Origin of the sequence: Colwellia sp. PAMC 21821, from assembly GCF_002077175.1 — a bacterium.
Lineage (GTDB): Bacteria > Pseudomonadota > Gammaproteobacteria > Enterobacterales > Alteromonadaceae > Cognaticolwellia.
In genome coordinates, this window is sequence record NZ_CP014943.1 from 1,557,127 (window position 1) to 1,614,797 (window position 57,671).

Below are 57,671 nucleotides of genomic sequence, written 5' to 3' on the forward strand. Positions count from 1 at the left end.
TGATATCGAGCTTTCTCTCGACGTACGATATTCTTCTACATGCCCTTGTTCTGCAGCATTGGCGCGTCAGTTGATACAAAAAGCCTTTAAAGAAAAGTTTACCGATGACGCAAATGTAGATTTAGCTGATGTGCACGAATGGCTTGGTACAACCGAAGGTATTGTTGCTACTCCACATAGCCAACGTTCGGTCGCCGAAATTAAAGTAAAGCTTAATAGTTCTACAACTGAATTTCCTATTACTGATCTTGTCGATTTAATTGAAAACTCACTTAAAACACCAGTTCAAGCGGCAGTAAAACGTGAAGACGAACAAGAATTTGCACTTTTAAATGGCCAAAACCTAATGTTCTGTGAAGACGCTGCTCGTCGCTTACAGCACACCATGAATATCACTGATCAATTTGATGATTTCTGGCTACGTATTAATCATTTAGAATCGCTACATGCTCATGATGCCGTTAGTGTAACAACTAAAGGTGTTGTTGGTGGTTATCAAGCTTAACGTAATCAACTTACGATTAGCTCACTATTGGTATGAAGCAAAAAATTAACAATCCCTAGTTTTATAAAATGACTAGGGATTTTTTTATCTACTCGAAAAGTTTTAATCGTGCCACTTACCTCTTTGTTTAAGCTTATCTCTAGTCGTATTATTCCCATCATAATAGTTCCCTCAATAAGCACCTCAGTAGTTACTTCAATAGTTACCTCATTAGTACCTCAATAAACACCTCATTCTTCTGCTGTTCAAAACAACCAACGGTTGTAAATAAAGTAGACCTTAAAATTAATAAAATGGGTGTTACATTAATCATCAAATTTATCATTATTTATCATTATTTATCACACTTTTTAGCCCGCCTTAAGCCTATTTTCAATTGCTAATAAATTTACAAAAATAATGAATAAAATATTATAAGCGATTACATTCTCATAACTTAAAAATGTAATAAAGTTACATAAATAACGTTAATAGTTTCTTATGCACAGTAAACATCACCTAAAAAGCGGTTAAATCGACGTTAGCAGTACAAATATCATACGATTTGTTATAATTTGTTAATAAGTACGTAAAATAATTACGAGTATTTACTCTATTCGAATTGACGTATAGCGGTTAAATGTTTAATGTAAGGAGTTCCTCGCTTCGAATTCGGGACTATTTATGCGGTTTAAGTATAATTTCATTCCATTCTAATCAAACCATACTGTCGAGGCGTTTATTTGGAGAAAATAATGCAACTTTACGATCATACTTACCAAAAAGACAATTGTGGCTTTGGTCTTATTGCCCATCAACACGGCGAAACCAGTCATAAGCTCGTAAAGACTGCCATTCAAGCATTAGACCGAATGCAGCATCGCGGTGGTATCGCTGCTGATGGAAAAACCGGTGATGGTTGCGGCTTGTTAATGCAAAAGCCAGACAGTTTTTTTCGTGCTGTTGCTGAAGAAAACAACTGGCAGCTTGGACGAAAGTACGCCGTGGGTATGATTTTTCTCAATCCCGATCCTATCAAAGCAAATGCCAGTAAAAAAATTCTAGAAGAAGAGTTAGCGCGTGAAACACTGACCTTAGTAGGTTGGAGAATAGTGCCTACCGACACCGCTACTTTAGGTGAAATTGCTAAAGGTAATTTACCTGGTATTGAGCAAGTGTTTGTCGATGCGCCGTCAGGCTGGCGTAACCGAGATCTCGAACGTCGACTATATATGGCGAGACGACGTGCAGAAAAACGTATTAGTGATGAGCGGTTTTATGTCGCAAGTTTGTCGTGTTTGGTCACGATTTACAAAGGCTTAATGATGCCGGTAGATTTACCAAACTTTTATTTAGACCTTGCCGATATTCGCATGCAAACTGCGATTTGCCTATTTCATCAGCGTTTTTCAACCAATACCTCTCCCGAGTGGCATTTAGCACAACCTTTTCGTTATTTAGCTCATAATGGTGAAATTAATACCATTAAAGGCAATCGACAATGGAGTCGTGCTCGCACGCACGGTTTTAGATCACCCTTACTCCCTGACTTACAAGACGCTGCTCCTTTTGTTAACGAGAGTGGCTCTGACTCATCGTCATTAGACAACATGCTTGAATTATTCATGGCGGGCGGCATGGATCTTTACCGTGGCATGCGTCTATTAATGCCACCAGCTTGGCAAAGTAATCCTTTAATGGACGATGACTTAAAAGCTTTTTATGAATTTAACTCGATGCACATGGAACCATGGGATGGACCGGCTGGTGTTGTTGTTACCAATGGCCGTCACGTTTCTTGTAACTTAGACCGTAATGGCTTAAGACCAGCGCGTTATGTTATCACTCGAGATGGTTTTATTACCTTAGCCTCTGAAGTCGGTATTTGGGATTACGGCGAAGATGAAGTGGTCGAAAAAGGCCGCGTAGGCCCTGGTGAAATGTTAGCCATTGACACCTATACCGGTAAAATTTTCAACTCAAACGCTATCGACAATGAACTAAAAATTCGCCATCCCTATCGTGAATGGTTAGACAATAATATTCGTCGTTTGGTCCCTTTCGATCAATTAGACGCCAGTTTGATTGGCCAACGGATATTTACCGATCAAGAAATCGCTCAATACCACAAAATGTTTAACTACAGCTATGAAGAAATACACCAAGTAGTAAAAGCATTAGCGGAAAACGGTCAAGAAGCAACAGGCTCGATGGGCGATGACACGCCAATGGCTGTATTATCGAGTCAACCGCGTTCGCTCTATGATTATTTCCGTCAACAGTTTGCGCAAGTAACCAACCCACCTATTGACCCATTGCGTGAGCGTTATGTTATGTCATTAGGTACTTGTATTGGCCGTGAACATAATGTTTTCAATGAAACCACTGGCCATGCCGACCGTATCTTATTTGCTACACCGGTATTAATGTACACCGGGTTAAAGCAGTTACGAGAGCTTGATCCCCAACATTACCGCTCAGATACCTTAACCTTGAACTATGATCAAGAAGAGGGTTTAGAAGCCGCGGTGTTACGTTTATGTGATGAAGCCGAAACATTAGTAAGAGATAAAAACACTGTAATTTTAGTGTTATCTGATCGTCAAATTCATAAAGGCATGTTACCAATTCCTGCGGCAATGGCTGTTGGTGCGGTACAAAAGCGTTTAGTCGATAAGCAATTACGTTGTGACTCTAACATTATTGTAGAAACAGCTTCAGTGCGTGACTCACATCAGTTTGCCGTCCTATTCGGTTTAGGTGCCACCGCGATTTATCCGTTCTTAGCTTACGATACGATTGAACAATTGGTTGAACAGAATCAGATTAACCTTACTGCTCGCGAAGCCGTAGTCAATTACCGGGAAGGCATTAATAAAGGCCTGCTGAAAATATTATCGAAAATGGGTATTTCTACCATCGCCAGCTATCGTTGTGCGGGACTATTTGAAGTTATCGGCTTAAATCGTAACATCATGGACCTTTGTTTCCCTGAATTGCCTAGCCGTATTCAAGGCGCTGACTTTGCTGACATCGAACAAGACAATATTAACCTTGCTCGCAAAGCTTTTATGCCACATCAAAAAATAAGCCATGGTGGGTTACTAAAATACGTGCACGGTGGTGAATATCACGCTTATAACCCTGATGTAGTCAGCACACTGCAAGCCGCTGTACGCAGTGGTGACTATAGTGATTACAGAATATTCGCTGACCACGTTAATAAACGCCCAGCCGCCGCATTACGTGATTTACTTGCACTAAAAGACGACCAAACGGCGATTGATATTTCAGCCGTTGAACCCGAAACCGAACTATTTAAACGCTTTGATAGTGCTGCCATGTCTATCGGTGCGTTAAGCCCTGAAGCACATGAAGCACTCGCAATTGCCATGAACCGCTTAGGTGGTTTCTCAAATTCTGGTGAAGGTGGAGAAGACGAACGACGCTTTGGTACGGTGAAAAATTCACGTATCAAGCAAATTGCCTCAGGACGTTTTGGCGTTACACCTTACTATCTAGTGAATGCAGATGTGTTGCAAATTAAAGTAGCACAGGGCGCAAAACCGGGTGAAGGTGGTCAATTACCGGGTGATAAAGTTACTCCTTTGATTGCAAAACTACGTTTTTCAGTACCTGGTGTTACTTTAATATCACCTCCTCCGCATCACGATATTTATTCTATTGAGGATCTGGCCCAACTGATTTTCGACTTAAAACAAGTCAATCCTAAAGCGGTTATTTCAGTAAAACTTGTTTCAGGTCCAGGTGTTGGCACTATCGCCTCTGGTGTTGCCAAAGCCTATGCTGACTTTATTACTATTTCAGGTTATGACGGCGGCACAGGTGCCAGTCCGCTAACCTCAGTTAAGTATGCGGGTTGCCCTTGGGAGCTTGGTTTAGCTGAAGCACATCAGTCATTGGTAACAAACGGATTACGTCACAAGGTTCGTTTACAGGTTGATGGCGGGCTTAAAACCGGATTAGATATTGTTAAAGCCGCTATTTTAGGTGCTGAAAGCTTCGGTTTTGGTACAGCGCCTATGGTGACACTTGGCTGTAAATTCCTGCGTATTTGTCATTTAAATAACTGTGCTACAGGTGTTGCAACACAAGATGAAGTGCTACGTGAGCAATTTTTTAAAGGCTTGCCTGATCAAGTAATGAATTATTTTAAGTTTATTGCGCAAGATGTTCGCGAAATTTTAGCCAGTTTAGGTGTTGAAAGCTTAACGGCTATTATCGGTCGTACAGACTTATTCGTCCCATTAGCGGGTATTACTGCTAAGCAACAAAAACTAGATTTACGACCAATTATTGCACCGGTAGTAGCAGGTGATGATACTGCGTTGCATCAAACTGATACCAATGAGCCTTTTGATAAAGGTGAGTTAAATCAGCGTTTACTGTCGCTTGCTTCTGATGCTATTGCCCACAGTAAAGGTGGTGAATATCGTTTATCTATTCAAAACACTGATCGCTCAGTTGGTGCTTCATTATCTGGCGAAATTGCCCGTAAACATGGCGATCAAGGCATGGCTGCAAACCCAATTAAAGTATTTTTAAATGGTACGGCAGGACAAAGCTTTGGTGTCTGGAATGCTGGCGGCTTAGAAATGACCCTAACCGGTGACGCTAATGATTATGTTGGTAAAGGAATGGCCGGTGGTAAATTAACCATAAAACCGCCTAAAGGTGTAGAATATTTAAGTCATAAAACCATGATTATGGGTAACACTTGTTTGTACGGAGCAACCGGCGGTAAGCTTTTCGGTTGTGGTCGTGCGGGTGAGCGCTTTGCCGTCAGAAACTCTGGCTGTCATGCTGTTATTGAAGGTACTGGCGATCATGCCTGTGAATATATGACGGGTGGTATAGTGACTATATTGGGCCATGTAGGGGTTAATTTTGGTGCCGGAATGACCGGTGGTTTCGCTTATGTTTTAGATGAGCAAAATGATTTAGATATTCGCCTAAACAATGAATCAATTGAGATGTTAGCCATTGATGAACTCAATATTCATCAAGAACATCTACGTGGCATTATCAACCAGCACTTAGATGAAACGGGCAGCTTAAGAGCAGAAGAAATTTTAAATAATTTTGACACTTATGCACCAATGTTTAAGTTGATTAAGCCAAAGGCCGTTGATGTTAAAACCCTATTAGGGCATCGCAGCCGTTCATCTGCAGAACTTCGTGTTCAAGCGCAATAATAAGAACACGGATTGGAGAAGCTAGCTCATGAGTAAAAATATATACCAATTTATCGACGTAAAACGTATCGACCCGCCTAAAAAAGCGATCGAACAGCGGAAAATTAATTTTGTCGAAATTTATCAACCTTTAAGTGAAGATCAAAGTGCCGGTCAAGCCGACCGCTGTTTAGATTGTGGTAACCCTTATTGTGAATGGAAGTGCCCAGTGCACAACTATATTCCGCAATGGCTAGAGCTGGTTACTGACGGCAAAATAATGGAAGCAGCTGACCTGTGTCACGAAACTAACAGTTTACCTGAAATGTGTGGCCGTGTTTGCCCACAAGATAGACTCTGTGAGTCAGCTTGTACCCTTAATGATGACTTTGGTGCTGTTACTATCGGGAATATTGAAAAATATATTACTGATACTGCTATAGCACAAGGCTGGAAACCTGATCTATCCCAAGTTATTGCCACTGGTAAGCGTGTCGCCATTATTGGCGCTGGCCCAGCGGGTATAGCCTGTGCTGATGTATTAACCAGAAACGGGGTCGAAGCCGTGGTGTTTGATAAGCACGCCCAAATTGGTGGTTTGCTTACTTTTGGCATCCCATCTTTTAAATTAGAAAAGGACGTTATTCAAACGCGTAGGGAAATTCTTGAAGGCATGGGGATTGAGTTTCGCTTAAATATTAATGTCGGTGTTGATATCAGTTTTGCTGACATCAGCAATGAGTTTGACGCGGTATTTTTAGCCCTTGGCACGTATACCGACATGACCGGTGGTTTCGAAAATGAATCAGCACCTGGTGTTTATAACGCACTAGACTTTTTAATTGCCAACACGCAAAAGCTCATGAAACTTTCACAAGAAGATGGCAATGCAAACGCCAAGCCTTATGTTAACTTTTCAGGTAAAAAAGTTGTGGTATTGGGTGGTGGTGATACCGCGATGGATTGTGTCCGTAGCTCTATTCGCCAAGGTGCCACTGAAGTTACTTGTGCTTATCGCCGCGACCAAGCAAATATGCCAGGTTCGCCACGCGAAGTACAAAATGCGAAAGAAGAAGGTGTAGATTTTCAGTTTAATATTCAGCCCATCGATATCGCGACTGACGATAACGGCGATGCTTGCGGGGTTAAATTTATTAAAACACAACTGGGTGCAGCTGATGCGAAAGGTCGACGCAATCCAGAAGCGATTGAAGGCTCCGAGTTCATCATGCCAGCAGATGCCGTGGTTATTGCTTTTGGCTTTATGCCAAGCCCACCACAATGGATGAAAGATGCTGGAGTTGAAGTTGACGCCAGAGGTCGTGTAATTGCTGCCGATAACACCAGTTTTGCTTTACAAACTAGTAAAGAGAACATCTTTGCCGGTGGCGACATGGTGCTAGGTTCAGACTTAGTGGTAACCGCGATTGACCAAGGTCGCAAAGCGGCAATTGGCATACTTGATTTTGTTATGACAGCCCAAGAAAAAGAAGCATAAATAATATCAATTGATATAACTCACTTTACAATGTGGCACTCGCTGCATTGTAAAGTGATATCAATAAGAAAATATCCCTAGCAGTAACATCCATTCTCTAGCTCAAATATTTCAGTGTTTTAAATAATTATATTATTTAATCCAGCGTCAAACCTACTGATCCCCTAACTTCATAAATTATCTCAATTTCTATAACTAGATCTATACAGGACAAAATAATGAATCATCTGGTATTAGCCTATCAGTAGAGCTTGATGCTAACTTAAATTCGTTAAATTATTGCTAGATAATTGATTTCGACCATTGTTTTTAGCCTGATACAGTTTTTCGTCTGCCAGCCTGATCCAATCATCGATATCGGCAGAGAACTTAGCGTCAGCCGTAATAGCACCAATTGAAATGGTAATGCCTACAGTGAACTGACCGTTATTTTCGAAGCTATGCTGTGCTATTTCTTCACGAAACTCTTCGAGTTTTTTTAACACGCCATTTTGATCATCAGATTGTGCAACAATAATAAATTCTTCACCACCAAAGCGAGCAACAATATCGCTACGACGATCAAATTTCCGTTTCATAACATCGCTAATGTAGGCTAAGCAGTTATCACCAATTAAATGACCATATTCATCATTCAATTTTTTAAAATGATCCAGATCTAACATCGCCACCACCATCGAAGCATTATTGCGCGACAGTATCGCTTGTAGTTCACTAAATTTATTTTCCAAATAACGACGATTATATAAGCCTGTTAAACTATCTTTGTTGGCTAACTCTTTCAGCGCGATATTGGCTTTATTAAGCTCTATTGTACGTTTATTTACTTTTTCCTCTAAAATAAACTGTTGTTTTAATAATATTTTTTTCGACTGTTGTAATTCATCATATAAAGTCAAAAATTCAGTGGGTGCATCATAAGGTATTGCTTTATACCCTGCCTTACCATCACCGTGGGCAAGCTCTTGTAAAGCGAATGCTAAAGGTTTATTTAATGTGTTTGCAAATTGATTCGCTAATAAAATAACCAAAGCAAAAATTAAAAATAATGAAATAAAAATGGTTAAGTATTGTTGCTCAATTAGCTTTAAGATTTCTCTATGTTCAAATAGAACAAAAATTTTCCAGTCATTATTCAACGTTACTTGGCGATACAAGTAACGAATATTATTAGAGCTATTACTATTTATCATCAAGAAGTTATGTGTCATATCAGGTTTTTCAACACTGTACTTAAATTTAGAAAATGTCGACAATACTAAGTTGGAGTCAGCATATATTACATTGTCATTAGCATCGGTTAGCACTACGTCAATCTCTCGATCGCTCGCGGCAGAACTATTTATTTGATCGAATAAGTTGAGGTTTAAAGACCCCTCTACAATCCCAGTCGGTTGGGCATTATTTTGGAAATAAATTGGGGCACTAATAGCAATAATAGCATCAGCGCCAAAGCCTCTACCAAGGAAAACCGGCGAGACATAAACCGATTGATTAAAGAATGCCTCAGTAAAATAAGACCGATCAGCAACGCTTGCGCCACTTTTTGGTATACCTTTCATTAATGAAAGAGGTGAAGATGCCACGATATTCGCCTCACCATTGGCAACCAACATAGTGAGAAAACCTGGGTATAGCTGATGAATTTTAACTAAGGCATCATTGTGTCTACTCGGTTTAATTACAGATAATTCATTCGCAATTTGGGCAACGGCCTTTTTGTGGTCATCAACATAATTTTCGACAATGCGTCCTAAATATTGGCTACTAATATCAAGTTTATCTTCAACTTGTTGCTGTTGTATTGCATTTAAATTACGGCTTAAAAACAAACACACACCAATCACAAAAAAAGCCGACATAATCCATAATATATAGTGTAAGTATTGTTTCAGGTTTTTCACTAATTTGGGTTGTTGAGACTTTACCCAGACATTCAATTTATCATTGAATACAAAAATTAAGATAACGCCTAAAGCAGTATAAAATACCGCATTAATACTCTGTTTAAATAAGGAGAACACTAAGTACTCTTGCGACTCCGTAGTATTCAGCCAGATGATCGCCGCGGTCATTGGCATGCCTATAATCAGCCAATATAAAAAATCGGCTGTGGTTAAATACCTGCCTCGACTTCGCATATAGGAGACAAAAAGTGCTTCACAGCCGAAGGTTAAAAAGCCATAAGGATGACCCCAAATAATCAACAGCGGCGCGACACAAATCACAGCACAAAGTAAGGTTAATGTGGGACGGAGATAAGCTGCGGCAATAATAAACGCCAAATTACCAATAACTAATGAAACACTATAAGCAAGCTCTATAGGGTAACTATTAAGTAATGCGCCGAGTAGACCTAAAGCTAACGCTAAGATGACAGAGCGAGTTTGATTAGGTTCGGCCTGAACGATTTCTTCGTCAAGCGTTGGAGCAATCTTAATAGGCACGATAGCCATATATTATATAACACTCCAATCGTTATTAAATTGCTATCAAGTAAACTGAAGAATTAAGGCAGCTTTAACCTTACAGTAAAGTCTAATGGAAGCCACAGTAGAGCTTTGATGACAGCGCGTATATTATTCATATAGTGATTGTTTATAGTGCATTAAATACAAAAGCCCTGTCAATGTTATTGCAGGGCTTTGTAGCGATAGAACTTTATTTTAAAGATTAAACCATATCGGCAAATGGGTTCTTTATCGGTAGCAAAATTTTATTAGTGAAACCAGTAACACTGATATCTTCATCCGTAATGGTAACGTCATCATCCATCAGAGTGCCATCACCGAAACGATAAATTATTTGAAATTCACCGTTATCTGCTTGAGTTTGATATTTGATTCTAGCTTGTTCTACAACCTTAGCTTTCTCATGGTAACTTTCCATGGCATCACTACCGTGACGTTTTTCTATCATCGCCAAAGTTACGGCTGGTGAAAATAAAGTCGCAGTGGCGTTATTACCACCAAAGCCTTTCGAGTTAATAAATGCCACATCCATGTTGTCACAATACCAATGCTCAGTAGCGATATTTAAGCGTTCGTTATAAACGTCATCAGCCACTTTATCAATGGTGGTTATACCGGGCATAATATTGTGAGCAAACACACCTAGCGCCATCGCGACCTGATCGCCACTTGCTGGACCAATAGTGTGGCCAACAAAAGCTTTTGGTGCAGCTACTGGCCAATTATTAATATCAAAACTTTTTGCGACACGGTCATAAATTAATGATTCAGTAACACGGTTTTGTGGCGTACTTGAACCATGAGCCAAAATAAAACTACGTTGTTGTACTGATTCAGCACCGACAATAGATTTAGCCAATGCCACTGACTTCGCCATGGTAATATAATTACCTGGACCAGGCGCAGTAATCGACTTTTTAATACCATCAGCATTGGTAAAAACGTCAGCCACTGAGCCTAAAACATTAGCACCAAGCTCAAGGGTTAACGCATCATCCATTATCACAATAAACTGAGCTGCTTCACCGATAGTAAAGCCACAGTTATTACCGAATGGACGACTGGTTCGGCGATGATCAGCAACACCATTACCATCTATTTTTTTCAACCCTTCTTCATTGGCTAGTGCACTCATATTGCCAAAGCCTTCGACAACTTCCGGCGTAACAGCACAGTCATTACTACCAACAATCGCCAAACGAATGCGACCTGCTTGAATATCTTGTACGGCCGCTTTTAAATTATATAAAAACGTTGCACATGCCCCCGTAGAGGTAAATGTTGTACCGACACTGCCCGTAACATAAGCATTGATAAAATCAGTCGACATGGTATTTAAACCTAGCGCTAAATTTTTTGTTGATACACGCTCGCCTTGTTGACGGCTTTGCATCATGCCACCAAAACCTTCTGCCTGGGTTTGACCAAAAACAGAAGCTGAATAAGTGCCAATTTCATCCGGGCTAATTCTGTCAACAATTTCATTCCAGCTATAACCTGTAGAATGAATAGCATCGGCAGCGCCAAAAATAGTCGCTTGCAAACCACGCGGTTGGTAGCGGCTATTATATAAACTAGCGGGTTTAAAGCCGGTCGGGAATTGTCCTGCGGCTTTTATTGGGTTATCACGAGTTGAGTCATGTTTAACTTCAATTTCACCGGCAATTTCTACACGAACGCGTTTATCTTCTAATTCGGTAATTTTCCATGAACGAGGCAACGGGCTCGGTAAATCACGAGCACGGGTTTCGAAACTAATACCGTTTTCACCAGTATCCATGGTGAGTTTTTGCTGCCATGGCGTGGCGTCAGGGTTAAAGTGTTCATTTTCAATCTTACGGATCAAGGTTCCGGCTAAAATTTCTTCGCCAAAACGTTGTTCAACGTCAGACTTATCGACAACATTGCCTTCAGCGTCAACTAAATGGCCGTCTTGGCTGGTTAATAAATTCATTAACGTGGCTAAGCCGACAAATGTTTCTTGGCGAGCTTCAGTATTTAATTTATCAATAACAATACGGCGAAAGCCCTGATGAAATGATGTTCTACCAGCAGCATTAATGCCACCCATGCCAACTATAATCGGTAACGCAGTCATGAAAAATCTCTTAAAATTAAAGCAAATATATTTATATAGCTCAGTGTAAGAGTTATCTCAAAAAAATAATATGTATAAATAGCCATAAAACATGTCAATATAGCCAAATCATTTAAATAGTATGAGATCAGGTGTGCTAAAAGCGAAACAAAAACGCAATAAAGACCATACAATTAACATAGCCTTGTTGCTCTATGACCATATGTTATCTACCAGTGTTAGCTTACCCGTCGAAATGCTGCGAGCAGGTGAAGCCGTAGCGCTGCAAGAAAATCGTAATGCGCCACGCTTGTCGATTGAAATGGTGGCTGAAACCATAAAACCAATATCTACTCGTGCGTTAATTAAATTACTGCCCGATACTGATATTGACCATGCACAGCGACCCGACTTTGTATTTATTCCAAGTTTATGGCGCAATCCTAGACCTACAATCGCTAAACAACCAAAAATGTTGCGTTGGCTCAGCGATATTTGGTCAAACGGCTCAACGTTAATTGGCAGTGGTACTGGGGTTTGCTTTATGGCTGAAGCAGGGCTTTTAGACCATCACCCTGCCACAACTCATTGGCATTATGTTGAACAATTTAAGCGCGATTATCCAAAAGTAGATTTAAAACCAGATTTTTTTATCACGCAATCTGAACGCACATACTGTGCTGCCAGCTTAAATGCCCTAGCAGACATTGTGGTACATATTATTTTTCAAATTTACGGCCAAAACGCTGCTCAACAGGTAGAGCGCAACTTCTCTCATGAAATCAGAAAACCTTACGAGGAACAACGCTACTTAGAAGGTGGAGTCGATCGACACCCCGATGAATTAATTAGCCAAATTCAATTTTGGTTAAAAACGAACTTGAACTCTGAATTAACGCTGAATGATATTGCCAAGCAATTCGACATTAGTCAGCGCTCATTTACCCGCAGATTCAAGCTTGCTACTGGCATTAACGCTACGCAATATTGGCAAAAATTAAAGATACAAACAGCAAAAGAGTTATTAGCGGCAAGTAATTTATCGATTCAAGAAGTGGCGTTTCAAGTGGGGTATCAAGACCAAGCAAATTTCACTCGGCTCTTTAAACAAACACTAAGCATAACGCCGAAAGCATATCGCGCTATGGTGAGAAAGAAGTTATTTAGTAACGATTAAGCTTTTACTTATAGGGTTTTTTATATGATTTTTGCGCAAAATTCACTGTGTAAAAAGCTGATGAGTTTCACCACCGATGGATTCGCGATACTGTAAAATATAGTCTGTGATTCACGACGTGTTTTCACTAAGTTATCTTGGCGTAATCTCGCTAAATGCTGAGATAAGCTTGATTGACTTAAATCGACAAAATTATTCAGTTCATTAACCGACATTTCTTTTTCACCTAAATGACATAATATTAATAATCGATTTTGATTACTCATCGCCTTCAATAAATCAGCCGCCTGTGCCGCATTATCTCGCATTTCGTTTATATCAATTGCTGCTAACTCGGCCATTAATCACTCACTATTATTTATCATAAAAAGTTACGTTAGGGTGGAAAATCATCTCTGTTTTATTTCTTGTTGGATATTACATTAGATACTGCTAATATAAAAGTATATTACATTTATCTAATATACCTTTGCTGGTATATAATAGACTAGGAAGCATTTTGAATTATCAACGCATATTAAACTTCGCTATTGAAAAACCGAAAGTAATCTACAGTATAGTATTGCTAATAACACTGCTGAGCTTGGCGATGTTACCGAAAATTGTAATCGATACCGATCCAGAAAATATGCTTAGCCAAGAAGCGCCTGCGCGTATTTTTCACAATCAAATAAAAACTGACTTTTTAATGCGCGATATGATCGTCGTTGGCTTAGTCAGCAATAACACAATTTTTAGCCCGAACACCTTAAGTATTGTTGAGCAGTTAACAGACGATATTCTGCAAATAGAGGGCGTTATCAGCCAAGATTTACTGTCGTTAACTGTTGTAGATAATATTCGCCAACTCACAGACGAACAAGGTGCTAGTCAAGGTATTCAATTTGAATACCTGATGAAACAAGCGCCAACTACCGCACAAGCTAGCCAAGAAGTTCAACAAGCAGTAAAACGCTTACCGATGTTAAATAACACCTTAGTTTCAGGTGACGACAAAGCTATCGCTATTTATGTGCCTATTATTGCCAAAGACCAAAGTTATGCTATTGCCGAACAAATAAGAGCCTTAGCCGCTAACATTACAGCCGTTACACACAATGACTTAGCTTTTCACATTACTGGCTTACCTGTTGCTGAGGACCAATTTGGCTACGAAATGTTTGTACAAATGGGCGTTGCCGCGCCACTCGCTGGCTTAGCTATATTCTTTTTACTGTGGTTTTTCTTTCGCAATATTGCGCTGATCATTGCCCCTATGGTGGTTGCCATGGCAACGGTATTGATCATTATGGGGAGCTTAATTGGCTTTGGCTTTACCGTGCATATTATGTCGTCGATGATCGCGATATTTTTAATGCCTATAGCAGTAGTCGATTCCGTGCATATTTTATCGGAATTTGCTGACCGTTTTAAAGCCGGTGACGACGCATCTAAAACCATTAAAAAAGTCATGGGTCATTTATACAAACCTATGCTATTTACCTCAATTACCTCTGCGGTTGGCTTTTACTCTTTAATGTTAACGCCTATTCCGCCAGTAAAAGTGTTTGGCGCCTTTATCGGCACCGGTATTCTATTGGCTTTTGTTTTAACCATTACTTATATCCCAGCCTACATTACACGCATGAAACCTGAAACCTTAGCCAAGTTACAAAAGGCTATTCAGTTAATGGAACAAAAGGGTCGATTAGCGAACAGCTTAGAAAAGTTGGGCGCATTTTCAGTTAAACGTACCAAGCTTATTTTAATTACTTTTATCGCCTTGTTTGTGGTTAGTGTGGTTGGTGTTAACCGTATTATTATTAATGATAACCCGGTCAATTGGTTCAAAGCCGATCATGAAATTCGTATCGCCGATAAAGTGCTTAATGAACATTTTGCCGGTACTTATGACGCATGGTTAGTGTTTAGCAACAACAACAACAACAACCTACAGCAACAAGATGCCTTAGCCAATTTTAATACTATCCTAAATGCGGCAAATAACGGCGCAACGAAAACGGCCATATCTCTAGCCTACAATCAGTGGCTAAATAGCGATGAAAATGAAAAAACTAGCTTCTTCACGCAAGATTTATTGATCCAACTTGATGACTTTAGTTTTAGTGCCAGCGCCCAAGAGCAACCTTGGCTCGAACAGCTTTATAGTGTTAGCGAGCAAGCCAATAATGCCCAAAAAATATTTACTGACCCTGCCATGCTTAATTGGTTGGCTAAATTACAAACTGCCTTAGTTAATAACGGCGATGTCGGTAAAGTAAACAGCTTGACCGATATTATTAGCACCGTGAATCGTGAGCTTAACTCAGGCGATGATAAAGATTTCGCGATTCCAAATAGCAGCAATGGTGTCGCACAAACCTTGTTGCAATTTCAGTCTTCCCATCGTCCACAAGATTTATGGCACTTTGTTAGCCCTAATTACCAACGCACGCTTTTATGGCTGCAAATGACCAGCGGCGACAACCAACACATGGCAAACGTGGTAAGTTGGGTAGACAACTACATCAGTGAAAATCCACCACCTATCAGCGTTCAGCATCAATGGGCCGGTAAATCATACCTCAATGTTGTTTGGCAAGACGCGATGGTTAGCGGCATGATCGACAGCTTACTGTCGTCATTTGTTATCGTTTTTATCATGATGATGCTGTTATTTAGGTCGATTAAATATGGTATTTTGGCCATGCTACCCCTGACCTTTACCATCACTATGATCTATGGCCTGGTGGGTTGGCTAGGAAAAGCGTATGACATGCCTATTGCTGTGTTATCAGCTTTAACCTTAGGTTTATCAATTGACTTTGCCATACATTTTATTCAGCGCGTTCGTGAACTTGAAACTGAAAAACAAAGCCTTAGCGCCGCATTAGCCGCTATGTTTCAAGAGCCAAGTCGCGCTATTACTCGCAATGCAATCGTAATAGCGATTGGCTTTACACCCTTGTTGTTATCGCCACTTATGCCCTATATCACGGTAGGTTTTTTCTTAGCGAGCATCATGATTTTATCGGCATTAGTGACCTTGGTGTTACTGCCAGCACTGTTAACGCTGTTCGCTAAGCGCAGCACACTTAAAGCCGATAAAAAAATACAGCATTCATAAGGACAATATAATGACCATTACCTTTAGCAATCAAATGATGAAAGCCGTAAAACACAGCAGTAAAGTTGTGCTGACGCTGAGTTTATTTTTGGCCAGTCATGTTAATCTACATGCTGAAGTAGCACCTAGGTTATCCAATGAAAACGCTACTCTTAATGCAACTCTGAACGCAACTCTGAATACAACAATAAACACTACAACAAGCAAAGTTAACAACATAATCGACCAAGCGAACCTAGCTGCTTATTACGCCGGCGAAGATGGTAGCGCTGAAGCACGAATGATTATTGTCGATGAAAACGGTAATCGCCAAATGCGACAATTCACTATATTACGTAAAGACGTACACGATCTTGGCGATCAAAATATGCTGGTGTTTTTTTCTCAGCCAAGTAATGTAAAAGACACCGTTTTCCGAGTCGAAAAACAACTTAAAAGCGACGACAACCGTTGGTTATTTTTACCAGCACTCGATCTGGTAAAACGTATTTCAGCGGGTGATAAACGCACTTCTTTTGTCGGTTCGCACTTTTACTATGAAGATGTTTCAGGCCGTAACCCTAACGAAGATAACTTTACCTTAGTCAGTGAAGACAAAACCACATACACCATTTCCGCCATACCAAAAGATCAACAAAGTGTTGAATTTAACAGTTATACCGTCAAAATTGATAAGCAAAATTTTCTCCCAACGGAAACAATTTATTTTGATAGAAATAACCAGGCTATGCGTAAAATGACCGTACTGCTGGTACAAGACATTAATGGTATTCCTACCGTGATGAAATCACGCATTACTAACTTAAGTAATAATAGCTATACCGAAATGCAGTTTCGAAATGTGAAATATAACCTTGGCTTACCCGATAATATTTTCAGTGAGCGCAGTATGCGCACGCCACCGAAAGCTTGGTTAGATTAATCGATAATGCTTTATCTTAAAGGTGAAAATCATTAATAATTTAGCGCTAATTAACGCCCTATTGCTCAATATCTCCTTGTTACTTGTCAGTACAAGCGCGAGTGCAAGCAGCGAGAATAACGATGACTGGACCGACGCTTGGGCTGAACAGGCACCTGCTTCGCCATGGCAAGTCACCGGTTTTGTTGAAGCTGCTCACGGGCAGTTTTTACAAACTAATGTTACTGAAAATAACGCATCGCTGAACGAGCTTAAAGCAAGAGTAAATATTGATTATAGCCACGAACTGTTTGATGTAAGCGGCAAGTTAGACAGTTACTACGATGGCGTATTAGCAAACACTATTTTCCAAACCCGAGAGCTAAGCATTAGTGCAAGTCCCTTTAGTTTTGTCGACATAAAAGCTGGCCGACAAGTATTAACCTGGGGCACGGGGATTATTTATTTCTCAATGATTTATTTGCGAAAGACTGGCAGTCATTTTTCTCTGGTCGCGCTGATGAATACTTAAAAGCTCCCTCAAATAGTATTAGAACTAACTGGTTCTATAACGCGGTAAATTTCACCTTAGTATGGACACCAGAATTCACTCACGATAACTATATCAACGGCGAGCGCTTCTCGTTTTATTCGCCTCAAGCACAGCAAATAGTGGCGCCTGCAAACGGTTTTTCCGTCGACAAAACCAACAAAGCACAGTGGGCTGCTCGCTTAAATACCCGCATTAATGATATCGAAGTTTCACTTTATGGTTATCAAGGCTTTTGGCCTACGCCTGAAGGCACAAAGCAATCTGCAACTAGTGCTATGCAAAGCCAAGCCTACTTTCCAGCACTTAATACTTGGGGTGTCAGTGCAATAACCCCGTTTAAGGGCGGTATTTTACATCTTGAATACGCCAGCTATAACAGTATTGAAGATAGCGAAGGCAGCAATAATATGATCGCCAATGGTCAGCACAAATTCTTAATCGGCTTTGAGCGTGAGTTAGCAAAAAACCTAACCGCTAACATGCAGTATTATCTCGAGCGCACTAAGCACTATCAAGCACTGGTTACAAATAGCCAATCACCAGAGCAAGTGGTTGCTGAAAATCGTCATTTACTCACTTTACGCTTGAGCTACCGCGCACTAAGGCAAACGCTTACTTACTCAATATTTGCCTTTTATTCGCCTAGCGATAAAGACGGTTACCTTAAGCCCTCAGTTAACTATCAATATAATGACCAGTGGTTATTTAGTGCCGGTGCCAACGTATTTTTTGGCGAAGATGAGTTTTCATTTTTCGGACAGCTCGAAAAAAATACCAATGCATGGCTTCGCGCGCGCTATCAATATTAATTTCACGCGCTTCATAATGGCTGAAATTTTATAAAGCTACGCAAGATCAGAAAAATTAAGCCGAGGTCAATAAAATGCTAGTTTCGCTATTAAGCACGCCTTCAATCATCCGCACTTGCGCTAATACATGATCAAACTCAATGAGGTTAATGGTTTGCAGCTCGGCGACTAAATCCCACGAACCATTAGTGGTATGTAACTTAGTTAATTGTGGCAAGCCCTTTAAAGCCTTGATAACTTGTGTGGTTGAACGCCCTACCACTTCTATCAGCATAATGGCTTTTACCGATCCTGCCTCTATCGCCTCATGTGCTCTTACCGTAAAACCTAGAATAGCCCCTGACGATACTAAGCGCTCAATGCGATTTTGTACTGTGCCGCGTGATACTTTTAACAGCTTAGATAAATTAGAAACTGACGCTCTGCCATCTTCACGTAATAAAGAGATTAATTGCTGATCCAATTGATCATGCAGGTAGGGTCTTTTATTTATACTTAGACTTAGACTTGAACTTGAACTTGAACTTGACATAATGACAACGCAGCCTTACAAAATGATAAAAAATAACACATAAACACAGTATAAATGACATGTTAACTAACAAAAATAATAATTACACTATCGGCTTAATTTCGTAGCAATTGAGATAAGTTCGTTGAGCATTATAAACCCACAAGCACCGCATAGTGTCATCATGATCAGGCCACATCATTTTTTGCCCAATCCTCAAACGTTGGCAGATAATAGTTTTCAGGCAACTGAGTTAACTAAATCAGCCAACCAGATCGCCAAAATGGCTTATAAAGAGATCAGTCAAGCTCAAGTTACCCTTGAAAGCCATGGCATTAACGTGCATATGTTTGAAGATGAAAGCACGAAAACGCCTGATTCCGTATTTCCAAACAATTGGTTTTCAACCCATAGCGGTGGCCATATTGCTATTTACCCTATGTATGCTAAAAATCGTCGCTTAGAACGACGCAGCGATATTATTGAAATGCTGAAACAAAGCTATCGTGTGCAAGACATTGTTGATTACTCTGGATTAGAGCAAGACAATATTTATTTAGAAGGCACTGGTGCTATGGTACTTGACCATCTTGATAGAGTCGCTTATGCCGTGCAGTCAAAACGCGCTAACTCGCTAGCGCTTGAACGTTTTTGCACACACTTTAATTACGAGCCCATGCTGTTTGACGCCTGTAACAACGCTGGCGAAAGTGTGTATCACACCAATGTTTTAATGTGTATTGCCACCGAGTTTGTTTTAATGGCACCTGAGATGATCAAAAATAATGCCCGTAGAGAAGAAATAATTCAGCGCTTTCAAGCCTCTGGTCGCGATGTAATCGAACTTGCAGAGTCGCAAATTTCTCACTTTTGCGGTAATGCAATTGAGCTGACAACCCATAACGGTCGCATATTGGCCTTATCAACTACAGCCTTTAACGCTTTAACGGCTGAGCAAACTCAATTAATAGCGCAAAGTGCAAAGCTTGTGCCTATCGACGTTAGCACTATAGAGCTCGCGGGAGGTTCAATTCGCTGCATGATCGCGGGTATTCATTTATCACCGCGCTAAACGATACGCTAAAAGTCATATTTAAAAACCCAGCCAATCGGTTGATGCCTTGAAATTAATAGCTCAAGGTTTTTCTTAAATAAACGACTAGTTTCGCTATTCGTCGCTATTTAGTTAGCGAGCAGAAAATAGCCCCAACTCACCAATAACAGCAACCAGGGTAAAATACCTAATGCGCTAATACTGCTGCTTGAAGCTTGTTTTTGTTGGCTATTTACCAATGATGACTCCGTTGTTTCAGTTTTCACTGCAACAGTCTTTTTACGTTGCTTGTCTCGCTCGCGAGACTTTACCTTTTGTTGCTTCTTATATTCGCTAATACCTTTTTCGATACCTTGAGCAATTAATTTGGTTTGCTCTTTAGTTTGTGCTTTCTTTTGCGTGCCTTTGGCGATGCGTAATGCTTCACTTTGCACTTCAGTTGAAACTTTAGGGGGAATTTGAGCTGTCAAAAATAATATTCCTGCACGGTGATGTTATTGTTATATAATGCCATTAATCGTGGAAAACTTTAACCACAAAGTTTACTCTTGCTCTAGCAAACTATGAGCAAGTACCTTACAAATACCGATAGAATAGAGAAAAGCATGAGCGATTTACTAAACACGGCAAAAAACCAAATTACCCAAATGTTATCAATGCAAGATGCCATGAACTCACGCGTTAGCGAAACTTGGCGAGATAACAATTACGAATGGTATCGTGCCATTTGGGTTGAGTGTGCAGAAATGCTAGATCACCATGGTTGGAAGTGGTGGAAACACCAAGAAATTGACGTTGCTCAAGTACAGTTAGAATTAGTGGATATTTTTCATTTTGGCTTAAGTTTACGTTTAATGTCTGGCGACTCAGTAGAAAACATTACCCAAACTTTAGCCACTGAATTAACTCAGAGTAGCGGTCAACAAGACTTTAAAATCGCCTTAGAAAGCCTTGCCTCTGCAGCCGTAGCTGATAAAGCATTTAATGCGGTTGCACTTGCAGATTGTATGCGTTTAATGGCGATGGACTTAGATGAACTTTTTCGTCAGTATGTTGGAAAAAACACCTTAAACTTTTTCCGTCAAGACCATGGTTATAAAGAAGGCAGCTATATCAAAATATGGCACGGTGAAGAAGACAACGAAGTGCTAGCCAATTTGGTGACTACGCTCGACACCAGCGCTGACGACTTTCAGCAACAGCTTTATAGCGCATTAGCAGCTAAATACCCAGAATAGCCGCCAATAAGTATCATATCTAACCGTTTGAAATCAATGAGTTAATAATATTTATAACGAAAGTTACTATTATTAACTCACTAACGAACTCATAGTTCCATCTCTGGCTCATTTTTTGCTTTATCAAGTTAACTAAGATAAACGTCAAGAAATTGAACTGCCGGAGATGTATATGGAACTTATTCTATTTGCCATGATCAGCCTAATTGTTATTGTTGGTATGCTTGCGAGCCGCTTAAACGATAATAGTTTCCCCTTTCCTTTCGATCGTAAAACTGCCCTGTTCACTCCAGCAGAAAAAAACTTTCAAAACCTTGTTGAGCAAGCAATGGGCTCAAGATATCGTATTATCAATCGGGTTAAGCTTGCTGATATTGTCAGTATTCGAAATGGTGTTTCAAAACGAGCTGGCCAAACCGCATCAAACAATGCCAATAGTAAGTATTTAGATTTTGTGATTTGTGAGCGCGATAGCATGAAGTTACTTGGTGTAATTGATTTAGTCGACACCCAAGGTAAAGGCTACAAAGTTAAAAAAGACTGGTTTGTTAGCGGTGCGCTTGAAGCAGCGGCCATTCCACATATTCGTATTAAAGTTAAGCCAAATTATACTATTGATGAAATTCGTGCTTGTATTAACAGCCGTATATTAGGAAATAATGCCCCTTCACCAAAAGTGAAAGGACGAATTATCCCTGCACCTTTAGTTAAAGCTCGCCCAAGGTCATCGGGAGTATTGTCTCCTTCAGCGGCGCAAGCAATGTTGGCAAAAGATACACCTGCCTTGGCTGGACAGCTTTCATCTGCTCAAGTTGCTGCACTACCGCACTAATAAAAATTATTTCATTTATTGGCATTGGCATAGAAATTGGCATTGTTGACTAGATAAAATGTAAAGCAGACCTATAAGTCTGCTTTTTTGTTGATACGGATAAAAGATTTTACGAGCAAGTCGCGCTATAATCCGCGCATAAACTCTGGCGCAATGTGGTCGTCAAAATATTTACAGGATTAAAGTTAATGAAAGCAGGCATTATTGGCGCTATGGAGCCAGAAGTTGCAATTTTAAAAGCAAAGCTAGAAAATTGCCAAACATCTACCCATGCTGGATACACATTTTATCAAGGGCTATTGAATGGCTCCGACGTGGTTATTGTGCAATCGGGCATTGGTAAAGTAGCCGCCGCACTAGCGACCGCCATACTTATTGATAAATTTCAACCTGACTATGTGGTTAATACTGGCTCTGCAGGTGGTTTTGAACAATCACTTAAAGTAGGCGATATTGTTATCAGCTCAGAAGTTCGTTACCACGATGTTGACGTGACCGCTTTCGGTTATGAAATAGGCCAATTACCAGCTAACCCACCGGCTTATATTCCTCATCCAGAACTTATTGCTGCAGCAAAAGTGGGCATAAGTTCGCTTGAAAATGTACAAACGTTAGTGGGCTTAATTACTACTGGCGATACCTTTATGACCAAAGATGACGATATTGCTAAAGCTAGAGCCAACTTCCCTACTATGGCTGCTGTAGAAATGGAAGGTGCGGCCATAGCCCATACTTGTCATCAGTTCAAAACCCCATTTGTGGTTATTCGCTCAATGTCTGATATTGCCGGCAAAGAGTCACCAACCTCATTTGAAGCATACTTAGAAACTGCCTCAGTTAACTCGTCAAAAGTCGTCACGAGCATGATTGAAGCCCTGAAAGGAAAGTCATTACACTAATGGAGCATCTGAGTAATATTTTAACCAGCCCTTATTTGTATTCTTCTGCCGTCACCTTGTTATTGTTGATCGCATTAAAAGCAGTAATTGCGCGGTTTATTACTCAGCAACCGTTAGCTTTTTTCAATTTTTATTGTCAGCGCTTAGCCGATAAAGTCAATAAACAGACTAACAGTTCACGACAACAAAATATTTCAGGCCTCATTGCCGTACTTGTGACTTTAATCCCCTTACTCGCTATTTTATGGCTATTTGAAGTGTTTATTGAAGTGCAATGGCTTTGGCATGCGCTATTACTTTACTTTGCCCTAGGCAGCTTTGGCTTAACTAAAACCAATAAAAATATTGCGCGTGAATTAGTCGCCAATAACAACTACCAAGCCAAACAAAAAATAGCACCGCTATTGTTGCGCGACACCGATCAACTATCACCGTTAGGTATCAGCAAAGCCTGTATTGAAATGCAAGTGTTACGAAGCTCACAGCTGTTAGTGTGTGTTGGATTTTACTTTCTTTTTTTTGGTCCGTTAGTGGCATTAGCCTTTCGCTTATTGTTAGAAATGCATTACGCATGGAATATCAAAATGTATCGCTTTGTACACTTTGGCGCGGCGGTTAACTATTTTGTTAAATTACTACAATGGTTGCCGTCACGATTATTGGCTTTGCTACTTCTAATCGGCACTGTTGGCCAGAATACGTTATTATATTGGCGCTTAATACGGGGCAAGTTCTTTCAAGCGGACAACGGAATATTGTTGCATGTACTTGCTTTAGGGTTAGAAATAAAACTCAGTGGCGTAGCCATGTATAACGGCAGTAAAGTCCGTAAAACTAGCTATAATGACCACGCTAGACAGCCGCAACCTACTGATATTATTCATGCCAGTAAACGAATCAATTACGCACTATATATCTTAATTTTATTAGTGATGTTACTCGCCGTAACCTCCTATGCTCTTTCTGGTATGGTTAAATAATATGAGTCATAAATTGCGTTCCTATTTACCCGCAATTAAAAGCCTTTGCTAACTTACCGATTCAGGTAAACTATTAGCATTAGCGTAAAAATACGTTAAACCAGATATTAAGGATTTTTCATGAAATTTATCAAGTCAGCATTAGTTATTCTATTAAGCGTTTGTGCATTTTTAACTTTTGCAGAGCAAACCACCACTATTTCACAGCAAGCACTTTTAACCTTAATGGCCACACCCGCTAATAAAACCGTGGTGTTAGATGTGCGTACCGCCGAAGAATTCGCCGAAGGACATATCGCTGGCGCCATTAATATCAGCCACGAGCAAATTAACGCTAACCTTAGTAAAATTATTGGCTTAAAAGATCAAACTGTTGTCGTGCATTGTCGCTCAGGTCGTCGAGCTATAAGCGCAGAAAATGATTTACGCGCAGCAGGCTTTAGCGACCTTCGCCACTTAGAAGGCGATATGAATGGCTGGCAATCAGCTGACTTACCCCTGGTAAAATAAGCAAGTTCACCCATGTTAGAATTACTTTATTGGCTTGATCTCTTCGGCGTTATTGTTTTTGCCTTTTCAGGGGCATTAATGGCCGGTCGTTATCAACTCGACCCTTTTGGTGTTGCCGTACTGTCTGCGGTTACCGCTATTGGCGGCGGCACCATTCGCGATGTAATTTTACAAACGCCAGTATTTTGGGTCAAAAACCCAATATATTTGTATGTTATTCTAGCGACTGCCGCATTAACTATTATCTTTATTCGATGCCCTAAACGCATACCCAAAAGGTTTCTATTAGTTTCTGATGCTTTTGGTTTAGCATTGTTTGCTGTATTAGGCACTGAAAAAGCCTTAACCTTAGGTGCTGCAGTTCCCGTTGCTATTTTATTAGGCATGGTGACAGGCGTTGCAGGTGGCATGATCCGCGATGTACTTTGTAATGTTATTCCAATGATATTACGACAAGAAATTTACGCCACAGCTGCTATTTTAGGTGGTGCATTATTTACTTTACTCACCTATCTAGACCTTCCTGCACATGTTGCCATTATTGGCTCAATATTAGGCGCATTAGCGTTACGCTTAGCCGCTATTTATTGGCGAGTAACCTTGCCGGCCTTCGATATAATTGAAAAAGAACCAAGTAATAAAGATTTATAAGTAAGCGTTAGATAGCAAGTTCATTTGAGGCAAGTACCTTGTCTATCGCTTGCTGAAATTGCTCAACCAACTGCTGTTCGATATCAAGGCTGAGCGCAAAATAATATTTTTTTGGCGGAAAGCGGTAAATAATTTCAAAATTAGCGGGATCAAGATCAGATGATACTAAGGTCTCACGCCAGCCATCTTCGCCAAATATCCATAAATCTATCCGTCCAGAGCTTAACATCATGCTCAAGTTTGTTGAGTGAGAAAGCAAGACGATTCTTTCCAGCGGAACGCCTACTTCTTGTAGTATCTCTTCACCTACATCGCCCCTTACGGCACCGGTGATGTAACGAGTCATATCTTCTGGTTTGCTGATCGTAATTTCACGTGTTTTCAACGCGATCAAAACATCACTTTCAGAGGCAATCGGCCCAACCCATTGAAAGCTTTCCTCTCGTTCAGGCGTTCTAATTGTACTGAACAAAACGGTGTTGGGACCCTTTTGAGTATTTCTAAAGCCTCTGGCCCAAGGTTGAACTAATATATGCTCGCGTTTTACTGGGCTACCCGCATTCGCCGAAGCAGCTAAAAGTAAATCTACCGCAGGCCCTTGCAACTTTCCATCTCGAATATAATTAAATGAAGCACTACTTTCAGTAATATAAGTCAGCTCATTAAGTTCGACCGCGAATACCGAGCAACTATTAGTCCATAAAAAAAGTGCGACTATCGCGCCAATAATCGATAGCTTATCAAAAAATTGCTGCATACAACTCCAAGTCACAAGGAAATTTAAATGTTGATATTTCAACCTAAAATCTATTCAACATTCGAGATAAAAACTGTAAGCCGTGGTTTGAAGAAGTGGACGATAAATTGGCCGAAGAAGTGGACGATGCACACTCATTCTAGCCTGGCAATTTGGTCATCCCATAAGCAACTTTAAACTGCCTCAGCATCTTGTTATAGATGTTGCAATATCGCGGGCTTTGGCGCTAAGTTTAGCCAATATTTATTGACTTGTAACGCTTACATCCTTTGAAATCATTGTGCCAGACGAAAGTAATAAATAATGAGTTTATTGCAGCCAATCTAAAATCCCTTGAGATGCGCAGGGAGAACTTATCAGTTTATGAGCTAATTAAATTTGATCACCTACAAGTCGTTTCGGATCAAGCAGTTTGCTAAGTTCAGCTTCACTTATGTCAGTAAGTTCGATGGCTACATCTAACACGGTTCTTTTTTCTTCATACGCTTTTTTAGCAATTTCTGCACTTTTATCATAACCAATTAAATGATTTAACGCCGTTGCCAAAATAGGATTTTTTGCCAAGTTTTGATTAATCATCGAGTGATTCACTTGCATATTTTTAATCACTTTATCGGCAAGTGCTATGCTGCTTGTGCTTAAAAGCTGAATACTTTGCACTAAAGTATGGCCAATTAAAGGTAGCATAGTGTTGAGTTGAAAATTACCCGATTGCCCTGCTAAGGTAATAGTCGTGTCATTGCCAATCACCTGAGTACAAGCCATTAATACCGCTTCTGGGATCACAGGGTTAACTTTGCCTGGCATAATGCTGCTACCTTTTTGTAGTTCAGGTAACTGTAATTCATTTAGACCATTTAACGGTCCACTGCTAAGCCAACGAATATCATTACTCACTTTACTCAAACTAACAGCGGTAGTTTTGAGTATTCCGCTTACATGCACCGCAGTATCTTGGGCACTTATTGCCCGGAAGTAATTATCCGCAGGTCTAAATTTCAGTGCGGTTTTTTGCGCTAAAATACGCGTTACAATTTCTGAAAATTCTGGATGTGTATTTACGCCGGTACCGATTGCAGTGCCGCCAATAGCCAGTTGCAATAAACTAGATAGGCTATTTTCAAGCTGTTCATGTACATAACGAATTTGGCTGCTCCAGCCGCTTATTTCCTGCGCTAAACTCAATGGCATAGCATCCATTAAATGCGTTCTGCCAGTTTTTATCGTGTTAATATGTTTATCAGCTTTTGCCTCCAACGTAAGACATAAATGTTGTAACGAAGGTAATAATTCTTCAGAAATAAGTATTGCGGCACTCAGGTGAATACATGACGGGATCACGTCATTTGAGCTTTGGCCCATATTCACGTCGTCGTTTGGGTGAAGGCTAACTTTATGCTGACTATCTCGTTCGACTATTGAGACTATCACTTCATTAATATTCATATTGGTGCTGGTGCCAGAGCCGGTTTGAAATACATCAACGGGAAACTGGTCAACGTGAAAGCCGTCAACAACTTCTTTGGCTGCTAATTGAATAGCAGCCGATTTTTCGGCATTAAGTAGTCCTAACTCTTGATTAGCTTGCGCACAGGCACTTTTTATTATCGCTAAGGCCGAAATAAATGCGCGCGGCATTTTAAGCTCGCTAAGGGTAAAGTTACTCAGCGCTTTGGTTGTTTCACTGCCATACAATATATCGGTTACTTCGCTACTCTTTGACTTTTTATGGCCGTATTTTTTTTGCATTTCGTTACCTTTATCTGGGAATATTTTCCTATTAGTTTTCACCTTCTGCTTTTGACACATATATTAATAAAAATCGCTCATAAAATATGGTACTTATAGACTGATAATGAGAATTTAAAATTATTGCATTCTCAATATTACGAAGTACTAATCAGCATCTGTGTGAGACGTTGGTTTATGAGTATGACATTTTTATAAACCAACGTATTTTCGATAATAATAGCAATAAAGTTACAAAAGCATACTTGCACTGTCTATTTATTGAACATCAGAGTGTTTTCCACCTCTGCAAGATACTCCGCATTATTTAATTGTTCTTCATCATATTCAGGGCATGCTTTTATCTGTTCCAAATTCAGATTACAGGTAGCTGTTTTATCTTCCCAATTCAAAGCTTCTAATTGCTTTGGCGTGATCAGTACTTTTTTACCACCAGGTAGCCAATCACGTGTATCCACCACAACGTAGCGCAGAGACCAATTATAAGTGTCACAAATAAAGTCTTTGATATATCCTTTTTTACCATCTAAAGCATTTATACCGTAATGCGTGATCTCATTAGTTGAACGCAGATGGTTAGTAATTTTCGTCTCATCATTTTCTGCGTTATCTGTTTTTAAAGCAGCTTGTTCAACTAAAGCCATAGGATATGCATATTCTCCCCATGCTCCTCCGCCTAACCAATAATAGCCATAAGCATAATAATCAAAATATGTTTTCTCAAATTCGCGAGAAACTGTTTCAAGTTCATCCATTTGAGGACTGTTTTTCACCTTCTCTTTGGTTATAGACACATTAAGCTGCTGTTCTTCAATATTGAATTCAAGCAATGATATTGGGCTTATCAAAGTTTTTTCACTTAATGGTACCCAAGGCTGGATATCAACCACCATAAATCTGATGGTCCAATACCTATCATCAAAATAAATATCATTCACTTGTCCTATCTCACCATCTACTGCATGAATAGTACTTCCGTTTAACTCTTTCAAATTGATTAACATGACTTACTCCATATTAGTTAATTAGATTTATCGGTAAACTTTCACAAGGTAACTGCATTATAATTATCATACATCGATTATAAATCAGACAATCCTACATCATTTTTTCTGTAAAGCTTAACAAAACAGTTCCTTTAATTTAATTTGAGAACAAACTGAAATTGTAGATAAAAACTCATCATACTAACAATAAAGTTAATTAAAAACAGAAAGTAAAGAAACTATTTTAAATATAATATTTTAATTACAGGTTAACCTATAGAAACAAAAGCGGCTTTAAAAATATTATTGACCGCTATATTTTCTTTCATCCCCTACTCCTTGTATTGTGCTAACTTTTAAAGATATTATAATTATCAGCAAGAAAAATTTATCTTTCACATACAATTCAGCAGTTAAAACAACTTAATAACTAAATAGTATTATTTTGGCTACTTAACAGCTTTTTTGACCAAAATCATCATGGTACTAAAAACTTTATATGGTAGAGTCAAAAAGTGAAAATCGACAGCAGATAAGCATGGGAAGTAGAACTAATCTAAGTTCGTTGTGCATTGTGGGCATTTGGACGCTTTTACATTAATAAGGGAATAACAGAACTGGCAACTCTTTGTTGCTTTACCTACTTTCTGTGATTCCGCGTCTTTGATACGATTAATACCTTTAACCAATACAAATGCAAACCAAGAAACGATGGTAAAACTAAAAACACTATTTATAAATAAGCCATAACTGAGCGTTACAGCACCATCTTTATTGGCGACATCTAAGGTAATATAGGGACCGCCTTGTGCGCCACTTTTTAATACAAAAAATAAATCAGCCATATCTACACCGCTGGTGAATAAACCGATAGTAGGCGCAATAATATTAGTGACCAAACTGCTAGCAATCGTAGCAAAAGCACCACCTACTACAATACCAATGGCCATATCTAAAACATTTCCTTTAAGGGCAAATGCCTTATATTCCGCAAATATTTTTTTCATATCCTCTCCAAATAACTTATTTACAGTGACTATATTTTCCTGAAAGCACGACGCTATTTGGGTTTAGGTACAGTAAAATTTGCATAAATGGTGGTGGCAGTACCTGCAACTAGAGACAGCATAGCAATACCAAACATGGCATTGCTTTGGGATTCAAAAGCCATAATATATATGCCTAGCGCGACAAAAAACAAACCAACTGTCATGAAAACTTTTGGGTGTAATGTTATCAAACCAGGCGACTTAGCATTTTTGGCAGTTCGAGGTGTGGCATGCGCAGAAGCTTTTCTTTTATGCTTATTTGTCGGCATAGCCAACTCCTTAAGTTAGCACCCAACAGCTGGGGTGCTTTTTCATACCAATTTGACTAATTAAGTGTTCTACTTTTGTATTTTAACCATTAAAAATGAGCAGATAATTAATCAACTTGGTATCACATATAAATCAACTAAATTCACATGAAATAATCATTATTGTGAATTCATTAAATAACGCTATTTTGGCCCGGCTAAAAACCAAATAATCAAACCAATAACGGGAAATAACAGCACGACTAAAGCCCATACAATTTTCTCTGCGGTCGATGCGCCTGATTTTAAAATACTAAGAATCGCCCAAATCGCGATAATTAAATGAAGAAGACCTAAAATACCTGTAAACATAAGTTATATCCTTAAGGGTTATTAAAAATTTATGACGATTTAATACTTATCTTAGAGCATAGTTAATAATCTTACTTTAAACTTAATAAAAGTAGCTACTAAAATACAGATTTATTAACCTTAACTTTTAACATAGCAATATTTATGAATATAATTTAGGGCATAAAAACTCAAAAAGGCTGTGCTAATAAATTCATAAATACAGAGTTAATCTCAGTCTTCTATACATATACATCTTGCTTTACATGCGCTTGAGATGCTAATAATATTAAGTAAGTGTTCTGCACAACAAATATTAAATAAGGGATAATCTTGTCAAAAAGATCGGCTCCTGTCAGCACTAAAGGCCAAACTAGCTTACTATTCGCTGCACGTCCTAGAGCGGTTTGTAAGCATTTATTCGAACTGCTAGGTTTGATGGGCTTACTGGTGCTGGTGCCAATGAGTGTTTCGCTCGCAAGTGGACAATATCCTGTAGCGCTGGCTTATTTGGTTGTCGCGATGATTTGTGCCTTTTGTTACGCGATTAGTCGACGTATTAAGCGGGTGCAGCAACTGCAACGTAACGAAACATTAGCGGTTGCCGCACTCGTATTTATTAGCTCTTCCCTGCTATTTACCCTACCGATGCTGCAATACAACATGTCGTTTATCGACGCCTGGTTTGAAACTGTGTCAGGTGTAACTACCACCGGACTGTCGACTTTAGCGTCAGTGGAAGATAAGCCGGCCGCATTTTTGTTTGCTCGCGGATGGATGCAGTGGGTCGGCGGTCTAGGTGTCATTGTATTAGCGTTAGCAATTCACACCCAACCCGGTATAGAAACCAAAATGTTTGGTGCTGACGCCGCTGACGTAGACTCCCATATAGGCGGTACTCGTGGTCATGCCAAACGTATTTTAGTGGTCTACGCCGTATTAACCATCATAGGTATTGGGGCGCTACTTGGTGCTGGTAGTTCACTTATTGACGCGATAGTACATGCTATGGCAGCCGTTTCTACCGGTGGTTTCGCCAACCGTGATGACAGTTTCGCCTCTTACGGCATGAGTGAGCAATGGATTGTCTCTATTATCTCAGTGCTAGGGGCGATTTCACTACACTTATATTATCGACCAACAATAGCCTCGCTACGCGCCAGTTTTAGAGACCCTCAGTTCAGATGCCTGCTATTGTTTGTCGCGTTTTTACCCTTAGCCGTATTTGCGCTGGTTTGGCTAACGGGCGGTGAGGCAACCATAGGCCAAACCTATTTCAATACAGTATCCGCTATTACGACCGCAGGTTTCGCGTCATCTGATATTTTGCCATTCGGCAGCGCTGCCATGCTGTTAATCTGTGCCTGCATGTTTGTCGGCGGCGGCATCGGCAGTACAGCAGGTGGTATTAAAATTTATCGTTTGCTAGTGTTATTCAAAGCAATGCAAATGTTTTTGCGTCGCGCCAGTAGTGGCGTTCACTCGCAGCTACATCTTCGCCTTGACGGCAAACGAGTAGACTATTTAACCATCGAAAACGTATTAGCGATCATCTGTGGCTATTTAGTATTTCTTATTGGCAGTTGGCTTATCTTTCTTGGCTATGGCATGCCTCCCATAGAGTCTCTTTACGAAGTTACATCAGCATTGGGTACGGCCGGTGTTTCCAGCGGATTAACTTCTGCAGAGTTGCCGACGCCTCTAAAGCTAGTATTGATTTTTAATATGTTATTAGGACGAGTGGAAACTGTTGCCATTATTGTGCTGCTGTTCCCATCAACGTGGTTTGGTAAAAGAAGGAAATAAATAAAATGCGTATGGTAATTATAGGTGGCGGCTCTCTAGCTTCTCACTGCGCTGCAGCCTTAACGGAACGTGATCATGAAGTGGTTATTATAGAGAAAGATCAGGATAAAATTGATCTTTTAAGCCAATATATCGACTGTGGATTTATTCTCGGTGACGGGGCAAAACCTAAATTTTTAGAAGAGGCTAGCCCAAAAAACACCGACGCGCTAATTTGCCTTTCGGATAGCGACACCGACAATTTACTTGCCGCCCAAGTGGCAAAAACCATGGGTTTTAAAAGAGTCATCGTTCGAGTTGAAGATGACGAACTCGAGCCGGTTTGTCACAACCTGGAGATGGAAGGCGTAATTTTCACCAACAAACAGTTGACCAGAGAAATAGTCAACATGAGCGAATTGTGCGATGGCATGCTCAGATCCGCTTATTTAGATGGGGAATTGCAGTTTGTCGAGTTAACATTAGATGACAACTGTCCAAAAGCGCTCGCAGATGTTGATTTACCCAAACGATGCCACTTGGTAACGGTTAATAATGGTGAACGTTGCCGCATACCTGCAGAAGTTGAGTCGCTAAACGCTGGCGACAAAATGCTGTTTGTATCTAGCCACGAAAACTTGGCTGAATTACGAAAGAGCTTAGGCTTAGACGCTTAATGATCAAGCAAGCCAACACTCGCAATAATAAATAAAACCATTACAATGCGATGATTTAACTACAGGCTATTTCATTGAAACTCAGTAAAAGATTACAGCGTATTGAGCAAATGGTTACAGCCAGCTACACCCACATATGGGATTGCTGCTGTGATCATGGATTTTTGGGTGCCAGCTTGTTGTCTCGACAAGCTGCCCAGAACATACATTTTGTAGATATAGTACCGGAGCTGATAACAAGTATAGAAAGCAAGCTCCAAAGGTTTTATCAACATGCCAATGCTAATTGGACAGTACACTGTATTGATGTAGCAAAGTTACCCTTGAAACAACATCAAGGAACACACCTCATCATCATTGCGGGTATTGGTGGTGACTTGATGATCCAGTTCATCAATGACATTCACCAAAAGCATCCCAACGACAATATTGATTTTTTACTCTGCCCCGTTAACCAACAATTTGCACTGCGTCGAAAATTAATATCTCTCAACTTCAGCTTAAAAAATGAGGTTTTAGTAGAAGATAATCGCCGCTATTATGAAGTTATTTTGGTTTCATCAAAAAGCGATAACAATAGGATAATTAGCCCAGTAGGTCATGACATTTGGCAAGCAGGTAACGAAAAACAAGCACGTGTAGTTAAACTTTATTTAGAAAAGACACTTAATCACTATAACCGAATTCAGCAAGGTGGCACTGAGAATGTTGATGAAATTATTAGTGCTTATCGCGGTAAAGTCTAAGTTCTGAGCGAGTATTTAAATTATGCGCTAAATGCGACTTTTTGAAGTAAACGCGGTTAAGTAAAAATACAACCTGCCCCTCCCCCTAACGACAGTAATGAATATAAACGGACCTAAAGAGCCTACTCAACAGAGAATAGCTTGAGTAGCCCTTGTCGAATAGCTAAAGGTCCATATTGATTAACTTCGTTATTTACATGAAATCAGGGTTTGCTGTTTACAAGCTTCTTCAGCTTGCTCAGTTGAATCACCATCAATACAAAAATCTAACCGTAAAGTTCTTTTTTCTGCAGCAGGTTCAGTCAACGTAGACGTTGGGGTCCAATGCCATTTTTGCAGCATTTTTCGAGAGGATTTACCTAGTTTCTTTTTAGGCACAGCGCTAATAATTTCTACACTTTCAGTTTTACCCGATGCTGAAATTTCAAAAGATAAAACAGCGCAGCCTCTGATCCCAGAGCGTGCAAGCTCTATTGGATATTTGGGCGTGTTTAGGTTTTTACGTTTCCACATAACGTTATTTGTCGGTTGAAGCTCGGTAACTTGCACATCCGCATAAATATTCTTAGCTGAACTACTGGCAGATACTGTTATAAAAGCAACAGTCATTAGGGATAAAATTTTCATATACATTCCTTGTTTGAATTTTATAAATAGATATTTTCATCTACCTTGAGAGTCTACGTTTATATTAAATAAACTGATATGTTATTTTCTGGCATTAATCATCAAAAAGCACTTTTACTTTGACCGATTGATAATCCTAGTATAGCGCTTCTCATTTTTCAAATTTACGATAGCTGTCCCAATTAACTCTATTCGTTAACGAGTTAAACTTAAAGCGAATTATTTTACTTAGACTAGATAAGCAGGTAATCTTGCCCCGCTAAAAATCATTGAATCAACACTCAACATTTCCCCTGCCGCAAGGCTAGGCACGATCAACCATATTTATTTGGTTAATTAGTAAGGTTTACATAAAGTGACTCAACAGATACAGAAACAAAAATATAACATTAAAACGATACTGACCTTTATTATTCCGTCGCTGCTCGGTTTATTATTATTCATGACACCCATCAGCTATAACGGCGCTATTACGATTCCTATCGCAATAGCGGCAAAGGTGATACAAAGCCAATTTGCAGAAATACTACCGTTAATTGTTACTTGTATCGTTGTCTTTATGGCTATAATGTCAGTACTCAGTAAAGTCATTAAACCTAAGTTTGTTCAAGAATCCCCCTTTCTGAATAGCTTGCTCAATGTTTCACCTTTTTGGTTAGTGGTGCGTATCCTAGGCGCAGTATTCATTGTACTGACCTATCTAAAAGTGGGCTCAGAAGTCATATACTCTGCTGATGCTGGTGCATTAGTACTTAACGACTTATTACCGGTGCTTTTTTCAGTTTTTATTCTAGCTGGCATGTTACTGCCTTTATTACTCAACTTTGGTTTACTTGAGTTTTTTGGAACCATGCTGACTAAAATAATGAGACCTATCTTTAACCTTCCAGGCAGAAGCGCAATTGATTGTATGGCTTCTTGGTTAGGTGATGGCAGCGTTGGCATATTAATGACAGCCAAACAGTATGAAACACGTTTTTACACAGAACGTGAAGCTGCTGTTATTGGTACAACATTCTCTGCGGTCTCTATCACTTTCAGCTTAGTGGTTATCTCTCAAGTACAACTTGAGCATTTATTTATACCGTTTTACTTAACCGTTTGTCTTGCCGGCTTTGTTGCAGCCATTGTGGTACCAAAACTTCCGCCACTATCAAGAAAGAAAGATTTATACATTGATAACACTCCACGTCATCCAGATGATGAAATGATCCCACAAGGTCATGGCGTAATGTCATGGGGCTTTGAACAAGCACTTAATAAAGCTGCACAAGCAGGAGGCGTTAAACATGTTCTGCAAGAAGGCGTTAAAAATGTAGTCGATATGGTCTTTGGTATTATTCCAGGAGTTATGGCTATAGGTACTATCGCATTAGTACTGGCTGAGAATACACCAATCTTTGATTATTTAGGTATGCCATTTATTCCATTGCTAGAGCTCTTACAGATCCCTGAAGCGGGTGTTGCTTCAACGACTATTGTGGTCGGCTTTGCGGATATGTTCCTACCATCCATCTTAGCAAGCTCGATAGAGTCTGATCTAACACGTTTTGTGATTGCGGCCTTATCCGTCACGCAATTAATCTATATGAGTGAAGTCGGCGCACTACTGATTGGCAGTAAAATCCCAGTAAACTTTTTTGAGTTATTTGTCGTATTTATTCTACGTACTTTGGTGACATTGCCTGTTATTGCACTTTCAGCACATATTTTACTATAGCGCTAACACGCTAAAGAACCTTCAACTTTAAGCGTTGCCATTATTTGGAGCTGACAATTAAAAAGTAACCTACGACTTTAATCCCGATCATTGAAGAAATTTTGAAGAGCACTTGAACGGTTTTAGAGTTGTGTAAAATCCGAATTTTTTTATACAATTCGGATTTACACAACTTTCTAACACTCTCATATTATCGATAACATTAAACCTAAAGAAGAAAGGTAACTAGAGAGTTAATTAGGACACCCATTTTAAATTTAAAAATAAAAATGATGATAAATAAACTAGTCGTGACTAAAAAATACTGCTGGATTGTATTGAAATAAAGCGATTAGCTAAACTAATAAGTTGTTTTCTGGCGGTAGTCATCAAGAAAAATCTTTTTACTTAGACGGGTATTGTAACCCTAGTAGATAGCTTGTTATTTTTCAATTAACTATGCCTGACCCAATAATATTGTGGATGTCCCAGTAATAGTACCAGTAATAGTAGATAGGTTTTAATAATGAATTATAAACCACGGTAAGTCGACACTATGGCAGGAATTTTGCTTTTGAAGTATGGTTACTTAACCTTCGACTGTGAATAAAAAGTTTTACGTACTAATAATCGCGTTTAAAAATATGTTTTCAAAGGAATTAATGATAATGAATAAAGAAAAGAAGCAATGGTTAATTTATGTTGGCCGTGTAGGATATGCAGCTAAAAGCGTAATATATGCAGTGCTTGGATTTCTAATAGTTTATTCTGCATACTATTCTACTGGTGTAGAGCATATTTCTAAAGATGTGGTCTTTAGTAAAATATTAGGAACTCCTTTTGGTTATATTTCCTTAACCGCATTAATCATTGGATTAATCTGCTACGTTGCATGGCGTCTCATCCAAGGAGTTTTAAACCCAAAAAACCTGACCAATAAACCAAAGGATCTTATTCTTAGATTTTTTTACTTTATATCAGCAATGCTTTATTGCTCAGTGGCTTATACTGCATATTCAGCATTAACTTGGACCAGTAAAAGCGGCAAAGGACAATCTTTATCCGCAAAACTCATGGGGCACGAATGGGGAATATGGTTACTAGGCGCTTTAGGACTAATTGTGATCTGTTTTGGTTTTATTCAATTAAAACATGCCATTAAAATAGATTTTATGGATAAATTCGACAGTTCAAAAATGTCAGGTGGCGAAATAAAAGCAACTAAGAAAGCTGGTCGCTATGGCTTTGCGGCTCGAAGCCTTATTTACTGGATAGTGGGGTACTTTATTATCTACGCAGCCTATAGTAAAAATCCTGATGAAGCTGGGGGATTAGGCAAAGCCTTATCAACACTTTTAGAGCAACCTTTCGGTGTATATCTACTAGGTACTATGGGTTTAGGCATGGCTTGCTTTAGCATATTTTGTGCACTTGAAGCACGTTATAGAACTATTTAATGGTTACTTGAATTTTAGTTAGCGATCCTTTTACCTATATTTCAATCAAAAGGTAGTTAGCGTTCTATCAGCGAAATTATAACTCTATGTACATTTAATTCCCTATAACCTAGAGTTTAGTTCTTTCACCTGTGTATGAGCCACGGTATACACCTGATTCGTTAATGAAAAGAATATCGCCTGTTATACCTTTCTTTATACTAGAGTCAATAGCATAAACTTCACCGTTTGTTAATCGCGTTACTTCTTTACCTGACGTATGACCTACAACTATTTTATTAACCTTCAAAAGCGTTAGCACTTCATTTACGTCCTTACTTGAAATTGCATCAAGTAAAAAAGTTTTGAAATATCCTCTGTACCAAATGGGGCTTAATTTACTATGTAATAAAGAATACTCGCGACTGTTTTCAATTTCTTGAGCCGTTAAATCGATACTCTTTCTATACATATCATTGATGGTTTCTAAATCGTAATTATGACTTAAAAATTCTTTTGAAATACCGCCATGAACATAAACAACATCGTTAATCTTAATAATCGTGGACTTTGCTCTTAACCAAGCACCTAATATAGTATGTTCATTAAATAGTGATTGATATTCAACCTCGAGCAATTTAGCCGTATGATGGTATATCCCGTTTAGCCATTTCAAATTCCCATGTAAAACCATATACTCATGATTACCCAGTAAATAATGAACTTTACCACCACTATCTTCTGCTTGTTTTTCTAAATTATAAATAAACCAAAGTACGTCAAGAACTTCGGCGCCTCTATCAAAAATATCTCCTGCGATAACAAAATGTCCATCTCCAAATGACCAATTTAAGTTATCATCAATAATATTATTTTTTTTTAGAATATTGATCAAAATACCATACTGACCATGAATATCACTTATCGCTGCAATTTCAGGTATATTTGTAAAAATATTTTTTTCATCCGCATAGCTTACTGGAAAAGTTCCTTTAGGTAGGCTACGCACAATTACTTTCCCTGCAACAATTGATTTTTCAACCAATTCATTCTGTTCAATAAAAATATAAGGGCCGTCATCAAATGTCTTTGTTAAACCGAAAGATAAATCAAATAATCTAATTTCAGATAAACCATATTTATTATCTCGAAATTCTATTTGCCCCAAAAAGTACAAGCAGGCAATGAGTACCAGAGGTAAAATGATAATGTAGTACTTTATTTTTTTTGGCATTGCCACTCCTCATTAATTTCTTTGTACTACAAAAATTACTGTGTCCTACAAACTCGTGTGTACAGTTTGGATTTTTTGCTTTCTATTTGCAAAATTAAGGCTAATCCTAAAACAGTGTTAGCCTGGGATGTACCCAAATCAATGAACAACATGAAATTTTGATAAGTTTAATATTGCCTATAATCACTGACGCGTTTCTTTGTTAAAAATACAATTACTGGGTAAAAATTAATAATTTTTCCAAATCGACATATTATACGATTGTTAATGGCCACGACCTAGCTTACTAACTTTACGACTTTATTTGACAGTCACCTTTACGAGCATTTTATCAATAAATTTTTCCGATGAACATACATAATTAAATGTAACTGGCTTCAGGATAACCTTTCATCTATCAGAGACATTCAGACTAGCTATCCATTCATTCTCTTTAGCAATAAGCCTGAGCTTTGATAACACAAACAAGCTCTTACATTAAGCACTATTGCACATGTATAGATATTATTTTTGTAAGGGGGGACATCTTAAAAATAACATTAGCAGCTAATTCTTCCACTTCCTACTGAGTCCAATATTTACAATTTATTGTAAATATTTCAGAGAATATCATTTCACAAAAATAAAAAATAAAATAACTGAATTAATTTCAGTGACTTAAGAGTTGGCACACATGTTGAATAACAGTTATCACTGTAATAATTAATTTCGACGTAAATTGAATGACTTATTTTTAAATAACTTATTCAAATATCTCGAAGCAAATGATAACCAATTTGGAGTATTAACATGAATAAACTAATCTTATCTACAGCCATCACGGCAATGTTTTATCTTCCAGCATGCTCAAGTCAAATAGATAAAATTGGCAGTGACTTCGCCAGTTTAGATAACGACAAAGATGGCTACATCTCTAAAGCAGAAGCCGATGATGACGACATTTGGGATCATTTTTCTAAAATAGATACTGACAAAGATGGCAATATTAGCCGTGTTGAATTTGATAACTACGTAAAATTACACACAGGTGAAGTTGCTGATAATGCTGAAATTACAGATTCTGCTTTCGAGTCAAAAATAAAAAAATTCGATCGTATCGAAAATAGCTTTGCTTCACTAGACAATGATAGCAATGGCTACATTTCAGTTGAAGAAGCTGATGACGATGAAATCTCGAAACATTTCGGTTACATCGATACCAACAAGGACAATGTTGTTAGTGAAAAAGAATTTAATTACTATATTAATAAATATGGTAAAAAAGTAGCTGAAGACGATGCACTAGAAGTAATAAAAAAGTAAATAACTTACTGTAAAGATTAGTAATTTATTTATTAATTTGAGTTAAATCTATTGTTTGATATTGAAAACGCCTTTTATTTAAAGGGCGTTTTGTTACAACTAAAACCATTGAATACGAGTTAATACGAGTTAATACGAGTTAATACGAGTTAATACGAGTTAATACGAGTTAATAAATTTATTATAAAATACGCCCTAAGATTCTTACAACTTAAAACCTGATACAAAACTCGACTATAAATAACCTGGAGATACCTTCCAGTGATAAATTTCATTCTTCATTTTTTATCCTGACGTATACTAAAGCCTCCTACCCCTTAAAAAAGACAGCTTGGACATCCCCTATGAATTATAAAATATAATAACACGTGTTACACCAGCCTATAACTAGTACTCCTTGCTTGGTTTATTGATATAAAACGGTTAGGTAAATTGCACTTAAATAGTAGCCACTAGGTATAAATCACGAGGGTATGATAGATGTCATTATTAGGTCAAAAGTGTATTAATCTTGATGATTGGCAGCAATACTTTTTCAACTATCACGAAATTGTCACAGCTCCTTACAACTGCCTGTCTTATGTTACTAATTCCTGTTAAGCAGATGGTTTTAAAAGTAATTGGCTAAGTATGCCTTGGCTAAAATAACGCGACTATAAAGACATCAACAGCTAGCAATACGTTTTGCACTTCTTGTTTTTTAAGTTCATTTAGTAAAGGTTTTGAATCAAATTCTTTATCGCTAACCTCTAAGGTATAACTTGATTTAATAACAGAAATTACTACCGATTATTCAGCTAAAGTAGTCACTGAGAAACCAAATAAAATACTTCAGCATACAAACTGCATTCTTTTAAAACGTATTACAACTTTCTGTATTCTAAATAATAGTAAAAGCTCATCGCTGCTACTACTTGCTTTACTAAGCGACAAAACCAAACATCCCGTTTAAGTCACAAAAGCGGACCTCCCTCTTTTGTGACTTAGGTGGAAATACTCAATCTAGTCATAAGTCCGTTATTCTTCTGATATACACATACTGTTAATTAATTCAATTTGTTGGTGAATTTCGCCGGTATTACTTTCTTGTTCAGCCATCGCTAGGTCTAGTTTGGCAGCATTACACTTATCGTCTAGTTCTTTGTTAATCAGATGTGTTTGGTCTTGTTGTTGCTGCCTTAAACCTTCAGCACCGCTGTATTGGTCTCTATCTTCAGGAGCTCTGTCTTTTTGGTATGGTGGTGGTTGGGTCGCGCCACAAGCGGTTAATAAAACTAGAAGAGAAAGTGACAGGTATTTATTTAACATGATTTAATACTCCTTGTGCCTAAAGCACCATATTATGGATAGGTTTGAGTAAAGCTAGCACCATAAATTTACAAAAATTAATTTAATTGTATGATATTAATATCACACAATCTCAAATAACTATAAATTTTTTTACTTAAGAAAACATAAAGCTATTCAACTCTGATTAAGTTCGAGAAGCAATTAAGCCTCAATCCCCCAACCATCATTAAAGCCTTTAAACTTTGCCGCAAGCAATTCAAACTCAGCTTCTTGCGCCACTATGGCTTCGTAACTTGGTATCATGGTCACCGTACAGTTTAAATCCCAAACATTAGGTAACTCGTCTGGTTCTAGCGTTACGATCATCTCTGGTGCTTTTTCAGCTAAATGCTCGACCATAGCTTTCGCTTGTAGTTCTTGTTCAAATAACTGAAAAAACACTACGTTGTGCATTTCATTTAAATTAATGCCTGCAGCTTGCATTTCAGCTAAAACTTGGCCTGTTTCGTCGTCGGGAAAGGTCATATTACATACAATTTATAAAAAACAATGCCTTATTATATACCCAAAGCCATTCAATATGCTCGTTTGGTCGACAATTATAAAGTCGATTATACTAAGGCTATTATTTTGAGGGTTTGTCATATTCCGCCAGTAATAATTAAGACTACTAAATGGTCTATAAAACAATTGTAGCGCTAGTACTTATAATTAATTGGCAATATTAATTGGCAACATTAACTAAGCTGCAAATATTTTGCTGACAAGCCAGTTCATTTTGCGGTTCTACTCTTGGACAGTTATCCATTTTGATGGTGTGTGTGGCTATTTTTTCAGCTGTGATGCACCAATAATATTACTGGCTAGCTTACAGTCAGTATTTTTGAATTTAACTGTCACTATCTTACATTGTGCTAACGTTACGCAAGTTAAGTTATTAATTAGCGTATTTTCAAACGCTTGCATTATTTCAGCCTCGCTTTGCTTTGGCATTGTTTCAGCCGCGGTTTCTGCCTTAGCATAAGCATTAAGATTATTGCGTTGATCAGTTTTTTTCTGATTTAACTGAGTCTGTTGCGCCAATTGCGCTTTCAGTACGGTGGTGGTTTTTTCATTTTCCGACAGTAAATAGCCTAAGCCAAGTAAAATGACCATAAAACAAATCATCGTAAAAAGTGTAATAGCTAACCATTTTGCCATTATACAAACTCTCCTTTATCGTTAATAACTTGGCTAATATTTTGACCGCGAGGATAATCGCGCAACATACTATCAACCGCGTTGCTAATTTTTTTCTGCATTTCTTGGCTATTATCTTGTGCTTTAAAGCCTAAAGGATAAACACTTCGCCAGACCGAGCGCTGACTTTTCGGGTCTATTATATCTAGGATTAAACTCCCTGGGCGGAGCTTTGTTTCTAACTCTACGCGGGAATTTTTTCCTCCATTTAAGCAATAACCACAGTATTTTACTTGTTGATTATATTTATTAAGTTCGGCAAGGTTCTGATTAAGCAGGTGATAAGCAATCATAACATCGGCATTTTCAGAAATTTTATAGCGAAAGCCATTTTCGTCAAAGCCTTGTTCAATAGCCAGTTCGATAGTGTTACGGATAGTATCATTGAGGTTTTGTAAATCACCAAAAGCGGAATTACGTCCGTAAGTGCTATAGCTTTCAACGGTCGAAAAATCAAAGCCATCTCGAAAAGACGTAGTAGCACTGTTAATAGATGAACAAGCAGCAAGGCAGATTAGTAACGCTAAACAGCTAAGTAATCGACTATTTATCATGGTGACTCAAACAAGAAATAATGACACTAGATTACCTAGCTGTTTTTAAATTACAACTTTTCCAATATCAACGTTACGTTTTATATCGATACCCATGCGGCTATAACGTTTGATGACATAAATATTAGCGCAATGCAGTAGCAATTATCGAAATGGCTAAGGGCGTCTATTCAACCGCTATATATCGTATATTCTGTCAAAAAAAAGCCAGTAACTGGTACTGGCTTTTTGCTCAAAAACGCATTTACGAAGTAAATTTACTTCACTGTTACTTTAGCAAATTTACGTTTACCTACTTGGTAAATGGCTGTTGTGCCGGTATTAATCACTAATTTATTATCAGTAATTTTTTCGCCTTCAATTTTAGCCGCACCTTGTTTGATCATACGCATAGCTTCTGAAGTACTGGCGACTAAACCAGCTTCTTTTAATAGGTTTGCAATGGCTATTTCACCATTTTCAGCAACGATATCCATTTCTGCGATATCGTCAGGCATAGCGCCTTTTTGAAAACGGTTAATAAACTCTTGATGAGCCGCTTCTGCTGCAGCTTCGTCATGAAAACGTTCGATTAACTCTTTAGCTAAATCAATTTTGACATCACGAGGGTTTGAACCTGCCGCAATTTGCTCTTTATAACCATTAATAACATCAATCGGCTTAAAGCTAAGTAGCTCGTAGTAACGCCACATTAAATCGTCAGAAATTGACATTATTTTACCAAACATATCGTTTGGCTCATCGGTAATGCCTATGTAGTTATTTAATGACTTAGACATTTTCTGTACGCCGTCTAAACCTTCTAATAACGGCATCATAAGTACGGTCTGCGGTCGTTGACCTTCAGACTTTTGTAATTCACGACCCATTAATAAATTAAACTTTTGGTCGGTACCGCCTAATTCAACGTCTGCTTCTAATGCAACAGAATCCCAACCTTGCACTAACGGATACATAAATTCATGAATGGCAATAGCTTGGCCGCTGCTATAGCGTTTTTTGAAATCGTCGCGTTCCATCATACGAGCAACAGTTTGGCGAGAAGCAAGTTTTAACATACCTGCAGCACCAAGTTTATCCATCCACGTAGAGTTAAATGCAATGGTAGTTTTCTCGGGGTCTAAAATTTTAAATACTTGTTCTTTATAAGTTTCAGCGTTTGATAAAACATCTTCTTTGGTTAACGGCTTACGCGTAACGTTTTTTCCACTCGGGTCACCAATCATGCCAGTAAAGTCACCAATTAAGAAAATAACTTCATGGCCTTGCTGCTGAAACTGACGCAACTTATTTAGCAATACGGTATGACCAAAATGTAAATCTGGTGCTGTTGGATCAAAACCCGCTTTAATTTTTAGCGGCTTTCCTTTTTTCAATTTTTCCAACAATTCGTCTTCAAGCAGAATTTCTTCTGCACCGCGTTTTATTTCTTCAAACGCTTGGCTTACATCTGACATTTACTTAGGCTCCAACAAGAGTTATAAACCAAACAGATTAATAAACCAGTTTGGTTGATATTTATAATTAATTGTCGAATTCTACTGTACTTTTAACGGTGGTGAAAACCCTATCATTGTTTAGCATGATATTATTTTGTTATAGTAGACGATAGTTTTCGTATTAACATTTCTTTTATAGGTCTTAGCTTTTTGAAAAATATAAAAAATTTATATTTTGCCTTACCAAAACAGCACCAGATAATTATTACTTCATGTGCTGCCGTGGTACTGATTTTATTAATGGTACCGTTAAAAAGTAGTAAGCAAGTAACGTCGAGTACTCATGGCGAATTTATCGTCGGAGAACGCTATCAAGTAGCTATGCCAGAGCAAACAAGTGGCATTGTTACGCCCGATAATATTCAATTACCTATTCAGCCCATCGAGCCAGTAAATATTATCCAAGAGCCAACTAGGGTTCTGCCCAGTAATATTGAAGAAGACGCGGCTCAATTAGACTGGCATTCAGTCAAGGTAAAAAGTGGTGACTCGCTGGCAAAAATATTTAAACGCAATGGCTTAAACGCCACCACAACCCATAATGTGATCACCGCTAAAGGTGATGACAGTGAGCTACTGAAAAAGCTCCGTGTTGACGACATTATGCGCATAGGTAAAGACAGTGAGGGTAACTTAGTCTCACTTGAATATCCGCTATCAAAATACGAGACGTTATTCGTCAATTTACAAAATCAGCAATACCATGCTTACAAAGAAAGTAAAACGGTAGAAGTTCGAGAAGCTATTGCACACGGCACAATTAAATCTAATTTTTGGAATGCTGCATCTTCGGCCGGTTTAAATGATGGACAAATTATTAGCCTAGCTAATGTATTCGGCTGGGACATCGATTTTGCCATGGATATTCGTGAAGGTGACAGTTTTAATGTTATCTATGAAAACCAATATGTTGAAGGTGATTTTATTGGCACTGGCAACATAGTTGCGGCAGAGTTTATTAATCAAGGTGAATCTTTTCAAGCTATACGCTTTACTGACGGTGAGTATTATTCTCCTGATGGCAGAAGCATGCGTAAAGCATTTTTACGGGCGCCGGTCAGCTTTCGATATATTAGTTCGAACTTTAAACGTAAGCGTTTTCATCCAATACAAAAACGCTGGAAATCACATAACGGTACTGATTACAGCGCTAAGCAAGGTACGCCTGTTGTAGCCGCTGGTAATGGCAGAGTTACCCATTCAACTTACAATAAATACAATGGTAATTATGTTTTTATTCAACACGGTAATGGTATTGTGACTAAGTACTTACATTTTTCTAAACGCGCCGTTAAACAAGGTGAACGTGTTAAACAAGGTCAAGTTATCGGTTATGTTGGTTCAACGGGCATGTCAGAAGCGCCGCATTTACATTATGAGTTTTTACTTAACGGTGTACATCGCAACCCTAGAACGGTGAAACTGCCAGATGCAAAACCTATTAGCAGCAAATTTAAACAAAAATTTGATGCGATAGCAGCTCAACGCATTGCAGAATTATCAAGTTCACGTCACATGATGCTTAGCATGCAACCAAGCAATAGTAGCGCACAATAATATGAATAATAAATTACGCTATATTGGCCTAATGTCCGGCACTAGCGCTGACGGCATTGATCTGGCTTTGGTTGAATTTGACGGTGAACAACAGCAACAAGCTAACGGGGCGAATTTACTCGCCAGTTATTATCAAGCTTACGATAACAACACTCAGCAGAAAATAATGACTTTGTATAACGCAAGTGCCAATGAAATTGACCGTGCTGGTAGTCTCGATATGGAATTAGCACAACAATTTGCTCAAGCGGTTACAAAATTTTTACAGCAAGAAAATTTAGCTGCAGCGGATATCACCGCCATTGGATGTCATGGTCAAACTATTCGGCATCGCCCGGTTAAAAATCAACAAATAACAACGCCTTTTACCTTACAAATAGGCTGTTTACAAACCTTAGCATTACTAACTGGTATTCGCGTGGTAGGTGACTTTAGAACGAAAGATATTGCCTTAGGCGGCCAAGGGGCGCCACTGGTGCCTGCTTTTCATCAAGCCATTTTTGGCTCAACTGAAAAAGATGTTTTTGTGGTCAATATCGGCGGCATTGCAAACATCACCTTTCTTCCCTCAAATGCGCCACATAAAACCATCGGTTTTGACACTGGTCCCGGCAATGCGTTGATGGACTATTGGTTTGCACAGCATCAATCAGGCCGATATGACGCTAATGGCCAGTGGGCTAATTCAGGTAACATTTGCCATAATCTACTACAGGCAATGTTAAGCGACCCTTACTTCGCTCAACCCGCGCCTAAAAGCACCGGGCGAGAGTATTTTAACACGCAATGGTTGGCACAATTCACGGATAAAAGCACATTACCTCCTGCGGATATTCAAGCAACATTAACCGCATTAACCGCAGAAAGTATCACACAAGAAATAGAGCAATTAAGTACGAAGTCTGACGTATACCTTTGTGGTGGTGGTATCGAAAATGACTACTTGGTTTCACTATTAAATCAAAAACTTACCAAGCATTCAATAGTGAATACTCATACAAAAAACATAAATAGTGATTCATTAGAAGCCATGGCATTCGCTTGGTTAGCCTTAGCATTTGATAAAAAAATTTATGGCAACATCCCAGCTGTAACAGGGGCTAGCAAGCCGGCTGTTTTAGGTATTAGCGCCCAACCTTAAAAATAACTAGATATGAATATTTTTCTCTCTATAATAAAGCGCTCACGTTGAAAAAAAGCACGTTATCTGCAGAATATTTGAACTATTTCAAGAATAGATATTCTAAGTAAATAACATAGTTTGCTTAATCGAAAGCACAGTTCGATGTTCGACAACAAACGAGGAGGAAACGATGGAATTTAACGACATACATATCGGTATGAAATGCGGTAGTAAAAAAGGTAGCGGTACAGTTACTTGGATCGATGGTTCAACCCGCACTATTTATATGGCAAATACTGATAGTAATAACAGTTTTGAAGTCGGCTTTGAAGAGATTATTGAAGATCCTCAAGCGCACAACAAAGAAGATACCTACTACTAAGTTTTCTATTCGGCTTACCTAGTAATGAAAGCTCCCTCGGGAGCTTTTTTATTGCCCACGTTTTATTTACGATACCAGTCGCTATAATTCTCCTTTACATGTTTTAGCAATTTCATTAATTAAGTGATCTACTTTTTCATGAGGAAAAATGGATAACTACAAGGCATAAAATGTAGTCAGTAGTTATGCTACTTATAAATTTTATAACGCCGTAATTATTTATTTTAACCTTTAAAAATGAGCAGTTAATTAATCAACTGGTTGTAATACCAAATGTAATAAGTTATTGACCAATTTTAAGCGAGGATAAATTGTTCAAGAATAAGGCGTTTGATTGAGTAATAGCTGGCTATTGGGATTGAAAACAACGCAGTTATTGACGATTTAAACCGCCTTAAAATGATCGATTATTTATTTCAATTGGTATAACTAGCGTTTATAAGTATTAAATAAATAACGCAGTAGTTGGCTATTTAAACCCGTATAAGTGTTCAGATAATAAGTCAGGCTGGGATTAAATGTGATCCATAAATTGAATCTGTCGGTATCTATAAGCAGTAACTAGCTTAATAGTAATTACAATTTTATACATAAGGTGGCCTATTGTAGGCTTAGAAAATAGCCCAACATGCATTAGGTATCAATATTAGGCATATACATTAGATGTCTATGATATTAGCGCGTTATTCATGACCGAATTATCCGGCATTACTAATAAGCTTATCTATGCAGCTATAATGATTAAATGAGTAACGCAGTAGTTGACTATTTTAACCCGCATAAATAATTAGATAATTAGTGACAATGGTATGGGTTGCAATTTAAATCCAAGGAGCAATGATGAATATTTTGATCACAGGCGGTAGCGGACTGATTGGACAAGCACTGATCCAACATTTGAATGCCGAACGCATTATTGTGTTAACGCGTAGTCCAGAAAAAATAACAAAGTTACTCCCTGACAATATTGAATTAATCACAACCATTGACGATGTAGACTTTAATGAACTTGATGTTGTAGTCAATTTAGCCGGTGAAGCCATTGTTGATAAAAGGTGGTCAAGTGCGCAAAAAGCTATTATTTGCCAAAGTCGCTGGCAAATAACCCAAGACTTAGTAGAAAAAATACAAGCCGCGACCAAACCGCCTCATAGTTTTATATCTGGAAGTGCTATCGGCTTTTATGGTCGTCAAGGCGCTGTAGCAATCGATGAGAGCTATCAAGATATACATGACGAATTTAGTCATCATATTTGTCATAAGTGGGAGAAAATAGCGCTACAAGCTGAATCTGAACAAACCCGCGTTTGCCTGATAAGAACGGGCATTGTTTTAGCCAATAACGGCGGTGCTTTAGAAAAAATGTTACTGCCATTCAAACTTGGCCTTGGCGGTCCCATCGCCAGTGGTGAGCAATTTATGTCGTGGATACATATTGATGACATGGTTGCGGTTTTATTAGCGGCCATTTACCAACCTTCATTGTCTGGAGCTATTAATGCCACTGCCCCTATGCCAGTGTGCAATCAGGAGTTTTCAGAAACCTTAAGTGCCGTACTTGGACGACCTTGTATATTTAGGGTTCCTGGTTTTGTATTAAGAATATTAATGGGAGAATCAGCAGATTTAATTTTGTATGGACAGAATGTTATACCAAAAAAACTGCTTAGCAATAACTTTAAGTTTCAGTATCCCACTTTAGAAATAGCCTTAAAACAACTATTGATCCCAATGTGAATTACTTATTAAACAAATCTTTGCTACAAAAATCATACTGGTTAAATTAAGAATAAATATTCAAAAGCACATTTTTATTGTTCTAGACTAATATAATACCAAATGTAATAAGTTATTGACCAATTTTAAGCGAGGATAAATTGTTCAAGAATACATGTTTATTGTTCCAGACTAAACATAAGTACCTGCATATATGGACCCACTCCGTTTGCAAGACATTTAATCGTTATGTAAGAGAAAATCATTGCTCTCATATATCCGGCCTGTTTATGAAGGATTTTTACCTTCTGGCCCGATGGTTGTTTGCGCTCACACTCCTCATCATCCCTCCGGCTTTTTTATTAGCCAATGCAGGTACCAGGTTTTGTGCAAGCCAGTCTGACTATCTTACCATCCGATTAATTTATCTTTTGCAACTGAAGTAAAAGGGTTTTACTGTTATCTCATCACTGAAACCAATCTAACTTGCTTCAGTTTTGAGCTTTATTTATATAGCCGGGCGATAACTTTCCCCCTTAGCCATTATTACCCAAGCCATTCTTGCTATTTTATTCGCCACAGCAACGCATGCTTTGTTGTGTCCTCGTCGGGATTTTAACGCTTGTGCCCACAAACTAAATCGGTCAGTTTTGTTTTCACTGTGCCTTAATACTGCCCGGGCCCCGTGGATGTATAGTGTTCTTAAATAACTATTACCGCGTTTACTTATACCGAGTAAGGTGGCCTTTCCACCCGTTGAATGCTGCCCAGGAACAAGCCCAAGCCATGCCGAAAAATGTCGACCATTTACAAAGTCTTTTCCATCTCCTGCAGCTGCATAAGTAGCGCTAGCTGTGATTGCTCCAATACCTAATATTTCATCTAAGCGAACACATATTTCATTTTCTTTATTCATCGTGTTTAAGCGAACTTCACACGCTTTAAACTTCACTTCTGTGACTTGAAATTCAAGCCATAACTCATTAAATATCTCCCGACTTAAATACGTTAACTCATTTGTCGCATCCTCTAAAATATCCGGCAGTTCATTGCGAATTGCAGAAATACCTTTATTGATGACAATGCCATATTCTCCTAACAAGCCTCGTATCTGACTTGCTAATGCTTTACGTTCTTTCTTTATGCGTTCACGTTGTCGATGGAAGTTTTGAATATCTTGTTGTTCTATCGATTTAATTGGCACAAACCTCATGGTCGGGCGTTGCGCTGCCTCTGCAATACCTTCGGCATCGTTATAATCATTTTTATTGCCTTTAACGAAGGGTTTTACATATTGAGGCGCAATAAGTTTTACTTGGTGCCCCAATTCAATAAATTTTCTAGCCCAGTAGTTCGCACTGCCACAAGCTTCCATTACAATTAGGCAAGGCTCTAATGTTGCCATGAAACTCAACACTTGTTTTCTTCTTAATTGTTTCTTTTTTACAAATCGCCCATTTTTATTCACAGCGAACATGTGAAAAATTGATTTTGCAATGTCTAAACCGATTGTAGTAATCTTCATGTTGATCCACTCCGCTTTTATAAATGATTGTTATCACTTTCATTTTGGCCCTAAAGAGGCCGGAAATAAAGTTGGAGTGGGTCCATACCATTATCCCTGCAGGCAAGGCGTTTTATTGATTAGGGCATGGATGCCGGTAAGTAGAACAATGCAGGAGCAATTGTCGAGTAATAGCGGGCTATTGCGATTGAAAACAACGCAGTTATTGACGATTTAAACTGCCTTAAAATGATCGATTATTTATTTCAATTGGTATAAGTTCTTGTATCAACATAAAAGTTTACTTAAGCATTTGTACATGTGCTTATATGGATGTAAGTTATTAATGTAATGCAGAACCACTTACGAGATAGCTAGGAACGGCGATGTGAATAAAGCAGATATAAGCGTTTTAGACTACTCTAAGATGATGGGTTATTTATTTCAATTACTATTATATTTTCTCACTGAATATGCGCCTTAAAAAATAGGGAAATTTGACTAGTCTACAAAAATTTTCCTATATCGAGAACTTTTCTACAAAATGTTTTTGCCTTCCTCTGGATCCCTTGATTCATTAGCTTGCTTGCGTAAATCATCATTATCGCTGCTAGTATCATCACTAACTTCGGTAATCGTCACCTGCGTAACACTTGGATTTACAGATTGATTTTTTTGATTTTGAGTGTGAGCTTCAGCATTAACAATCACCCGTTCTCTCGCATCATCAGGCATTGAAATGCCATTTTCTGTATACGCCAATACCACTCTTTTCATTAAAACCGATGCTACTTTCGCCTGGCTATTCTGCTCATTATTAACCCAGAAGTATAAACGTAAATTACAGGTTGATGAACCAAGTGAGTCGACAAGAACTTGTGGCTCAGGTTCTTGTAGAACTACATCAAGCGTACTCATAATCTCAAGAGCGATTGCTTGTGCTTGGTTTACGTCCGCATCATAACCAATACCAATTACAAAGGTTCCGCGCATGTTAGGGTTAGCGGTCAGGTTTCGAATCGCATTTTTATAAATAGTAGCATTAGGCACTTGAATGTGATCACCGTTAAAATCAACTAAGGTAGTAGCTCGTGAAGTCATTTTTTTTACCACACCTAAATAGCCCTCAACTTCAACAATATCGCCTAGCTTAAATGGTCGCTGAACACTCAAAAGTAAACTGGAGAGAAAGTTTTCTGCGATATCTTTAAATGCAAAGCCGACAATAAGACCAAGCACACCTGTACCACTTAATAGTGCTACGGCAAATTGTGTTAGCCCAGCTAACCTCATTAAAATGTATAAACCGACCAAGATCACAGCAAGACTTATTATTCGACGTACCACCACTAAAATAAGACGGCTGCCATTACGCTTTTGTAATGGACGTGTAAGCATGGTTGATAAGGGTCTTGCGATAATAAAAAAGACCGAGAATATAACTAATCCCAATATAATTGTTGGAAGTTTTTCAAGCGTATGCTGAAACATTATCGATAATTCATTAGATAATTGGGTAAATTCCATCTTGTGCACTCTCAATAACTATTAGGTTTTAATTTGACTATAAGCAGAAAAGATCACTACCTAAATACAAAGCGATTAATATTATTAGTATAAGCAAATTTAATGCCTACTATTTGTAACCATTATTCATGATAAATACATCGAGTTACTCGCATATAGCAGCGATGGAAATACTTAGATTTTAAAAATAATAATAGCGGGTCATTACATACATAAATTATAAGCTAATTGACGTGAATTTATGCTACTTGGCAATAATCGCAGTTGCTCTACTTAATACAGTAATAAGCATGCCTAAACTTCCGGTGTTGATCCCACTAAAAAATTAAATAAAATCGCCCTTGAGCAGATTGCGGATTTCATTTCTTACCAATGTAATATTTACACCTTTAAAGTAATTTTTACGCCCATTATGCCAACAATATGATCACATTATACTTCTCTTCCACTGTCACGAGTTGCCATCAAGTGAAACTATTCATTAGTTTAATTAGCGAGCATAAAATGAGAAAAAGGTGTTACAAAAGTACTAGCTTCTTATCGTAAATTTAATACTTTACTCATGTAGCTTTACTGACGTATATTTAATTTATATATTGATTTTTGTCTTTACGTTACTAAGCGACTATAAAAGGCTCATATGTATCATCATTGATTTAAGAACGATAACTACTGATGATTATAGCCAAGAAAAAAGTATACCTCTACTTGCTTAAATAAGTGTTTCAACTAAACCATAATAGATGTGAGCCCCAGTAAAACAAAGGTACTTTTTTCTCAATCTAATAATGCGCGCCAAGTATTCAACAAATCAGCCCGATTAATATTATACTAAATAAGTGTAACCGATAGTTTTGGAACGAATATTGTAATACTCATGAAATAACCAAAACGCCATAAAATAAGCGATCTAAAATGAACGAAATAAATGACGATGAAGTGCCTAAAATTGTCTCAGCTGATGGCGAGCCACTTTTCGAAGAACATACTGCAGAGCGAAGTAAAGAACGTGTAAAAGAGAGCGGCGAATATGTGCCCGTTATAATTAAACGCACGGACGAAACCCTACGCCATCCTGATGATATTTTGGAGAAAGCAATAGAAGAAGGTCTTGAACAGTTAGTTCGACCAGGTTTATCACTATTTCTCTCCGCTATTGCTGCAGGTATGATCATTTGCTTTACCGTCATGGCAGTGGGTGTTATGACGACGATTGTTGGAGACCTAGATTCTGGCTTTAATCGTATTTTGGTAGCACTTGTTTATCCATTAGGCTTTATTTTATGCATACTCAGCGGTACTCAGCTATTTACCGAGCACACCGCTACCGCTTTTTATCCAATACTAGACAAACGCGCTAACTTAACCGTTATGCTTAAATTATGGGCGATTGTAATTTCAGGCAACTTATTCGGTGGATTAATAAGTGCTGGATTACTTAGCGCTGCAGACGATGTAATTCATGCAGCAGATGGCTACCTTGTTATCGCACAACACATGTTAGCTTACGAATATAGTACTTTGCTTGTCAGTGCAATTCTCGCTGGTTGGCTTATGGCGCTTGGTGCTTGGACCATTTTATCTACTTCTTCAACAGCCAGCCAAATTCTGTGTATTTACATTGTTACCTTTGTCATTGGTGTCGGTGGTTTGCATCACTCTATTGCTGGATCAGTTGAATTATTCGTTGCTCTTTTTACATCAAACGCCATTGCTGTAAGTGATATAGCTGTTACAATTGTAGTGATATTATTAGGTAATGCTTTTGGCGGAAGTGTATTTGTTGCATTGCTCAATCATGGGCACATACGCGCACTCAACAAATGATCTATGCCAATGATAAGTTAACAATAACGAGCATAGTGAACATATCAGTAAGTGAGCATAAACTCGCGAAAAACCTTTAAAGATCAATGTCGATTAAATCGTAGTTAAAGATTATTTAACTGTATTTTCAGCGTCTATTGTTTAAGAGAAAAAGCCTTCAATGCATAATGAAAAAAATTGTATTAACGAAGTATTATTTTGATCATTTGAAACAAAAAAGCCCTGTAAAACAGGGCTTTATTTATTTATTTTTAAACATTTATCATTTTGTCTTTGATCAGAACGGGATGTCGTCATCAAAATCAATGGTTGGTTCTTGAGGGTTTACTTTCGGTGCATTCTGTTGAAAGCCACCTTGTTGCTGTTGAAAACCACCAGACTGTTGTTGAGGTGCAGACTGTTGTTGGAAACCACCCGATTGTTGTGGAGCTGACTGCTGTTGTGCTGGTTGTTGAAATCCACCACTTTGTTGAGCAGGTTTATTATAAGCTTGTTGTGGCGCTGCTTGCTGATTGTATCCGCCACTTTGTTGTGGTGCAGCAGCTTGCTGTTGGAAACCACCTGATTGTTGAGGCGCTTGTTGATTAAAACCACCTGCACCAGCACCGCTGCCACCACGTGAATCTAACATCTGCATAGTGCCGTTAAAACCTTGAACTACAATTTCAGTGGTATATTGGTCTTGGCCTTGCTGGTTTTGCCACTTACGTGTTTGCAAAGCACCTTCAATATAAACTTTAGAGCCTTTCTTTAAATATTCACCGGCGATTTCAGCAAGTTTTCCGAACATGACTACACGGTGCCATTCAGTTTTTTCTTTTTGTTCACCCGTTTGCTTGTCTTTCCAACTTTCAGAAGTTGCAATAGTAAGGTTAGCTACCCCACCACCGTTAGGCATAAAACGTACTTCAGGGTCTTTCCCTAAGTTACCTAAAATTATTACTTTATTGACACCAGCCATGAACAAAATCCTATATTTGCAGTAAAGTATTACTTTACCAATTTAACACTTTCTGAGCGTCAGCTCGCTCAGAATATTTATTTTTAATAACGATAAACAGATTCTATCATTAGATGTAAAAAATTACGCTAGATTTACGTTTTTTTTATTAAATATTTTATCCAACTTAAGCAAATTACGATGCACATGATTAGCGTTATTTTAAGAGCACTCGCTGGCTTTTAGTGCGCTCAACCATTCATCTTAATGATGTTCAGTCTGACAATACATTCCTAGTATTTATAATACTGTTTAGGCAAAAAAGTGCTCTTTCATAAGACTAATAGTCTCATCTGAAATTTTTTGCGACTTTTTAGTTTGATGGTCAAAGTGCACCATAACAGCGGTACCCGACGCACATTTTTTATCTTCCTGCCATGCTTCTTGATACACATCAAAAGAGCTATTGCCAATGCGGCTAATAAATGTTTTTAATTCTACATCAGCGCCATATTGTAATTCAGCATGAAATTCAACGGTGGTTTTAGCTAAAATTAACTTCCAATTTTTTAAACTTAAATCAGGGGTAAACCATTTAAAAACAGGATCTCTAGCGCCTTCAAACCATTGTGCAACTACGGTATTGTTGATATGACCTAAACCATCAGTTTCACAAAATCTTGGCTTTATATTTTCTTTAATCATTATGATTCTCTACTTTTTTTTTCGAAATATTTGTATTTAAATCACAAAGTGTATACTTTTAATAGGTTGATTTATCGTGACTAAAACAACCGTGGTAAATACTTTGTAAATAAAATTTATGACAACATTCTACAGAGATTTATCGACAAGGTAATTAAATTAGTGGCAGTTTATTGTATGCTGAGCTCGGATTAATAATAAGAATATAACCATGACAGATTTTATTGAAGTATACCCTAATGCACTTAGCCGAGAGTTTTGTGAAAAATTTATTCAAGATTTTGATAACAGCAAACATAAAGTACCTGGAAGAACGGGTAACGGCGTTGATACCACAAAAAAACTCAGTCAAGATATTTACCTCAACCAACATGCTGAATTTCAGCCGGCATTGCAAACCATTTTACAAGCCTGCGGCGAGCATATTACCGATTATATTGGCAAATATTTCTTTAGCTTAATTGGCGGCATTTCATTAACCGTTCAACACCCTAAAACTAAACAGCCAGTCGTATTAACAGTCGATAACTTTGAAGAAGTTGGCAAACCAAATTTATTTAATTTGATAAAGTATTTGTTCAATTTGGCGCCTGTAAATGGCCAGCGGTATGAGCAAGGCAAAGGGAACTATGGCTATTGGCACTCGGAAATATTTCCACAACTGGGTGAGAATAAAGCGCTGCATAGAGTGCTACTGTTTATAATTTATTTAAATGACGTTGAAGAAGGTGGCGAAACAGACTTTTATTATCAACATAAAAGTATTAAGCCTAAGGCCGGCAGCATGATTATTGCTCCGTGCGGCTTTACTCATACACACCGAGGTAATATACCAATTTCATCGAATAAGTATGTGCTAACGTCTTGGATGAGCTTTAATCCGGCCCAGCAAATATATACCTCAAGTTAGCAAATGATTTTTCACGTGCTCAGCCATTGGTTATTAACACTTTTTGAAAAATAAAGTTATACCAATTTCATTAACTAAGTGTTCTACTTTTTAATGAGGAAAAATGGCTAATGACAAGGCATAAAATTTAGTCAGTAGTCATGCTACTTATAAATGCTATAACGTTGGCGGAAGTATTGAGCTGTCAAACTCATTTTAACGGAACTAATTAATATTTTATGGATAAAATAATTATATGTATTGCGGCTCTTTTCATGGGTCATAGCTTTGCAGCACAACCGTTACCGGTATTAACCGTTGCAAGTGAAGAATGGCAGGAATATACCAACGCTGATGGTACAGGTACATACTGGGATATCGTAAGAGCGGTGTATGGAAAGCACTATCAATTGGAATTTATATCAACTAGCTGGAGTCGTGCGCTAAATTTAGTAGAAACGAGACGTGCAGATATACTTGTTGGCAGCTATAAAGACAAAAATCGAAAGCTGCTTTTTCCACAGCATCATCTAGATATTGAATATCCGCTGTATGCTATTTTTGATAAAAACGTTCATAACATTAAAGGTATTGATGACTTAGCTGGCCTAACTGTAGCGGGTAAAAAAGATTATGGTCTACAAAAATTTTTACCCAGCAGTAGTCATTTTTATGGCGTAGGCTACATTGATAATGTGGCTAAGCTGATTGAAAAAAAACGCGTAGATATTGCCGTTGCCTATCAAATCAATTTATATTTAGCAGACCCCGACAACCGTTATAGTCACCAGGTCATAGGGACTGAAGAGCCTTTATATCTAGCTTTTAGCCATTCAGCTAAAGGTGAAAAACTTAAAAAACTTTATGACCAGCAAATTATCAAGTTAGTTGCTGATGGCACATTAAAGCAGTATTTTCTTAATATTGACGAATACCAACATGCCCAACTCGACACGATATTACCACCAAAGCCTTTCTTACCTGTGCAAAAATAAAAAAAGCATAATGAAACATTATGCTTTTTAGCCGCTAAGCTTGTAAAACTTTGTATTAGAACTTTTTATTGAAACTAAATGCTAAAGAAAACGTTTTAGCAATCTATCTACTTGCGTCATACGTAGTCTTTTCAGAAGTTTACGAGGCTTTTCAGGGTAGTTTTGCACACTTTCAATCTCAGACGCTTGACGTATGACTTTTGTATTTTGGGTAATACGCTTAAACTCCTCAGCAAATTTATTCGCTATCTCACCATTTTCGTCATCAAGTAAGATACCATTTTCCAAATCTAACGCCCAAGCTCTTGGATTAAGGTTACTGCCCGTCAACA

General features: G+C 38.4%; 51 protein-coding genes (2 of these 51 only partly in view). 28 read left to right on the forward strand and 23 right to left on the reverse strand.

What is annotated here, in order from left to right; genetic code table 11:
* The 3 genes from folE2 to A3Q33_RS06595 all read left to right on the forward strand — a co-directional run.
* Window positions 1-505 carry the 3' portion of a GTP cyclohydrolase FolE2 gene (folE2, locus tag A3Q33_RS06585; RefSeq protein WP_081179260.1) on the forward strand. 422 nt of this gene lie to the left of the window's left edge, so the window shows 505 of its 927 coding nt (coding positions 423-927); its start codon lies off the left edge, out of view; the stop codon is at window positions 503-505.
* Between the two features lie 734 nt (window positions 506-1,239).
* Window positions 1,240-5,700 carry a glutamate synthase large subunit gene (gene gltB / locus A3Q33_RS06590; protein WP_081179261.1) on the forward strand — a complete coding sequence of 1,487 codons (4,461 nt, stop codon included), beginning with the start codon at window positions 1,240-1,242 and terminating at the stop codon, window positions 5,698-5,700.
* A gap of 28 nt (window positions 5,701-5,728) precedes the next feature.
* Entirely contained in the window at window positions 5,729-7,177 is a 1,449-nt protein-coding gene (locus tag A3Q33_RS06595) for a glutamate synthase small subunit GltD family protein (protein WP_081179262.1), read from the forward strand.
* 257 nt (window positions 7,178-7,434) lie between these two features.
* Here A3Q33_RS06595 and A3Q33_RS06600 read toward each other — a convergent pair whose 3' ends face one another.
* Complete coding sequence (locus A3Q33_RS06600; protein ID WP_081179263.1) at window positions 7,435-9,633, reverse strand: sensor domain-containing diguanylate cyclase; 2,199 nt, start codon at window positions 9,631-9,633, stop codon at window positions 7,435-7,437.
* Window positions 9,634-9,850: 217 nt separating this feature from the next.
* Entirely contained in the window at window positions 9,851-11,746 is a 1,896-nt protein-coding gene (locus tag A3Q33_RS06605; RefSeq protein ID WP_081179264.1) for a beta-ketoacyl synthase, read from the reverse strand.
* Window positions 11,747-11,867: 121 nt separating this feature from the next.
* Between A3Q33_RS06605 and A3Q33_RS06610 the strand changes: the two genes are divergently transcribed.
* The gene (locus tag A3Q33_RS06610; RefSeq protein WP_081179265.1) at window positions 11,868-12,902 is read left to right on the forward strand and encodes a GlxA family transcriptional regulator; all 1,035 of its coding nucleotides are present in this window, start codon (window positions 11,868-11,870) and stop codon (window positions 12,900-12,902) included.
* Window positions 12,903-12,922: 20 nt separating this feature from the next.
* Here A3Q33_RS06610 and A3Q33_RS06615 read toward each other — a convergent pair whose 3' ends face one another.
* Entirely contained in the window at window positions 12,923-13,243 is a 321-nt protein-coding gene (locus A3Q33_RS06615; protein WP_231295793.1) for an ArsR/SmtB family transcription factor, read from the reverse strand.
* Window positions 13,244-13,401: 158 nt separating this feature from the next.
* Between A3Q33_RS06615 and A3Q33_RS06620 the strand changes: the two genes are divergently transcribed.
* From A3Q33_RS06620 to A3Q33_RS06635, 4 genes are all read left to right on the forward strand, one after another.
* Window positions 13,402-16,008: an efflux RND transporter permease subunit gene (locus A3Q33_RS06620; RefSeq protein ID WP_231295794.1), complete on the forward strand. Its 2,607-nt coding sequence runs from the start codon at window positions 13,402-13,404 to the stop codon at window positions 16,006-16,008.
* A gap of 10 nt (window positions 16,009-16,018) precedes the next feature.
* On the forward strand, window positions 16,019-16,930 hold the full coding sequence (locus tag A3Q33_RS06625) for an outer membrane lipoprotein-sorting protein (protein WP_231295795.1): 912 nt from the start codon (window positions 16,019-16,021) through the stop codon (window positions 16,928-16,930).
* Between the two features lie 22 nt (window positions 16,931-16,952).
* Entirely contained in the window at window positions 16,953-17,441 is a 489-nt protein-coding gene (locus A3Q33_RS06630) for a hypothetical protein (protein WP_081179266.1), read from the forward strand.
* Window positions 17,442-17,581: 140 nt separating this feature from the next.
* Window positions 17,582-18,271 (forward strand): hypothetical protein, encoded by a 690-nt coding sequence (locus A3Q33_RS06635; protein WP_081179267.1) that lies wholly within the window; start codon window positions 17,582-17,584, stop codon window positions 18,269-18,271.
* Window positions 18,272-18,326: 55 nt separating this feature from the next.
* Here the strand turns inward: A3Q33_RS06635 and A3Q33_RS06640 are convergent, their stop codons facing one another.
* Window positions 18,327-18,803: an Lrp/AsnC family transcriptional regulator gene (locus tag A3Q33_RS06640; RefSeq protein ID WP_081179268.1), complete on the reverse strand. Its 477-nt coding sequence runs from the start codon at window positions 18,801-18,803 to the stop codon at window positions 18,327-18,329.
* Window positions 18,804-18,927: 124 nt separating this feature from the next.
* Here A3Q33_RS06640 and ctlX point away from each other — a divergent pair, with 124 nt between their 5' ends.
* A complete protein-coding gene (gene ctlX, locus A3Q33_RS06645) occupies window positions 18,928-19,854 on the forward strand; it encodes a citrulline utilization hydrolase CtlX (protein ID WP_155866716.1) in 927 nt (308 codons plus the stop codon).
* A 110-nt stretch (window positions 19,855-19,964) separates the two neighbouring features.
* On the opposite strand, the gene A3Q33_RS06650 is transcribed toward ctlX, so the two are convergent.
* On the reverse strand, window positions 19,965-20,306 hold the full coding sequence (locus tag A3Q33_RS06650; protein ID WP_502687225.1) for a DUF2956 family protein: 342 nt from the start codon (window positions 20,304-20,306) through the stop codon (window positions 19,965-19,967).
* A gap of 135 nt (window positions 20,307-20,441) precedes the next feature.
* Between A3Q33_RS06650 and A3Q33_RS06655 the strand changes: the two genes are divergently transcribed.
* The 6 genes from A3Q33_RS06655 to A3Q33_RS06680 all read left to right on the forward strand — a co-directional run bounded on the left by A3Q33_RS06655 (window position 20,442) and on the right by A3Q33_RS06680 (window position 24,946).
* Entirely contained in the window at window positions 20,442-21,074 is a 633-nt protein-coding gene (locus tag A3Q33_RS06655) for a dUTP diphosphatase (RefSeq protein ID WP_081179270.1), read from the forward strand.
* A 172-nt stretch (window positions 21,075-21,246) separates the two neighbouring features.
* On the forward strand, window positions 21,247-21,906 hold the full coding sequence (locus tag A3Q33_RS06660; RefSeq protein ID WP_081179271.1) for a DUF2726 domain-containing protein: 660 nt from the start codon (window positions 21,247-21,249) through the stop codon (window positions 21,904-21,906).
* Between the two features lie 188 nt (window positions 21,907-22,094).
* Window positions 22,095-22,805, forward strand: a complete 711-nt coding sequence (mtnN, locus tag A3Q33_RS06665) for a 5'-methylthioadenosine/S-adenosylhomocysteine nucleosidase (protein WP_081179272.1) — start codon at window positions 22,095-22,097, stop codon at window positions 22,803-22,805.
* Window positions 22,805-23,785 (forward strand): cobalamin biosynthesis protein CobD/CbiB, encoded by a 981-nt coding sequence (locus tag A3Q33_RS06670; RefSeq protein WP_081179273.1) that lies wholly within the window; start codon window positions 22,805-22,807, stop codon window positions 23,783-23,785. The genes mtnN and A3Q33_RS06670 overlap by 1 nt, the downstream gene beginning before the upstream one ends.
* Before the next feature lie 120 nt (window positions 23,786-23,905).
* Window positions 23,906-24,295, forward strand: a complete 390-nt coding sequence (locus tag A3Q33_RS06675) for a rhodanese-like domain-containing protein (RefSeq protein WP_081179274.1) — start codon at window positions 23,906-23,908, stop codon at window positions 24,293-24,295.
* Between the two features lie 12 nt (window positions 24,296-24,307).
* Window positions 24,308-24,946 carry a trimeric intracellular cation channel family protein gene (locus A3Q33_RS06680; protein WP_081179275.1) on the forward strand — a complete coding sequence of 213 codons (639 nt, stop codon included), beginning with the start codon at window positions 24,308-24,310 and terminating at the stop codon, window positions 24,944-24,946.
* 7 nt (window positions 24,947-24,953) lie between these two features.
* Here the strand turns inward: A3Q33_RS06680 and A3Q33_RS06685 are convergent, their stop codons facing one another.
* The 6 genes from A3Q33_RS06685 to A3Q33_RS06710 form a co-directional block, all read right to left on the reverse strand.
* Window positions 24,954-25,703, reverse strand: coding sequence for a substrate-binding periplasmic protein (locus A3Q33_RS06685; protein WP_081179276.1), 750 nt, complete (start codon window positions 25,701-25,703; stop codon window positions 24,954-24,956).
* A gap of 372 nt (window positions 25,704-26,075) precedes the next feature.
* Window positions 26,076-27,452 (reverse strand): class II fumarate hydratase, encoded by a 1,377-nt coding sequence (locus tag A3Q33_RS06690; RefSeq protein ID WP_081179277.1) that lies wholly within the window; start codon window positions 27,450-27,452, stop codon window positions 26,076-26,078.
* A gap of 254 nt (window positions 27,453-27,706) precedes the next feature.
* A complete protein-coding gene (locus A3Q33_RS06695; RefSeq protein ID WP_081179278.1) occupies window positions 27,707-28,456 on the reverse strand; it encodes a hypothetical protein in 750 nt (249 codons plus the stop codon).
* Between the two features lie 533 nt (window positions 28,457-28,989).
* Window positions 28,990-29,445 (reverse strand): large conductance mechanosensitive channel protein MscL, encoded by a 456-nt coding sequence (gene mscL, locus A3Q33_RS06700; RefSeq protein ID WP_081179279.1) that lies wholly within the window; start codon window positions 29,443-29,445, stop codon window positions 28,990-28,992.
* 53 nt (window positions 29,446-29,498) lie between these two features.
* Complete coding sequence (locus tag A3Q33_RS06705; RefSeq protein ID WP_081179280.1) at window positions 29,499-29,756, reverse strand: hypothetical protein; 258 nt, start codon at window positions 29,754-29,756, stop codon at window positions 29,499-29,501.
* A 183-nt stretch (window positions 29,757-29,939) separates the two neighbouring features.
* Window positions 29,940-30,107: a PLDc N-terminal domain-containing protein gene (locus tag A3Q33_RS06710; protein ID WP_081150165.1), complete on the reverse strand. Its 168-nt coding sequence runs from the start codon at window positions 30,105-30,107 to the stop codon at window positions 29,940-29,942.
* A gap of 312 nt (window positions 30,108-30,419) precedes the next feature.
* On the opposite strand from A3Q33_RS06710, the gene A3Q33_RS06715 reads away from it, so the two are divergent.
* From A3Q33_RS06715 to A3Q33_RS06725, 3 genes are all read left to right on the forward strand, one after another.
* Complete coding sequence (locus tag A3Q33_RS06715) at window positions 30,420-31,892, forward strand: TrkH family potassium uptake protein (protein WP_081179281.1); 1,473 nt, start codon at window positions 30,420-30,422, stop codon at window positions 31,890-31,892.
* 5 nt (window positions 31,893-31,897) lie between these two features.
* Window positions 31,898-32,548 carry a potassium channel family protein gene (locus A3Q33_RS06720; protein ID WP_081179282.1) on the forward strand — a complete coding sequence of 217 codons (651 nt, stop codon included), beginning with the start codon at window positions 31,898-31,900 and terminating at the stop codon, window positions 32,546-32,548.
* A gap of 74 nt (window positions 32,549-32,622) precedes the next feature.
* On the forward strand, window positions 32,623-33,294 hold the full coding sequence (locus A3Q33_RS06725; protein ID WP_081179283.1) for a tRNA (adenine(22)-N(1))-methyltransferase: 672 nt from the start codon (window positions 32,623-32,625) through the stop codon (window positions 33,292-33,294).
* A gap of 189 nt (window positions 33,295-33,483) precedes the next feature.
* On the opposite strand, the gene A3Q33_RS06730 is transcribed toward A3Q33_RS06725, so the two are convergent.
* Complete coding sequence (locus tag A3Q33_RS06730; protein ID WP_231295796.1) at window positions 33,484-33,921, reverse strand: energy transducer TonB; 438 nt, start codon at window positions 33,919-33,921, stop codon at window positions 33,484-33,486.
* Between the two features lie 442 nt (window positions 33,922-34,363).
* Between A3Q33_RS06730 and A3Q33_RS06735 the strand changes: the two genes are divergently transcribed.
* On the forward strand, window positions 34,364-35,641 hold the full coding sequence (locus A3Q33_RS06735) for a YjiH family protein (RefSeq protein WP_155866839.1): 1,278 nt from the start codon (window positions 34,364-34,366) through the stop codon (window positions 35,639-35,641).
* A gap of 647 nt (window positions 35,642-36,288) precedes the next feature.
* The gene (locus A3Q33_RS06740) at window positions 36,289-37,077 is read left to right on the forward strand and encodes a DUF1206 domain-containing protein (RefSeq protein ID WP_196798062.1); all 789 of its coding nucleotides are present in this window, start codon (window positions 36,289-36,291) and stop codon (window positions 37,075-37,077) included.
* Between the two features lie 109 nt (window positions 37,078-37,186).
* On the opposite strand, the gene A3Q33_RS06745 is transcribed toward A3Q33_RS06740, so the two are convergent.
* Window positions 37,187-38,290, reverse strand: coding sequence for a metallophosphoesterase (locus tag A3Q33_RS06745; protein ID WP_081179286.1), 1,104 nt, complete (start codon window positions 38,288-38,290; stop codon window positions 37,187-37,189).
* A gap of 789 nt (window positions 38,291-39,079) precedes the next feature.
* On the opposite strand from A3Q33_RS06745, the gene A3Q33_RS06750 reads away from it, so the two are divergent.
* A complete protein-coding gene (locus tag A3Q33_RS06750) occupies window positions 39,080-39,592 on the forward strand; it encodes an EF-hand domain-containing protein (RefSeq protein ID WP_081179287.1) in 513 nt (170 codons plus the stop codon).
* 1,017 nt (window positions 39,593-40,609) lie between these two features.
* Here the strand turns inward: A3Q33_RS06750 and A3Q33_RS06755 are convergent.
* The 5 genes from A3Q33_RS06755 to tyrS all read right to left on the reverse strand — a co-directional run bounded on the left by A3Q33_RS06755 (window position 40,610) and on the right by tyrS (window position 44,132).
* On the reverse strand, window positions 40,610-40,900 hold the full coding sequence (locus tag A3Q33_RS06755) for a hypothetical protein (RefSeq protein ID WP_081179288.1): 291 nt from the start codon (window positions 40,898-40,900) through the stop codon (window positions 40,610-40,612).
* A 183-nt stretch (window positions 40,901-41,083) separates the two neighbouring features.
* On the reverse strand, window positions 41,084-41,407 hold the full coding sequence (locus A3Q33_RS06760) for a ribonuclease E inhibitor RraB (RefSeq protein ID WP_081179289.1): 324 nt from the start codon (window positions 41,405-41,407) through the stop codon (window positions 41,084-41,086).
* Window positions 41,408-41,707: 300 nt separating this feature from the next.
* Window positions 41,708-42,082 carry a hypothetical protein gene (locus tag A3Q33_RS06765; protein ID WP_081179290.1) on the reverse strand — a complete coding sequence of 125 codons (375 nt, stop codon included), beginning with the start codon at window positions 42,080-42,082 and terminating at the stop codon, window positions 41,708-41,710.
* Window positions 42,082-42,675: a DUF4136 domain-containing protein gene (locus tag A3Q33_RS06770; protein WP_081179291.1), complete on the reverse strand. Its 594-nt coding sequence runs from the start codon at window positions 42,673-42,675 to the stop codon at window positions 42,082-42,084. Before A3Q33_RS06770 ends, A3Q33_RS06765 begins: the two co-directional genes overlap by 1 nt.
* Window positions 42,676-42,932: 257 nt before the next feature.
* Window positions 42,933-44,132, reverse strand: a complete 1,200-nt coding sequence (gene tyrS, locus A3Q33_RS06775) for a tyrosine--tRNA ligase (RefSeq protein ID WP_081179292.1) — start codon at window positions 44,130-44,132, stop codon at window positions 42,933-42,935.
* Between the two features lie 192 nt (window positions 44,133-44,324).
* Here tyrS and A3Q33_RS06780 point away from each other — a divergent pair, with 192 nt between their 5' ends.
* From A3Q33_RS06780 to A3Q33_RS06795, 4 genes are all read left to right on the forward strand, one after another.
* On the forward strand, window positions 44,325-45,731 hold the full coding sequence (locus A3Q33_RS06780) for an OapA family protein (protein ID WP_231295797.1): 1,407 nt from the start codon (window positions 44,325-44,327) through the stop codon (window positions 45,729-45,731).
* Between the two features lies 1 nt (window position 45,732).
* A complete protein-coding gene (locus tag A3Q33_RS06785) occupies window positions 45,733-46,872 on the forward strand; it encodes an anhydro-N-acetylmuramic acid kinase (RefSeq protein ID WP_081179293.1) in 1,140 nt (379 codons plus the stop codon).
* A 172-nt stretch (window positions 46,873-47,044) separates the two neighbouring features.
* Window positions 47,045-47,236 carry a hypothetical protein gene (locus A3Q33_RS06790; protein ID WP_081150193.1) on the forward strand — a complete coding sequence of 64 codons (192 nt, stop codon included), beginning with the start codon at window positions 47,045-47,047 and terminating at the stop codon, window positions 47,234-47,236.
* 840 nt (window positions 47,237-48,076) lie between these two features.
* Window positions 48,077-48,973 carry a TIGR01777 family oxidoreductase gene (locus tag A3Q33_RS06795; protein WP_081179294.1) on the forward strand — a complete coding sequence of 299 codons (897 nt, stop codon included), beginning with the start codon at window positions 48,077-48,079 and terminating at the stop codon, window positions 48,971-48,973.
* Between the two features lie 487 nt (window positions 48,974-49,460).
* Here A3Q33_RS06795 and A3Q33_RS06800 read toward each other — a convergent pair whose 3' ends face one another.
* Window positions 49,461-50,477, reverse strand: a complete 1,017-nt coding sequence (locus tag A3Q33_RS06800) for an IS110 family RNA-guided transposase (protein WP_081178157.1) — start codon at window positions 50,475-50,477, stop codon at window positions 49,461-49,463.
* A 516-nt stretch (window positions 50,478-50,993) separates the two neighbouring features.
* Window positions 50,994-51,983, reverse strand: a complete 990-nt coding sequence (locus tag A3Q33_RS06805) for a mechanosensitive ion channel family protein (RefSeq protein ID WP_081179295.1) — start codon at window positions 51,981-51,983, stop codon at window positions 50,994-50,996.
* Window positions 51,984-52,898: 915 nt separating this feature from the next.
* On the opposite strand from A3Q33_RS06805, the gene A3Q33_RS06810 reads away from it, so the two are divergent.
* On the forward strand, window positions 52,899-53,810 hold the full coding sequence (locus A3Q33_RS06810) for a formate/nitrite transporter family protein (protein ID WP_081179296.1): 912 nt from the start codon (window positions 52,899-52,901) through the stop codon (window positions 53,808-53,810).
* A 277-nt stretch (window positions 53,811-54,087) separates the two neighbouring features.
* On the opposite strand, the gene ssb is transcribed toward A3Q33_RS06810, so the two are convergent.
* A complete protein-coding gene (ssb, locus tag A3Q33_RS06815; protein WP_081179297.1) occupies window positions 54,088-54,771 on the reverse strand; it encodes a single-stranded DNA-binding protein in 684 nt (227 codons plus the stop codon).
* Window positions 54,772-55,062: 291 nt separating this feature from the next.
* Complete coding sequence (locus A3Q33_RS06820; protein WP_081179298.1) at window positions 55,063-55,455, reverse strand: acyl-CoA thioesterase; 393 nt, start codon at window positions 55,453-55,455, stop codon at window positions 55,063-55,065.
* Between the two features lie 211 nt (window positions 55,456-55,666).
* Here A3Q33_RS06820 and A3Q33_RS06825 point away from each other — a divergent pair, with 211 nt between their 5' ends.
* Both A3Q33_RS06825 and A3Q33_RS06830 read left to right on the forward strand, forming a co-directional pair.
* On the forward strand, window positions 55,667-56,365 hold the full coding sequence (locus A3Q33_RS06825) for a 2OG-Fe(II) oxygenase (RefSeq protein WP_081179299.1): 699 nt from the start codon (window positions 55,667-55,669) through the stop codon (window positions 56,363-56,365).
* A 218-nt stretch (window positions 56,366-56,583) separates the two neighbouring features.
* Window positions 56,584-57,339 carry a substrate-binding periplasmic protein gene (locus tag A3Q33_RS06830; RefSeq protein ID WP_081179300.1) on the forward strand — a complete coding sequence of 252 codons (756 nt, stop codon included), beginning with the start codon at window positions 56,584-56,586 and terminating at the stop codon, window positions 57,337-57,339.
* Between the two features lie 81 nt (window positions 57,340-57,420).
* Here the strand turns inward: A3Q33_RS06830 and pssA are convergent, their stop codons facing one another.
* A protein-coding gene (gene pssA / locus A3Q33_RS06835; protein ID WP_081179301.1) for a CDP-diacylglycerol--serine O-phosphatidyltransferase crosses the window boundary here: on the reverse strand, window positions 57,421-57,671 show its 3' end. Its footprint extends 1,081 nt past the window's final position; 251 of the gene's 1,332 nt are visible here — the last part of the coding sequence; the start codon falls outside the window, past its right edge; its stop codon occupies window positions 57,421-57,423.

Coding starts and splice junctions, on each gene's coding strand:
- A3Q33_RS06610 (WP_081179265.1), top strand. CDS start 11,868: ATGAGATCAGGTGTGCTAAAAGCGAAACAAAAACGCAATAAAGACCAT.
- A3Q33_RS06675 (WP_081179274.1), top strand. CDS start 23,906: ATGAAATTTATCAAGTCAGCATTAGTTATTCTATTAAGCGTTTGTGCA.
- A3Q33_RS06735 (WP_155866839.1), top strand. CDS start 34,364: ATGACACCCATCAGCTATAACGGCGCTATTACGATTCCTATCGCAATA.
- A3Q33_RS06770 (WP_081179291.1), bottom strand. CDS start 42,675: ATGATAAATAGTCGATTACTTAGCTGTTTAGCGTTACTAATCTGCCTT.
- mscL (WP_081179279.1), bottom strand. CDS start 29,445: ATGAAAAAAATATTTGCGGAATATAAGGCATTTGCCCTTAAAGGAAAT.
- A3Q33_RS06790 (WP_081150193.1), top strand. CDS start 47,045: ATGGAATTTAACGACATACATATCGGTATGAAATGCGGTAGTAAAAAA.
- tyrS (WP_081179292.1), bottom strand. CDS start 44,132: ATGTCAGATGTAAGCCAAGCGTTTGAAGAAATAAAACGCGGTGCAGAA.
- A3Q33_RS06690 (WP_081179277.1), bottom strand. CDS start 27,452: ATGCAAAAAAAATACGGCCATAAAAAGTCAAAGAGTAGCGAAGTAACC.
- A3Q33_RS06720 (WP_081179282.1), top strand. CDS start 31,898: ATGCGTATGGTAATTATAGGTGGCGGCTCTCTAGCTTCTCACTGCGCT.
- A3Q33_RS06605 (WP_081179264.1), bottom strand. CDS start 11,746: ATGACTGCGTTACCGATTATAGTTGGCATGGGTGGCATTAATGCTGCT.
- A3Q33_RS06740 (WP_196798062.1), top strand. CDS start 36,289: ATGAATAAAGAAAAGAAGCAATGGTTAATTTATGTTGGCCGTGTAGGA.
- mtnN (WP_081179272.1), top strand. CDS start 22,095: ATGAAAGCAGGCATTATTGGCGCTATGGAGCCAGAAGTTGCAATTTTA.
- ssb (WP_081179297.1), bottom strand. CDS start 54,771: ATGGCTGGTGTCAATAAAGTAATAATTTTAGGTAACTTAGGGAAAGAC.
- A3Q33_RS06785 (WP_081179293.1), top strand. CDS start 45,733: ATGAATAATAAATTACGCTATATTGGCCTAATGTCCGGCACTAGCGCT.
- A3Q33_RS06640 (WP_081179268.1), bottom strand. CDS start 18,803: ATGTCAAGTTCAAGTTCAAGTTCAAGTCTAAGTCTAAGTATAAATAAA.
- A3Q33_RS06745 (WP_081179286.1), bottom strand. CDS start 38,290: ATGCCAAAAAAAATAAAGTACTACATTATCATTTTACCTCTGGTACTC.
- A3Q33_RS06695 (WP_081179278.1), bottom strand. CDS start 28,456: ATGTTAATCAATTTGAAAGAGTTAAACGGAAGTACTATTCATGCAGTA.
- A3Q33_RS06805 (WP_081179295.1), bottom strand. CDS start 51,983: ATGGAATTTACCCAATTATCTAATGAATTATCGATAATGTTTCAGCAT.
- A3Q33_RS06625 (WP_231295795.1), top strand. CDS start 16,019: ATGACCATTACCTTTAGCAATCAAATGATGAAAGCCGTAAAACACAGC.
- A3Q33_RS06670 (WP_081179273.1), top strand. CDS start 22,805: ATGGAGCATCTGAGTAATATTTTAACCAGCCCTTATTTGTATTCTTCT.
- A3Q33_RS06825 (WP_081179299.1), top strand. CDS start 55,667: ATGACAGATTTTATTGAAGTATACCCTAATGCACTTAGCCGAGAGTTT.
- A3Q33_RS06600 (WP_081179263.1), bottom strand. CDS start 9,633: ATGGCTATCGTGCCTATTAAGATTGCTCCAACGCTTGACGAAGAAATC.
- A3Q33_RS06655 (WP_081179270.1), top strand. CDS start 20,442: ATGAGCGATTTACTAAACACGGCAAAAAACCAAATTACCCAAATGTTA.
- A3Q33_RS06795 (WP_081179294.1), top strand. CDS start 48,077: ATGAATATTTTGATCACAGGCGGTAGCGGACTGATTGGACAAGCACTG.
- A3Q33_RS06595 (WP_081179262.1), top strand. CDS start 5,729: ATGAGTAAAAATATATACCAATTTATCGACGTAAAACGTATCGACCCG.
- A3Q33_RS06760 (WP_081179289.1), bottom strand. CDS start 41,407: ATGACCTTTCCCGACGACGAAACAGGCCAAGTTTTAGCTGAAATGCAA.
- A3Q33_RS06755 (WP_081179288.1), bottom strand. CDS start 40,900: ATGTTAAATAAATACCTGTCACTTTCTCTTCTAGTTTTATTAACCGCT.
- A3Q33_RS06660 (WP_081179271.1), top strand. CDS start 21,247: ATGGAACTTATTCTATTTGCCATGATCAGCCTAATTGTTATTGTTGGT.
- gltB (WP_081179261.1), top strand. CDS start 1,240: ATGCAACTTTACGATCATACTTACCAAAAAGACAATTGTGGCTTTGGT.
- A3Q33_RS06830 (WP_081179300.1), top strand. CDS start 56,584: ATGGATAAAATAATTATATGTATTGCGGCTCTTTTCATGGGTCATAGC.
- A3Q33_RS06730 (WP_231295796.1), bottom strand. CDS start 33,921: ATGAAAATTTTATCCCTAATGACTGTTGCTTTTATAACAGTATCTGCC.
- A3Q33_RS06615 (WP_231295793.1), bottom strand. CDS start 13,243: ATGGCCGAGTTAGCAGCAATTGATATAAACGAAATGCGAGATAATGCG.
- A3Q33_RS06705 (WP_081179280.1), bottom strand. CDS start 29,756: ATGCCGACAAATAAGCATAAAAGAAAAGCTTCTGCGCATGCCACACCT.
- A3Q33_RS06800 (WP_081178157.1), bottom strand. CDS start 50,477: ATGAAGATTACTACAATCGGTTTAGACATTGCAAAATCAATTTTTCAC.
- A3Q33_RS06765 (WP_081179290.1), bottom strand. CDS start 42,082: ATGGCAAAATGGTTAGCTATTACACTTTTTACGATGATTTGTTTTATG.
- A3Q33_RS06710 (WP_081150165.1), bottom strand. CDS start 30,107: ATGTTTACAGGTATTTTAGGTCTTCTTCATTTAATTATCGCGATTTGG.
- A3Q33_RS06685 (WP_081179276.1), bottom strand. CDS start 25,703: ATGCAGCAATTTTTTGATAAGCTATCGATTATTGGCGCGATAGTCGCA.
- A3Q33_RS06680 (WP_081179275.1), top strand. CDS start 24,308: ATGTTAGAATTACTTTATTGGCTTGATCTCTTCGGCGTTATTGTTTTT.
- A3Q33_RS06820 (WP_081179298.1), bottom strand. CDS start 55,455: ATGATTAAAGAAAATATAAAGCCAAGATTTTGTGAAACTGATGGTTTA.
- A3Q33_RS06750 (WP_081179287.1), top strand. CDS start 39,080: ATGAATAAACTAATCTTATCTACAGCCATCACGGCAATGTTTTATCTT.
- A3Q33_RS06810 (WP_081179296.1), top strand. CDS start 52,899: ATGAACGAAATAAATGACGATGAAGTGCCTAAAATTGTCTCAGCTGAT.